Annotated in this window: 49 protein-coding genes and 24 tRNA genes (1 of these 73 only partly in view); 31 read left to right on the top strand and 42 right to left on the bottom strand. The window is 42.5% G+C overall.

The genetic code is table 11. From position 1 onward, the window contains the following. The 7 genes in view from mrdA to leuS are tightly spaced (at most 56 nt apart) and all read right to left on the bottom strand, a layout consistent with a single transcriptional unit that may run on beyond the window. Positions 1–152, bottom strand: partial view of a penicillin-binding protein 2 gene (gene mrdA / locus AAEU28_RS05880; protein WP_421963314.1) — the 5' portion only. Its footprint begins 1,720 nt before the window's first position; 152 of the gene's 1,872 nt are visible here — the first part of the coding sequence; the start codon lies at positions 150–152; its stop codon lies off the left edge, out of view. A 10-nt stretch (positions 153–162) separates the two neighbouring features. After that, positions 163–633, bottom strand: coding sequence for a 23S rRNA (pseudouridine(1915)-N(3))-methyltransferase RlmH (gene rlmH / locus AAEU28_RS05875; RefSeq protein ID WP_058030827.1), 471 nt, complete (start codon positions 631–633; stop codon positions 163–165). A 2-nt stretch (positions 634–635) separates the two neighbouring features. Beyond that, positions 636–953 carry a ribosome silencing factor gene (gene rsfS, locus AAEU28_RS05870; RefSeq protein ID WP_058031648.1) on the bottom strand — a complete coding sequence of 106 codons (318 nt, stop codon included), beginning with the start codon at positions 951–953 and terminating at the stop codon, positions 636–638. Positions 954–1,009: 56 nt separating this feature from the next. Next, positions 1,010–1,639 (bottom strand): nicotinate-nucleotide adenylyltransferase, encoded by a 630-nt coding sequence (gene nadD, locus AAEU28_RS05865; RefSeq protein ID WP_421963313.1) that lies wholly within the window; start codon positions 1,637–1,639, stop codon positions 1,010–1,012. Between the two features lie 5 nt (positions 1,640–1,644). Continuing rightward, entirely contained in the window at positions 1,645–2,682 is a 1,038-nt protein-coding gene (gene holA, locus AAEU28_RS05860; protein ID WP_421963312.1) for a DNA polymerase III subunit delta, read from the bottom strand. Continuing rightward, positions 2,682–3,176, bottom strand: a complete 495-nt coding sequence (gene lptE, locus AAEU28_RS05855) for an LPS assembly lipoprotein LptE (RefSeq protein WP_421963485.1) — start codon at positions 3,174–3,176, stop codon at positions 2,682–2,684. The genes holA and lptE overlap by 1 nt, the downstream gene beginning before the upstream one ends. Before the next feature lies 1 nt (position 3,177). Beyond that, positions 3,178–5,766 (bottom strand): leucine--tRNA ligase, encoded by a 2,589-nt coding sequence (gene leuS / locus AAEU28_RS05850; protein ID WP_421963311.1) that lies wholly within the window; start codon positions 5,764–5,766, stop codon positions 3,178–3,180. Between the two features lie 269 nt (positions 5,767–6,035). On the opposite strand from leuS, the gene AAEU28_RS05845 reads away from it, so the two are divergent. The 6 genes from AAEU28_RS05845 (at position 6,036) to AAEU28_RS05820 (ending at position 13,657) form a co-directional block, all read left to right on the top strand. Further along, positions 6,036–8,171, top strand: a complete 2,136-nt coding sequence (locus tag AAEU28_RS05845; protein ID WP_421963310.1) for a TonB-dependent receptor — start codon at positions 6,036–6,038, stop codon at positions 8,169–8,171. Positions 8,172–8,370: 199 nt separating this feature from the next. After that, the gene (locus AAEU28_RS05840; protein ID WP_421963309.1) at positions 8,371–8,829 is read left to right on the top strand and encodes a zinc ribbon-containing protein; all 459 of its coding nucleotides are present in this window, start codon (positions 8,371–8,373) and stop codon (positions 8,827–8,829) included. A 38-nt stretch (positions 8,830–8,867) separates the two neighbouring features. Continuing rightward, on the top strand, positions 8,868–11,279 hold the full coding sequence (locus tag AAEU28_RS05835; protein ID WP_421963308.1) for a Lon protease family protein: 2,412 nt from the start codon (positions 8,868–8,870) through the stop codon (positions 11,277–11,279). Positions 11,280–11,284: 5 nt separating this feature from the next. Beyond that, positions 11,285–11,767: an FKBP-type peptidyl-prolyl cis-trans isomerase gene (locus AAEU28_RS05830; RefSeq protein WP_421963307.1), complete on the top strand. Its 483-nt coding sequence runs from the start codon at positions 11,285–11,287 to the stop codon at positions 11,765–11,767. 70 nt (positions 11,768–11,837) lie between these two features. Then, positions 11,838–12,149, top strand: a complete 312-nt coding sequence (locus AAEU28_RS05825) for a hypothetical protein (RefSeq protein WP_421963306.1) — start codon at positions 11,838–11,840, stop codon at positions 12,147–12,149. A gap of 326 nt (positions 12,150–12,475) precedes the next feature. After that, positions 12,476–13,657: a heparan-alpha-glucosaminide N-acetyltransferase domain-containing protein gene (locus AAEU28_RS05820; protein ID WP_421963305.1), complete on the top strand. Its 1,182-nt coding sequence runs from the start codon at positions 12,476–12,478 to the stop codon at positions 13,655–13,657. 107 nt (positions 13,658–13,764) lie between these two features. On the opposite strand, the gene lnt is transcribed toward AAEU28_RS05820, so the two are convergent. The 5 genes from lnt to miaB are packed head-to-tail and all read right to left on the bottom strand — an operon-like array spanning position 13,765 to position 19,241. After that, positions 13,765–15,261, bottom strand: coding sequence for an apolipoprotein N-acyltransferase (gene lnt, locus AAEU28_RS05815; RefSeq protein ID WP_421963304.1), 1,497 nt, complete (start codon positions 15,259–15,261; stop codon positions 13,765–13,767). 58 nt (positions 15,262–15,319) lie between these two features. Then, positions 15,320–16,198 carry a CNNM family magnesium/cobalt transport protein CorC gene (gene corC / locus AAEU28_RS05810; RefSeq protein ID WP_390441926.1) on the bottom strand — a complete coding sequence of 293 codons (879 nt, stop codon included), beginning with the start codon at positions 16,196–16,198 and terminating at the stop codon, positions 15,320–15,322. Between the two features lie 43 nt (positions 16,199–16,241). Then, complete coding sequence (gene ybeY / locus AAEU28_RS05805; RefSeq protein ID WP_138480338.1) at positions 16,242–16,703, bottom strand: rRNA maturation RNase YbeY; 462 nt, start codon at positions 16,701–16,703, stop codon at positions 16,242–16,244. A gap of 5 nt (positions 16,704–16,708) precedes the next feature. Then, complete coding sequence (locus AAEU28_RS05800) at positions 16,709–17,752, bottom strand: PhoH family protein (RefSeq protein ID WP_421963303.1); 1,044 nt, start codon at positions 17,750–17,752, stop codon at positions 16,709–16,711. A gap of 55 nt (positions 17,753–17,807) precedes the next feature. Continuing rightward, positions 17,808–19,241, bottom strand: a complete 1,434-nt coding sequence (miaB, locus tag AAEU28_RS05795) for a tRNA (N6-isopentenyl adenosine(37)-C2)-methylthiotransferase MiaB (RefSeq protein ID WP_138480342.1) — start codon at positions 19,239–19,241, stop codon at positions 17,808–17,810. Between the two features lie 234 nt (positions 19,242–19,475). Here miaB and AAEU28_RS05790 point away from each other — a divergent pair, with 234 nt between their 5' ends. Continuing rightward, the gene (locus AAEU28_RS05790) at positions 19,476–20,639 is read left to right on the top strand and encodes an FAD-dependent oxidoreductase (RefSeq protein ID WP_421963302.1); all 1,164 of its coding nucleotides are present in this window, start codon (positions 19,476–19,478) and stop codon (positions 20,637–20,639) included. Positions 20,640–20,788: 149 nt separating this feature from the next. On the opposite strand, the gene AAEU28_RS05785 is transcribed toward AAEU28_RS05790, so the two are convergent. The 17 genes from AAEU28_RS05785 to lolB form a co-directional block, all read right to left on the bottom strand. After that, positions 20,789–20,873: transfer RNA gene (locus AAEU28_RS05785), tRNA-Leu, on the bottom strand. A gap of 23 nt (positions 20,874–20,896) precedes the next feature. Further along, positions 20,897–20,971 (bottom strand) — tRNA-Gln (locus tag AAEU28_RS05780). A gap of 149 nt (positions 20,972–21,120) precedes the next feature. After that, positions 21,121–21,205, bottom strand: a tRNA-Leu gene (locus tag AAEU28_RS05775). 19 nt (positions 21,206–21,224) lie between these two features. Further along, positions 21,225–21,299, bottom strand: a tRNA-Gln gene (locus tag AAEU28_RS05770). Between the two features lie 164 nt (positions 21,300–21,463). Further along, positions 21,464–21,548 (bottom strand) — tRNA-Leu (locus AAEU28_RS05765). Positions 21,549–21,567: 19 nt separating this feature from the next. Then, positions 21,568–21,642 (bottom strand) — tRNA-Gln (locus AAEU28_RS05760). Positions 21,643–21,680: 38 nt separating this feature from the next. Beyond that, positions 21,681–21,765 (bottom strand) — tRNA-Leu (locus tag AAEU28_RS05755). Between the two features lie 20 nt (positions 21,766–21,785). Next, positions 21,786–21,862, bottom strand: a tRNA-Met gene (locus AAEU28_RS05750). Positions 21,863–21,865: 3 nt separating this feature from the next. Beyond that, positions 21,866–21,940 (bottom strand) — tRNA-Gln (locus tag AAEU28_RS05745). Positions 21,941–22,097: 157 nt separating this feature from the next. Beyond that, positions 22,098–22,182: transfer RNA gene (locus tag AAEU28_RS05740), tRNA-Leu, on the bottom strand. 47 nt (positions 22,183–22,229) lie between these two features. Next, positions 22,230–22,306, bottom strand: a tRNA-Met gene (locus AAEU28_RS05735). A gap of 224 nt (positions 22,307–22,530) precedes the next feature. Further along, positions 22,531–23,622 (bottom strand): redox-regulated ATPase YchF, encoded by a 1,092-nt coding sequence (gene ychF, locus AAEU28_RS05730; protein ID WP_421963301.1) that lies wholly within the window; start codon positions 23,620–23,622, stop codon positions 22,531–22,533. Positions 23,623–23,665: 43 nt separating this feature from the next. After that, a complete protein-coding gene (pth, locus tag AAEU28_RS05725; protein WP_058030810.1) occupies positions 23,666–24,250 on the bottom strand; it encodes an aminoacyl-tRNA hydrolase in 585 nt (194 codons plus the stop codon). A gap of 19 nt (positions 24,251–24,269) precedes the next feature. Continuing rightward, on the bottom strand, positions 24,270–24,881 hold the full coding sequence (locus AAEU28_RS05720) for a 50S ribosomal protein L25/general stress protein Ctc (protein WP_058030809.1): 612 nt from the start codon (positions 24,879–24,881) through the stop codon (positions 24,270–24,272). 149 nt (positions 24,882–25,030) lie between these two features. Then, a complete protein-coding gene (locus AAEU28_RS05715) occupies positions 25,031–25,978 on the bottom strand; it encodes a ribose-phosphate pyrophosphokinase (protein ID WP_058030808.1) in 948 nt (315 codons plus the stop codon). Between the two features lie 83 nt (positions 25,979–26,061). Then, on the bottom strand, positions 26,062–26,910 hold the full coding sequence (gene ispE, locus AAEU28_RS05710) for a 4-(cytidine 5'-diphospho)-2-C-methyl-D-erythritol kinase (protein WP_421963300.1): 849 nt from the start codon (positions 26,908–26,910) through the stop codon (positions 26,062–26,064). Continuing rightward, entirely contained in the window at positions 26,903–27,496 is a 594-nt protein-coding gene (lolB, locus tag AAEU28_RS05705) for a lipoprotein insertase outer membrane protein LolB (RefSeq protein ID WP_421963299.1), read from the bottom strand. Before lolB ends, ispE begins: the two co-directional genes overlap by 8 nt. Before the next feature lie 85 nt (positions 27,497–27,581). Between lolB and hemA the strand changes: the two genes are divergently transcribed. The 11 genes from hemA to rlmM all read left to right on the top strand — a co-directional run bounded on the left by hemA (position 27,582) and on the right by rlmM (position 37,735). Further along, entirely contained in the window at positions 27,582–28,841 is a 1,260-nt protein-coding gene (gene hemA / locus AAEU28_RS05700) for a glutamyl-tRNA reductase (protein WP_058030805.1), read from the top strand. Positions 28,842–28,845: 4 nt separating this feature from the next. Next, complete coding sequence (prfA, locus tag AAEU28_RS05695) at positions 28,846–29,931, top strand: peptide chain release factor 1 (protein ID WP_058030804.1); 1,086 nt, start codon at positions 28,846–28,848, stop codon at positions 29,929–29,931. Between the two features lie 2 nt (positions 29,932–29,933). Next, entirely contained in the window at positions 29,934–30,785 is an 852-nt protein-coding gene (gene prmC, locus AAEU28_RS05690; protein ID WP_421963298.1) for a peptide chain release factor N(5)-glutamine methyltransferase, read from the top strand. A gap of 31 nt (positions 30,786–30,816) precedes the next feature. Further along, positions 30,817–32,370, top strand: coding sequence for a DUF3369 domain-containing protein (locus AAEU28_RS05685; RefSeq protein ID WP_421963297.1), 1,554 nt, complete (start codon positions 30,817–30,819; stop codon positions 32,368–32,370). Between the two features lie 4 nt (positions 32,371–32,374). After that, positions 32,375–32,749, top strand: coding sequence for a SirB2 family protein (locus tag AAEU28_RS05680; protein ID WP_421963296.1), 375 nt, complete (start codon positions 32,375–32,377; stop codon positions 32,747–32,749). A 171-nt stretch (positions 32,750–32,920) separates the two neighbouring features. Further along, a complete protein-coding gene (locus tag AAEU28_RS05675; RefSeq protein WP_421963295.1) occupies positions 32,921–33,721 on the top strand; it encodes a tetratricopeptide repeat protein in 801 nt (266 codons plus the stop codon). 119 nt (positions 33,722–33,840) lie between these two features. Next, complete coding sequence (kdsA, locus tag AAEU28_RS05670) at positions 33,841–34,695, top strand: 3-deoxy-8-phosphooctulonate synthase (protein ID WP_390441897.1); 855 nt, start codon at positions 33,841–33,843, stop codon at positions 34,693–34,695. A 51-nt stretch (positions 34,696–34,746) separates the two neighbouring features. After that, complete coding sequence (locus tag AAEU28_RS05665) at positions 34,747–35,643, top strand: transcriptional regulator GcvA (RefSeq protein ID WP_138480362.1); 897 nt, start codon at positions 34,747–34,749, stop codon at positions 35,641–35,643. Then, entirely contained in the window at positions 35,640–36,266 is a 627-nt protein-coding gene (locus AAEU28_RS05660; RefSeq protein WP_421963294.1) for an alpha/beta fold hydrolase, read from the top strand. Before AAEU28_RS05665 ends, AAEU28_RS05660 begins: the two co-directional genes overlap by 4 nt. Continuing rightward, entirely contained in the window at positions 36,259–36,627 is a 369-nt protein-coding gene (locus tag AAEU28_RS05655; protein ID WP_421963293.1) for a DUF423 domain-containing protein, read from the top strand. The genes AAEU28_RS05660 and AAEU28_RS05655 overlap by 8 nt, the downstream gene beginning before the upstream one ends. Positions 36,628–36,649: 22 nt before the next feature. Continuing rightward, complete coding sequence (gene rlmM / locus AAEU28_RS05650) at positions 36,650–37,735, top strand: 23S rRNA (cytidine(2498)-2'-O)-methyltransferase RlmM (RefSeq protein WP_421963292.1); 1,086 nt, start codon at positions 36,650–36,652, stop codon at positions 37,733–37,735. Positions 37,736–37,828: 93 nt separating this feature from the next. Here the strand turns inward: rlmM and AAEU28_RS05645 are convergent, their stop codons facing one another. Together AAEU28_RS05645 and AAEU28_RS05640 are read right to left on the bottom strand one after the other, a co-directional pair. Then, entirely contained in the window at positions 37,829–38,554 is a 726-nt protein-coding gene (locus AAEU28_RS05645) for an SIR2 family NAD-dependent protein deacylase (protein WP_421963291.1), read from the bottom strand. An 11-nt stretch (positions 38,555–38,565) separates the two neighbouring features. Next, positions 38,566–40,569: a spermidine synthase gene (locus AAEU28_RS05640; RefSeq protein ID WP_421963290.1), complete on the bottom strand. Its 2,004-nt coding sequence runs from the start codon at positions 40,567–40,569 to the stop codon at positions 38,566–38,568. 210 nt (positions 40,570–40,779) lie between these two features. Between AAEU28_RS05640 and AAEU28_RS05635 the strand changes: the two genes are divergently transcribed. Then, on the top strand, positions 40,780–42,102 hold the full coding sequence (locus AAEU28_RS05635) for a hypothetical protein (RefSeq protein WP_421963289.1): 1,323 nt from the start codon (positions 40,780–40,782) through the stop codon (positions 42,100–42,102). Positions 42,103–42,187: 85 nt separating this feature from the next. Here AAEU28_RS05635 and cysZ read toward each other — a convergent pair whose 3' ends face one another. From cysZ to AAEU28_RS05620, 3 genes are all read right to left on the bottom strand, one after another. Further along, positions 42,188–42,919 carry a sulfate transporter CysZ gene (cysZ, locus tag AAEU28_RS05630; protein WP_404393695.1) on the bottom strand — a complete coding sequence of 244 codons (732 nt, stop codon included), beginning with the start codon at positions 42,917–42,919 and terminating at the stop codon, positions 42,188–42,190. A gap of 115 nt (positions 42,920–43,034) precedes the next feature. Then, a complete protein-coding gene (locus AAEU28_RS05625) occupies positions 43,035–43,331 on the bottom strand; it encodes a hypothetical protein (RefSeq protein ID WP_421963288.1) in 297 nt (98 codons plus the stop codon). A 127-nt stretch (positions 43,332–43,458) separates the two neighbouring features. Continuing rightward, entirely contained in the window at positions 43,459–45,531 is a 2,073-nt protein-coding gene (locus AAEU28_RS05620) for a TonB-dependent receptor (protein WP_421963287.1), read from the bottom strand. A gap of 277 nt (positions 45,532–45,808) precedes the next feature. On the opposite strand from AAEU28_RS05620, the gene AAEU28_RS05615 reads away from it, so the two are divergent. The 6 genes from AAEU28_RS05615 (at position 45,809) to msrB (ending at position 53,799) form a co-directional block, all read left to right on the top strand. Continuing rightward, on the top strand, positions 45,809–46,540 hold the full coding sequence (locus tag AAEU28_RS05615; RefSeq protein WP_421963286.1) for an RNA methyltransferase: 732 nt from the start codon (positions 45,809–45,811) through the stop codon (positions 46,538–46,540). A 56-nt stretch (positions 46,541–46,596) separates the two neighbouring features. Then, positions 46,597–49,989, top strand: coding sequence for a chromosome segregation SMC family protein (locus AAEU28_RS05610; protein WP_421963285.1), 3,393 nt, complete (start codon positions 46,597–46,599; stop codon positions 49,987–49,989). A 17-nt stretch (positions 49,990–50,006) separates the two neighbouring features. Then, a complete protein-coding gene (gene zipA / locus AAEU28_RS05605; protein ID WP_421963284.1) occupies positions 50,007–50,693 on the top strand; it encodes a cell division protein ZipA in 687 nt (228 codons plus the stop codon). A gap of 70 nt (positions 50,694–50,763) precedes the next feature. Next, positions 50,764–52,782, top strand: a complete 2,019-nt coding sequence (gene ligA, locus AAEU28_RS05600) for an NAD-dependent DNA ligase LigA (protein WP_421963283.1) — start codon at positions 50,764–50,766, stop codon at positions 52,780–52,782. An 87-nt stretch (positions 52,783–52,869) separates the two neighbouring features. Next, complete coding sequence (locus tag AAEU28_RS05595; RefSeq protein ID WP_421963282.1) at positions 52,870–53,355, top strand: DUF2919 domain-containing protein; 486 nt, start codon at positions 52,870–52,872, stop codon at positions 53,353–53,355. 3 nt (positions 53,356–53,358) lie between these two features. After that, a complete protein-coding gene (msrB, locus tag AAEU28_RS05590; protein WP_058030784.1) occupies positions 53,359–53,799 on the top strand; it encodes a peptide-methionine (R)-S-oxide reductase MsrB in 441 nt (146 codons plus the stop codon). A gap of 10 nt (positions 53,800–53,809) precedes the next feature. Here the strand turns inward: msrB and AAEU28_RS05585 are convergent, their stop codons facing one another. The 8 genes from AAEU28_RS05585 to AAEU28_RS05550 all read right to left on the bottom strand — a co-directional run bounded on the left by AAEU28_RS05585 (position 53,810) and on the right by AAEU28_RS05550 (position 56,210). Beyond that, on the bottom strand, positions 53,810–55,441 hold the full coding sequence (locus AAEU28_RS05585; protein ID WP_421963281.1) for a response regulator: 1,632 nt from the start codon (positions 55,439–55,441) through the stop codon (positions 53,810–53,812). Positions 55,442–55,552: 111 nt separating this feature from the next. Further along, positions 55,553–55,628: transfer RNA gene (locus AAEU28_RS05580), tRNA-Val, on the bottom strand. Positions 55,629–55,648: 20 nt separating this feature from the next. Beyond that, positions 55,649–55,724 (bottom strand) — tRNA-Val (locus AAEU28_RS05575). Between the two features lie 29 nt (positions 55,725–55,753). Continuing rightward, positions 55,754–55,829 (bottom strand) — tRNA-Val (locus AAEU28_RS05570). Between the two features lie 16 nt (positions 55,830–55,845). Beyond that, positions 55,846–55,921: transfer RNA gene (locus AAEU28_RS05565), tRNA-Val, on the bottom strand. Positions 55,922–55,943: 22 nt separating this feature from the next. Beyond that, positions 55,944–56,019, bottom strand: a tRNA-Val gene (locus AAEU28_RS05560). 17 nt (positions 56,020–56,036) lie between these two features. Further along, positions 56,037–56,112 (bottom strand) — tRNA-Val (locus AAEU28_RS05555). A 22-nt stretch (positions 56,113–56,134) separates the two neighbouring features. Next, positions 56,135–56,210, bottom strand: a tRNA-Val gene (locus tag AAEU28_RS05550). 603 nt (positions 56,211–56,813) lie between these two features. Here AAEU28_RS05550 and AAEU28_RS05545 point away from each other — a divergent pair. From AAEU28_RS05545 to AAEU28_RS05520, 6 genes are all read left to right on the top strand, one after another. Then, positions 56,814–56,889, top strand: a tRNA-Ala gene (locus AAEU28_RS05545). Between the two features lie 39 nt (positions 56,890–56,928). Further along, positions 56,929–57,004, top strand: a tRNA-Glu gene (locus tag AAEU28_RS05540). Positions 57,005–57,104: 100 nt separating this feature from the next. After that, positions 57,105–57,180: transfer RNA gene (locus tag AAEU28_RS05535), tRNA-Glu, on the top strand. An 86-nt stretch (positions 57,181–57,266) separates the two neighbouring features. Continuing rightward, positions 57,267–57,342: transfer RNA gene (locus AAEU28_RS05530), tRNA-Glu, on the top strand. Between the two features lie 86 nt (positions 57,343–57,428). Next, positions 57,429–57,504 (top strand) — tRNA-Glu (locus AAEU28_RS05525). An 86-nt stretch (positions 57,505–57,590) separates the two neighbouring features. Continuing rightward, positions 57,591–57,666, top strand: a tRNA-Glu gene (locus tag AAEU28_RS05520). Positions 57,667–57,671: the final 5 nt, after the last annotated feature.

The raw sequence follows: 57,671 nt of genomic DNA, 5'->3' as shown, positions 1-57,671 counted from the left end.
TAGGTATCGTGCTCTGTGACTTGAAGCTTGTAGGCGTTACTGAGTAGCAAGCCTATAAGGAGAGTAACAAACACAAAACCAACAAATGCGCGACGAGCAAACAAATTTGCTTCAGCTGAATGGTCACGAATTGTTGGTCTTTTGTTTATCATCTGAGTTGTATTATTCTCTGTGGTATGGGTGGTTGTTATTTAAGCTCCACCCGCGATACAAGCTCTCAGCGACAATAATGCGCACAAGTGGATGCGGTAATGTCAGAGCCGATAGCGACCACTTTTGCTCAGAAGCGGCAATACACTCAGGCGCAAGGCCTTCAGGGCCACCAATTAATAAGCTGACATCTCGACCATCAAGTTGCCACTTTTGCATATGATTTGCCAACTGGTGTGTATCCCAAGGCTTACCTGTTACTTCTAGCGTCACAATTCGGTTGCCTTTTGGAATAGCGGCTAAGGTTTTTTCACCTTCTAACTGTAAAATACGCTTGATATCGGCATTCTTACCACGCTTTCCAGCTGGGATCTCAACAAGTTCCAACGCCATATCTTTTGGAAAACGACGCTGATACTCTTTAAAACCAGTCTCAACCCAAGCAGGCATCTTTGTGCCGACAGCAACCAATTGAATCTTCAAAATTAGCCCCAGAGTTTCTCTAAGTCATATAAGTCACGTGTTTGGTCTTGCATAACGTGAACAACCACATCGCCTAAATCAACCAGTACCCACTCACCCACATCTTGTCCTTCAATGCCTAATAAGTCTTCACCAGCATGACGCGTTTCTTTAGCAACGTGTTCAGCAATAGACTGTACGTGACGTTTTGAGTTACCTGAGCAAATGACCAAATAATCCGTTACAGAGCTCACTTCTTTTACATCTAACTTAACAATGTCACGGGCTTTCATGTCGTCAACCTTGTCTAATGCAAAGTCTAATAATTGTTCAGAATTCAAATCTTGTATCTCTATGCTCAAAAAATAAGGCGCGTATAGTAGCACAGCACATTGCTTTATTCAGCATAGAGCTGATGAGTACGAATGTAATCTATGACCGAAGACGCGAGAAATTGTTCCATAGGTTTTTGATTATTTATTAGTTTTCTTATATCGCTCGATGCTGCATCAAAACTAGGACCGGTTAAAAAATGACAATGACCTGCTTTTTTCGTGAGTAACAGCTCGTTTGTCTCAACTTTAGCTTGTTCCACGTAGTTGGCAAGCGCTGGGTTTGGTGCATAAATTTCGCCTGGGCGCTGATAAACCACGATGTGGCAAAGCTGTGTAATGGCTTGCCATTCATACCAAGACGTTAAACTATTGAAGGAATCCATACCCATCAAAAAAATGATGGGTGTATTAGGCTGCTCGTCTCGGTATTCCTGTAGCGTTAACAATGAATAAGAAGGCCCTTGTCGCTCAAGCTCTCTTTTATCAATAGTGAACGCTCTATTACCTTGAGTTACTAACCTGAGCATGTTGAGACGGTGTGTGTCAGTGATCTTAGGCTGTGCTTTGTGCACAGGCATGGCGCAGGGTAAGAATCGTAATTCAGACAACCCTAGCTCAGCAACGCATTGCTCGGCCATGTTTAAATGTCCTAAATGGACGGGATCAAAAGTACCACCAAAAAGTGCAATCATATTGTTTAATCAGTGTGGTTGATGGGCAGACCAATTGGAATGTGATAGCAAAAACTCAGTGCACAATGCAGTAAGGCTTGATAAGGCGCAGTGAGTTCTCCGCGTTTATAGCCACTGTCTATTTGAGCCAGTAGCAGACCGATTTGCTCAAGCTGATGCAGAGGCAATCTATCAAGTGCTTGCTGAGTCAAAGGCTGCTGGTTTTTCCAAATATTATGCTGTTTATAGAGCGCAGTAATATTTTGACCTTGCTGTAAGCCTTGCTTAATTGATACTAAGGTTTGCTGCTGCTTATTCAGCGCCCAAACCAGGGTATTCGGCTCAGTGTTATCTTCAGCTAACTTAACCATCACTTTAGTAATTTTTTTTGCCTGGCCGGCAAGCGTTGCATTAGTCAGGTCAAAAATATCAAATTTACTTTGATTAAGCAGACCCGCTAAGATTTGCTCATCATTGACGGTTTGCGAAGGATAAAGCAGCGCCAGTTTTTCTAGCTCTTGATTTGTTGCGAGTAAGTTGCCTTCTGTGGCCAGCAAAAGTTGCTTTTTAGCATCTTGTGTTAGAGCGACTTTTAACTGCTTAGCTTGCGAATCAAGCCAGCGCTGCAAGTGTTGGCCAGTCAATTCATAACAAGGTACGTATACGCCTTGCTTTTCTAAGCCTTTAAACCAAGCACCGCGTTGGATCTCTTGGCTGGCTTTTTGACCTTTCACAATTAACACGACATCAGGGTTCGGTTGAGCAGTTAGTTGTTTAAACGCATCGCTCCCGGCTGTACCGGGTTTTTGCTGGTTTAAGTCAAATTCAATGAGTGTGCGTGCGCTAAATAGCGACATACTATTGTATTGAGCAAGTAATTCTTGCCAATCAAAGCCTGGCAACAAACTAAATTTAATGACTTCGTCGAAGCCTTGTTGTTTTGCTGCCTGTTTTATTTGCTGCACACACTGTGCTTCTTGAAAAGGTTCTTCACCTAAAACCAAATAGAATGGAGCAAGGCCTTTTCGTAAAGTATCTGGAAGTTGGTTAGCGTAACAGCGCATTAGAGTTGTGACAGCTCTCGAACAATACGTTTACTTGCCTGTTTGCGCAGCTCGTTAAGAATAATATCTAGCTCTTTGGCTTTTGCGAGTGCGTTGTCAGGATCATCTTGATAATTGCGGTAAATCTCAAACTCTTTATCTACAGGCTCAAGACCTGGACGTGTCACTCTATATGAAACAGAATAAGCCAGTTCGTATTGCGCAACCTGACCATTTCTAAACAAGCTTAACGTTTGGCGTGTTAGAGAGTCTCGATACAGATGAAGCTCAGGTACTTGTTTGTTTCTGTTGTCACTAATGGTGACTTGAGATGTGATGAGATCTTTGCGAAGTAATGAAAACAGTTCAGACTTGCTATCATCACCCGACAGGTGAAGTGTTTGTAATTCTTTTGGTAAATATGAGGCTTGCTTTAAATGAAAGCCACAACCAGATAACAAAACACAGGCTAGCAAAAATGCTAGCCCATGCTTAATTGAACGCGATAAACGCATCTTAGTTTGCAACCACATTAAGTAGTTTACCTGGTACGTAAATCACTTTACGGATTTCTTTGCCTTCGATGAATTTAGATACATTCTCTTCTGCAAATGCCAGCGCTTCAACTTGTTCTTTCGTTGAGTCGGCAGCAACCGTTAGCTTAGCTCGCAGTTTACCGTTCACTTGTACCACGATAAGTTTTTCGTCTTCAACAAGGGCAGCTTGGTCAACCACAGGCCATGTTGCATCTAACACGTCACCTTCGTGACCTAAGTCTTGCCACAATTGATGACACATATGCGGGGCAATCGGTGCAAGCATAATTACGATTGCGTTAAGTGCTTCGTTTGCTAACGCAATATCTTGTGCATCTTTAAGCGGTGCTTTTGCAAGCTTGTTAGATAGCTCCATGATAGCAGCAATCGCAGTATTGAACGTTTGGCGACGTTCTACATCATCAGTCACTTTTGCAATGGTTTTGTGGATCTCACGACGTAGCACTTTTTGGTTGCTGTTAAGTGCCGCTAGGTCAAGCTCAGCTGTACCTGCTGCATTGACGTCTACTGCGTATTTCCAAACACGCTTAAGGAAGCGAAGTGACCCTTCAACACCCGAGTCAGACCATTCTAGCGTTTGCTCTGGTGGCGCTGTGAACATCATGAATAAACGAACTGTATCTGCGCCGTACTGCTTGATAACAGTTTGTGGATCAATACCATTGTTCTTTGATTTAGACATTTTAGACATACCAGCAGACTCTACTGGTTGACCGTCGTCTTTGTGCCACGCTTTAGTGATACGGCCTTTATCGTCAGTTTCAGTTTCAACGTCAGTTGGTGAAATCCAAACATCACCGCCTTTTTCGTCTTTACGGAAATAAGTTTCAGCTAATACCATGCCCTGACATAGTAGACGCTCGAACGGCTCATCTGAGTTCACTAAACCACAGTCACGTAAGAGTTTGTGGAAGAAACGCGAGTAAAGTAGGTGAAGGATCGCGTGCTCGATACCACCAATATATTGGTTTACCGGTAGCCAGTAATTCGCTGCACCTGGCTCTAACATGCCTTCGTCATAACGTGGACTACAGTAACGTGCGTAGTACCATGAAGATTCCATGAAAGTATCGAACGTATCTGTTTCGTGGAATGCAGGTTCTCCGTTCACTGTGGTTTTAGCCCACTCAGGATCTGCTTTAATTGGTGAAGTTACACCATTCATTACCACGTCTTCTGGTAGGCGAACTGGCAGCATATCTTCAGTCGCAGCAAGCTCAGAACCATCTTCTTTATTTAGCATTGGGATTGGTGAGCCCCAGTAACGCTGGCGGCTAACACCCCAGTCACGTAGACGGAAGTTAACTTTACGCTTACCTGCGCCAATGCCTTCTAGTTTGTCAGCAATGGCATTGAATGCTGCTTTAAACTCAAGACCGTCAAATTCGCCAGAATTAATCAGCGTGCCTTTTTCAGTAAATGCTTCTTTTGAAAGGTCAGCTACAAGTTCAGAACCTTCAGCAGGCGCAATAACTTGTTTGATCTCAAGACCGTAAGCTGTCGCAAACTCATAGTCACGTTGGTCGTGACCTGGTACTGCCATAACCGCACCTGAACCATAGTCCATCAGTACAAAGTTGGCAGCCCATACAGGTACTTCTTCACCAGTTAATGGGTGGATTGCTTTAAAGCCCGTGTCGATGCCTTTTTTGTCCATGGTTGCCATATCAGCTTCAGCAACCTTAGTGTTTTTGCATTCTTCAACAAATGCAGCAACGTCAGGGTTGTTCTTAGCAGCTTCTAACGCAATCGGGTGGCCAGCAGCAACACCAACGTAAGTCACACCCATGAAAGTGTCAGGGCGAGTAGTGTAAACGGTAAAAGTTTCACCATTATCAGCACGTTTGAAGTCAATCTCTAAACCTTCAGAGCGACCAATCCAGTTACGCTGCATGGTTTTAACTTGCTCAGGCCAATGCTCAAGCTTGTCTAAATCGTCAAGTAGCTCTTGTGCATAGTCAGTGATCTTGATGAACCATTGAGGAATTTCTTTTTGCTCTACAAGTGCGCCAGAACGCCAACCGCGACCGTCGATAACTTGTTCGTTAGCCAAAACTGTTTGGTCAACTGGATCCCAGTTTACGGTAGACATTTTCTTGTAAACTAAGCCTTTCTCGTAAAGCTTAGTGAAGAACCACTGTTCCCATTTGTAATATTCTGGGTGACATGTTGCGATTTCACGATCCCAGTCGTAACCAAAACCAAGCTGTTTTAGCTGACCACGCATGTAATCAATGTTTTCGTATGTCCACTTGGCTGGGGCTGTGTTGTTTTTGATAGCCGCATTTTCTGCAGGTAGACCGAACGCATCCCAACCCATAGGCTGCATCACGTTTTTGCCTTGTAAGCGCTGGAAACGAGATACCACATCACCAATGGTGTAGTTACGCACGTGACCCATATGCAGTCGACCACTTGGGTAAGGGAACATAGAGAGACAGTAATACTTCTCTTTGCTCTCATCTTCTACGACTTTAAACGTCTTGTTTTCTTCCCAATATTGTTGGACTTTTGACTCAATGTCTTGCGGGTTATATTGCTCTTGCATCTATGTTTCCAGACTTCTTGCAAATTAATAAAAAATTGTTCGATAGCATAACCGAATTTGCAGTCTAATCACAGCATCTAGACTGCAAATATTTGCGCTGTTTAGGCTCTTATCTACCTTAGCTTTTGCCATAAAAAGAACAGTTAGAACTTCTAATTTATATAAATGATATTTTTACTGATATTAATTATCATTTGCGTTGATCTAAGTGGGATTTGCCATTAACATGCGCAGCGAAGTTAATAATCCCAAAAATATCAAGGATATCCATGTTTAGAAGTTCGCTTTCCTTAATAGCGATGGCTGTTAGTTGCGCATCAATGGCTAACGAAGCTAATCAGTCTGAGTCGAAAATTGATGATATTGAACAGATCATCGTATCTGGAAGCCGTGTTTTTGAAAGTATTGATGAAGTACCGGCATCAATTACCGTGATCACACAAAAGCAAATTGAAGACCATCTCAAGGTAAACCCAGAGCTTCAAAGCTTACTGGCGCAAATAGTGCCAGGCTTAGCGCCTGATACAGGCAGCTCTAGTAACACAGGTCAAGGGCTTCGCGGTCGAGCGCCATTGGTTATGATTGATGGTGTGCCACAATCAACACCACTGCGTAATGGCTCGCTTGGGATCAGAACATTAGATGCAAGCGCTATTGCACGTATTGAAGTGATTAAAGGCGCAACATCTATTTACGGTAATGGTGCGTCAGGCGGGATTATTAACTACATCACAAAACAAGCTCAAGCAGATGGACAAGTAGAAGGGGAAGTGAGTCTCTCTAGTCGTTTCAGTGCGATTAAACTGGCAGAAAGTGGCGGTGCTCGTATATCTGCGGCAATTAATGGTCGTGCCGACAAATTTAGCTATCTTGCGACTGTAGGTTACGAAGAAAATGGCGTACAACGTGATGCTGAAGGCGATATCCTTGGGCTGCAATATGGTTTGTCAGATGCCGTAACAGAAAATTACTTTACTAAACTTGGCTATGATTTTGATGAAGATAAACAACTGCAGTTTAGTTATAACTATTACAGCTCACAACAAAAAACAGATCTAGGTGATGTGTTTGGTAATATCAATAGTGGCGAAAAGTCATATGCCCAACATGTTGCACCTGAGCTACAGAAAAAAGGTAAGCCTCAAGGCCCTGCGGGTAACGAAAATATCACGTTAAAATACACTGATTATGCGGTTTTTACGAACACTCAACTTACGCTCGATGCATATATGCAAGACATTGAGAATATATTCTTCTTTTCTCCAAACTTAGCAAACCCAGAGGCGGGCTTTACTGGAGGCCAATCAGTCATCGTTTCTGAGAAACAAGGTGCCCGAGCGACATTTAATACAGCTTTAGACTTTGACAATGTAGCGACAACACTTATTTACGGTATTGACGCGTTAAATGACGTGACCTCACAGCCGATGGTTGATGGCCGTATTTGGGTACCAGAAATGGATATGCAAAGCTTGGCGGGTTACCTTCAAACCAAATGGGTAATTGCTGATGACTTAGTGTTAAAAGCAGGTGTGAGACAAGAGAGTATTGATATTGAAGTCGAAGATTACACTACATTAAAGTTGTGCCGAAGTGCAGATCAATGTTCGGTACCAATGTCGGTGAAAGGCGATACCATTAATTATGATGCAGCTACTTTCAACTTCGCTATTAAATACAATGGCTACGAACAGTTTAGTCCATTTGCGAGTTACTCTCAGGGCTCTGATGTGTCTGATATTGGTAGGTTACTTCGAACAGCTACTGTAAAAGACATCGGCCTGATCCAAACTGATGCTTCTATTACTGATAATTATGAAGTCGGTTTTAACTCGCAATTAGAAAATCTGCGTTTTGAATTTGCTTTATTTAAGAGCACCTCAGAGCTTGGTACAAGCAGTGTTTTCAATGAAAAAACTGGCGTCTATGAGCCAGTTCGTGCACCACAAAGAATCTGGGGCTACGAAGCTTTAGTTGATTACAAGCTTTCTAAGACACTCGATTTAAGAGCCACGTATAGCTTTGTGGAAGGCAAAAATACCGCTAACAATACTTATTTAGGCGGAAGACAAATCGCGCCACCGAAATTTACAGCATCATTAAACTGGCAATCCAATGATGCACTTTCTATGGCGTTAAATTGGTTATATGTTGGCGATAGAAAACGCTTTGAAATGAACGATAAAGGTCAATATGTTGCCGACCAAGGACCGATTGATAGCTATAATGTGTTAAGTGCATCAGCTAGCTATCAGTTAACAGATAGTTTCAATGCGTACATGGGTATAGAAAACTTATTAAATAATGACTATTACTCAGCAAGGGCGCAGGCTTACGCTTATGGTGGCTACAATGTGAAAGGTTTAGGCCGAACTATTACGTTAGGTGTAAAATATAGCTTCTAATCCAGCTCAATATTTTTTACTGAGCGGCTATCTTTAACCGCTCAGCAACCCTTCTATATTTTGCTCGTTCATATGCGCAACTCTCCAAAAATATCCCATATCGTCTACACTTAGTAATAATCATAATTTTCAATATTGGTTGACTGTTTACAGTGTCGAGAGACGTGTTTTGATTAAATAACACGCATGAGAGGATGTTATGGCAGGTTATAAACAATGGTTAGATGATTTCTCTAACTGGCTGAAAGATATAAAAGACCATGAAGTAGAAGACTTAATAAACCAGTTTGTCGAAAAACAGCAGGCTTTAAAAACCTTCAGTGAAGAAAAGCTTAAAGCGTATAGCCATTATTTGAAGCGTGATTTAAAGCATTTAGAAGATGAATATAAAAACTCAGACGATATCGCATGGCAAGAATTAAAAGCGGGTATGTTGTTTGAATTAGCTCAGCTTGAAGATAGAACACAGTTAGAGTGGCAGGCGCTATTAAAAGATTTTGAGCATGATGGGGTTTACAAAGCGGGCGAATGGATAGCCATGGGGCAATTAGTATGTAAAAATTGTCACCATACTACAGATGTACTTTATGCCTCTGAAATTAAAGCATGTAGTCAATGTGAGCATCAAGAATTCAGCCGAAAAGCATTGTCTCCATAGTCTAGCCAATTGGGTTAGATAATAAAAAGAAGTTAGGAATGACAAATAAGATAGCACCTTTACCTATTGAGGCCTTAGCGCCAACTGTTTCTCTTGCGCATGTTGAGTCATGCATGCGCAACCCTTATCCTGAAGCGCTGACATTTATTGGTCAGCAACGCGCCCAAAGTGCTTTAGATTTCTCACTGGGTATGGACTTGCCTGGTTATAACACTTTTGTAATGGGCGAAGCGGCATTAGGCCGTTTTACCATGGTAAAAGACAAGTTAGAAGCACACAGTAAAACTAAACCAACGCCAAATGAGTGGTTGTACGTTAATAACTACGACGATCACCGTAAACCTATTGCGCTATTTATGCAGCCAGGTCAAAGCAAAGAGCTTACTGATGACATGGATGAGTTTTTAGATGAAGTCGCTGATACTTTTCCTGCAGCGTTTGATAACCCGGGTTATCAACGCAAAAAGAAGTCCATTGATAAAGAGTTCGATAACAAATATGACGCTGCCATTACCGCAGTGGCAGAGCTTGCCGCTAAAAAAAGTGTGGCACTGATAGAAGAAAGTAATCAGGTCGCCTTTGCACCAGTGATCGATGGCAAGCAATTAGATGATGCGGAATTTGCTGCACTCGATGAGAAAGTACAAGAACATTTTTTTGATGCCATTGATAAGCTAGAAGATGATCTGATAGAAGCCTTAATTGAGCTACCACGTTGGAAACGTGAGTCATCTGAAAAACTGAGAAACTTAAAGAAGCAAACGGTTGAAACTGCCACTAAGCCTTTACTTAAGAAGCTAGAGCTCAAGTATGCCAGCCACATTGGTGTCATTCGTTATCTGAAAGATATCCGCATTGAAATTGTTGATGCGGTGCTAGAGTGGCTTGATGACAGCGGCAGCGAAGAAAATAAAGACGAGTTTGATCACCGCGGCATGCTGAATGATTTCTTTGCTCCTAATATTCTGGTTGAATATAAAGATGGTGAGCCTGCACCTGTGGTGTACGAGCCAAACCCAACTTTTGGCAATATTTTTGGCAAGGTTGAATACGCTACTTCACAAGGCAACTTAATCACGAGTTATCGCTCAATCCAACCTGGGGCGCTACATAAGGCCAACGGTGGTTATCTGATCATGGATGCCGACAAAGTCTTGGCTAATTCGCAAGTGTGGGATGGTCTTAAGTTGTCGCTTAAAACCCACCAAATAAAGAATGATTTGCCATATCAAGATAGCTCAGTAGGCAGCAGCTTCACGCTTCGCCCTCAGTTAATCCCACTTGATGTGAAGATCATCTTGTTGGGCTCTCGTGATTTATATTACGCCATCAGTGATTACGACGAAGAGTTTGCTGAGCTATTTAGAGTATTGGCTGATTTTGATTACTACTTGCCAAGTAGCGATAAACTTCAATATCAGTTCATTACTAAAGTACTTGAATACTGCGATAAAACTTTAAACTGTGGTATTTCTGCGTGTGGCCTTGCGCGTTTGCTCAAGTTTAGCTATCGCCAAGCAGAGCACCATACCAAGCTGTCAGCACGATTTGCAGATGTACTCGAGTTAGTTGCAGAAGCAAGCTTTTATGCAAAACAAGACAATGTGACAGAGGTTACCGCAGAGCACATCGATGAAGCCATTGCCGGTAAGCAGTATCGCACCGGTCAACTTAGCGAAAATATGCTGAGTGATATCAAAGAAGGCCACACACTGATAGAAACTGACGGTGAAGCGATTGCTAAAATCAATGGTCTGACAGTATTACATATTGGTGATACGGCATTTGGTACGCCAGCGCGTATTACGGCTACGGTATATGCAGGTTCAGATGGCGTCATTGATGTCGAGCGCGAAGCAGACTTAGGCAAGTCTATTCACTCTAAAGGTGTGATGTTATTAACGGGTTATCTAGGTAACAAGTATGCACAAAACTTTAGCTTAACACTTAGCGCCAATATTGCGATTGAACAAAGTTATGGCTATATCGACGGTGATAGTGCTTCGCTTGCTGAATTATGTGGTTTAATCTCAGCTATCACTCAACTACCTATTAACCAGTCGTTAGCGTTGACTGGCTCCATTAACCAGCATGGTGAAGTGCAGGCGATTGGTGGCGTGAACGAAAAAATAGAAGGCTTCTTTAAGCTTTGTAAAATGCGTGGGTTAACTGGTCAGCAAGGTGTGATCATTCCGCAGTCTAACCGCGTTAACTTAGTCTTAGATGACGAAGTGTTACAAGAAGTAGAGCGTGGTCGCTTCCATATTTATGCAGTTTCAAACGTGGATGAAGCATTGAGCTTATTGATGAATCGTGATGCCGGAGAGCTAGTTGAGGGTGAATACCCTGAGGGCTCTATTAATGCGCTAACACTGGCTCGATTACAACAAATTGCGGATGTGGTCAGTGGCGATAATGAAAAAGAAGAAACAGAACAAGATAAGGAGTAAGTAGCGTGTCTACAACCAATGTAATTTTAGTGATTGTCATCGTGATTTTGGTGGCACTATTTTCTCGTGCGTCGCAAAAGAACAAAGCGGCTGCAGGAGAGAACCGCATTAAAGCGGCTGAGTTTTTGGCAGAAAATGCAAAGAAAGACACTGTGGTAACAACTGATTCTGGCTTACAGTACGAAGTGCTTACGCAGGGTGAGGGTGATGCAAAACCTTCTGCCACCAGTAAAGTAAAAGTACATTACCATGGCACACTTGCTGATGGCACCGTGTTTGATAGCTCAGTAGAGCGAAATAGCCCGATCAGCTTTGGTTTAAACCAGGTTATTCCAGGTTGGACTGAAGGTGTACAACTAATGACTGAAGGCAGTAAGTTCAAGTTTTATATCAGTCCTGATTTAGGTTATGGGGACCGTGCAGCCGGAAAGATACCAGCAGGCTCATTGTTGATTTTTGAAGTTGAGCTTTTAAAAATAGAGTCATAACGTTAGTATAAGTTTAGAAACATGAAAGGAGGCTATGCCTCCTTTTTTATACATAATATAAGGAGAGAATATGTATATGGGTCTTGTTATCACTGCATTAATGGTACTTTTTGTTTATTTCAGAGCTAAGCATGTCAATGAAATAAAAGCATATGTTGGCGAAACCTACCCTGACATCTTGGCCAGATTATCAAAAGACAAAATGAAAATAGGAGTCAATAACTTGTTTGTGATTGCCCTTGAAGAGTCCTTGAAATTTGGAGAGTTAAGCAAAGCTCAGGACAAGCGCTTGCAGTTATTAACTAAAAGAATGCGTGATTTTGATACGCGTTTTATGGCGGTCTCAGTTATCGTCATGATCAGTTATATTTTTCTGGCTTAACTCAAATATAACTGAATGAAAATCTATCATGTATACTCACAGCGTAGTGACTGAATTAAAAGATAAATCTCATTTTTCGTCACAATAAAATGAGATTTATCTGTATTCATTGAGCCTTATTCTATCTTAGTACTCTACTCAAGAACTTATTGATTAAGTTTTCCGTCAGTATGTCATTTACTCTCCATAGGTACTTGAAAAGCCTTCAACTAATTTATCAAACAATTCATCATTTTCGGCTTATTTTATTTGCGATTTGTAGTGTTTAATTGCAGCTTTGTTTTGCTTTAGGTAGCTTTGAGCGGCTATTGATAAGAGAGAAATAAATGACCGAGCACAGCTTACCTAACCGTCGCATTCTGGCTATTGATGTTTTCCGTGGTTTGACGATCCTTACCATGGTATTTGTGAACGAACTTGCCGCAATTAAAAATATTCCTTCTTGGATGACGCATATGCCTGCCGATGCGAACGCCATGACTTTTGTAGACCTAGTATTCCCAGCTTTTTTATTTATTGTGGGTATGTCTATTCCATTTTCAACACAAGCAAAAGCTGCAAAAGGGGCGAGCTCAAAACGTTTATTGATTGATGCAGCCTTCAGAGCGCTTGGATTAATTGTAATCGGCTTGTTTATGGTGAACACCATATATGGTTATGACGAAAGCAAAATGCTGATATCTATGCCGCTTTGGACTTTGTTGATGTATGCCAGTGTACTACTCATATGGAGTCACTATCCAAAGCACCTTTCAAGTGTATTAGTCAAAGGCTGTAAATATTTAGGCATACTTGGCCTTATTGTGCTGGCGTATATTTATGAAGGCCCTTACGGTGGTATGACACCTCAGTGGTGGGGGATCCTAGGTTTAATCGGCTGGGCGTTTATTTTTAGTGTGGCAGTTTATTTATTTACTAAACAAGATGTCATTAAATTAATTGCAGCCAGTCTTGCATTTGTCGCGTTATATTTTGTTATAGAACACTTAAGCGGTATTAACGGTGTTCTTGACCGACTTGTCGAAGATAACCGAAACCATACCCATGCGACGATAGTGTTAGCAGGTGTGGTGATGAGCTTAATTTTTTATCACGCTAAATTAACTGACAAAAAGTGGTTCAACTATTTTGCTTTTGTCTTTGTAAGTGGCGCACTTACCTTGTTGAGCTGGTGGCATTGGCCGGTCTCTAAGATATGGGCAACGCCAAGTTGGGCATTCATGAGTATCTTCTTCTGTGCACTGATCTTTGGTGCTATTTATTATATCGTTGAGTTAAAGGCACAGACTGATTGGTGCAAGGTATTTGAACCAGCGGCAAATAACCCATTATTAATTTATATCTTGCCCTATATTTTAATTGCAGCCTTACAGCTACTATCAATTCCAGCAAGACCTGAGTTTATGAGTAGTGGCGTAATGGGGATTGTATGGAGTCTAGGGTTTGCAGTAATGATGATGTTTGCTGTGACTGGCTTAAACAAGCTTGGTGTGAGATTAAAGCTTTAAAGCTCTTGCAAAGCCCTAACTCAAAGGCGGCTTATTAGCCGCCTTTATTATGTGGTACTAACCCTCTTAATTAAGCGGATCTATTTTGAGGAATTATATGATGTACTTTAGAAAAAATTCCTTTCAAGTTTGTTTGCTATGCTTGTTTTCAAACGTGGTAAAAAGACACAAATAGATAAAAGTCCGATCAAAACCCAGATAGGCAAATGACCATATTTACTAAAAGGACTCAATCCTTTAATTAGCTTTAAGTCAGTTTTGAGAACTGCCGCTTCAAATTGCGGTATTGTTTGCTCAGTTTGAGAGATGGGGTCATAGACGCCCGTAATACCGTTATTGGTCACGCGAACAAGTGGTCTTTGCAGTTCTAGGGCGCGCATTCTAGCAATTTGCATATGCTGATGAGGGCCGTGAGAGTCGCCAAACCAAGCGTCATTACTGACAGTAAAGAGAATATCAGATTGCTCTGTGAAGTTATCTCTAACCAAATTGCTAAATACGATTTCGTAGCAAATAGCAGGCAGAATATGTAAGCCATTAGCAATGAGGTTGTTTTGCACGCGCTCACCTCGAGAAAAAGAAGACATGGCAAGGTTAAACAAAGGGGCTAACGGTCTGAGAATATCTTCAAATGGCACAAATTCACCAATAGGCAGAAGTTGATGTTTTTGGTACCTATTTGAATGTAAGTAGTTGTAGTGGCCTTCACTCGAGTCTGGGTATTTCTTACCTAAAACAATAAGCGTGTTGTAGACCGCTTTGGTATCAAACTGGTAATCAGGGATCCCCGTGATGACTGCGGTATTGTTAAAAGCGGCAGCTTTATCTAGCCCTTCTAAAAATGGTGCTGCCATATCTTCTATTTCCGGAATAGCTGCTTCAGGCCAGACGACTAGGTCTGTCTCACTCCATTCAATCCGAGTCATATCACGGTATTTTGACATGGTTGGCCAAAACTGTTCGGGTTCCCAGCGCAAACTCTGTTGGATGTTGCCTTGTACAAGCAAAGTTGAAATTCGCTTATCAGAGTGCGAAGTAGAAACAGTAAAGCTACTAATAAGATATAAACAGATCAGAGTAACAATTGCTGAAAGCGAAAAAGAGACCTGTTTTGCTTTAATGCTGTAATAAATGCTACTAGCAAGAAACACAGCCAATAAAGTTAAGCCAAACTCGCCAATTAACGGCGCAAAGATATTAAGGGGGGAATCAGTAAACGCATAACCAAAACTGAGCCATGGAAAGCCAGTTAATAACTTGCCACGTAGAAACTCTGCAATGGCAAAGCCGACTATTAACAATGCGATCCTTTGCCACGCGTTTTGGCTGAATCGTGCTGCAAATGCAAAGGCCAGCGTAGGGTAAATTGCTAAATAGGCACAGAGTAAACCCATCAGTAACAAAGAAACTGGTAAAGGTAATCCACCGAACTGAGCTATAGAGACATGCACCCAGCTTATGCCGAGTGCGAACCAGCCAAAACCAAAAGCAAAGCCATATTTAGCTGCGCTTCGGGCAGACTGTTTATCTGTTACATAACAAGCGGCAACGAGTGCAAAAATAGCAATGGGCCATAGGCTAAATGGCGCATAGCTAAAAGTCATGGCAAGGCCAGCAAAAAATGCAAGCCAAGCATGTTTGTTAGAAAAGAGGGAAAAAAGCTTACTCAACGTGATCTTCGGTAGTTTCAGTCTTTGGTACTGTTACTTGAAGTTGAATAATACGACGATTATCAGAGTTTGTTACTTTAAACTGTAGCGGTTCGATGTCGATTGTTTCACCACGACTCGGCATGTGACCAAAGGCATGAAGAATAATACCACCAATGGTATCGGCTTCTTGTGTATCGTAATCAGTATTAAAAAACGAATTAAATTCATCAAGAGGCGTTAACGCTTGCACGGTAAAGACATGCTTTGACAACTGACGAATATCGTCATGATCTTCATCGTCATCATGCTCGTCTTCGATTTCGCCAACGATGGTTTCTAAAATGTCTTCGATTGTTACCAAACCTGATACGCCGCCATACTCATCGATAACAATCGCCATATGGTAACGCTTTTGGCGGAATTCATTTAGCAAGGTGTCAACACGCTTACTTTCTGGTACCACAATAGCAGGACGAAGATATTCTCTTAATGCCGGTAGGGCATCAGATTTATCTAAAATCAGCGGCAGTAAGTCTTTAGCCAGTAAAATACCTTCAACATGGTCTTTGTCTTCACAGATCACTGGAAAGCGAGAGTGTGATGATTCAACCATAATCGGTAGTTGATGCTCTAGAGACTCATCTACATCTAAAGTAATCATTTGAGAGCGAGGGATCATGATATCGCGAACTTTAAGTTCAGAGACGCTTAGTACGCCTTCCATCATGTCTTTGGTCTCAGGGTCGATGAGTGCACGCTCTTGCGCATCAGCGATGACTTCAACCAGCTCTTCTTTATTTTGGGGTTCTCCTTGCAGCATCTGGGTAATGCGTCCTAGCCAGCTTTTGCCAGCAGAACCCTGACTACTTTGCGAGTTATCGTCGCTCATTTCTTTTTATATCTCCAATTAAATAAAATTCTGTTAGTCGAACTTAGTAAGCATCATCACGATATGGATCGTCTATGCCCAATTCGGCTAATAATGTTTTTTCGATGCCTTCCATCTCAATGGCGTCTTGTTCATTTATATGGTCAAATCCAAGTAAATGCAAGCAGCCATGAATTGTCATATGAGCAAAGTGCTCATGAAAGCTTTTTTCTTGCTCTATAGACTCTGCTTTCACAACTTGTGGGCAAATAATTAAGTCGCCAACAAGAGGGAGTTCGATGCCTGGTGGCGCATCAAATGGAAAAGATAGCACGTTAGTCGGCTTGTCTTTGCCACGATACTGACTATTAAGCTCTTGGCTTTCAGCTTCATCAGCAATACGTATCGTTAACTCTGCATGTTCACGATACGCAGATAGTGCTTTGTCAGCCCATAATTCAAACTGTTCATGTGAAGGTAAATCTTCAAATTCACAGGCAATTTGTAAATCTAATTCAACGCTCATGTCTGTTACTCAGCTTGGTTCGCTTTCGCTTCTTTGCGAAGGCGTTCTTTTTCGGCCTTTTCTTTTCGCTCAGATTCTTCTTTCTTCTCGTATGCTTCAACAATACGTGCCACAACCGGGTGACGAACAACATCATGTGACTTGAAGAAATTAAATGAAATCTCATCGACATCACTCAGTACTTCAATGGCATGACGAAGACCAGAGCGCGCACCACGAGGTAAATCAACTTGCGTAATGTCACCGGTGATCACCGCTTTTGAATTAAAGCCGATACGCGTTAAGAACATTTTCATTTGTTCTGTGGTGGTATTTTGGCTCTCATCCAGAATGATAAAGGCATCATTAAGCGTTCGACCACGCATATAGGCAAGCGGCGCAACTTCTATGACATTTTTTTCAATTAAGCGTTCAACTTTTTCAAAGCCAAGCATTTCAAATAATGCGTCATAGAGTGGACGCAGGTATGGGTCGATTTTCTGTGTTAAATCGCCTGGTAAGAAACCAAGTTTTTCACCTGCTTCAACCGCAGGGCGAGTTAATAAGATGCGGCGAATTTCTTGGCGTTCTAGTGCATCAACAGCAGCGGCAACTGCAAGGTAGGTTTTACCAGTACCTGCAGGACCAATACCAAAACTGATATCATGACGAAGAATATTAGCCACATACTGACTCTGATTCGGATTGCGAGGCTTAATCACACCACGACGGGTTTTAATATAAACTTCTTCATTCCATACACTCGGTGCATCTTGCTCAAGACAATTTGCTTCAGTGATCGCTAAGTGTACGTTATCAGGTTCAATTTCATTTACTTCGCCACGAACAGGCTGAGTATCAATGTATAAACCTTTTAAGATATCGGTAGCGGCTTTAGCTTGAACAGGTTGTCCAGTCACTTTAAACCAGTTGTCTCTGTGTGTGATTTCGACCCCAAGGCGACGTTCTATTTGTTTTAAATTCTCGTCAAAAGGGCCGCAAAGTGATGAAAGGCGAACGTTGTCGGCGGGCTCTAAATAAAACTCAATATTCTTTAGTTGACTGCTCAAAATTGCTTCCTGTAACAACCGCGCCAGCAAAAGTGCTGGCGCAATCTGTATTTAACTAAGGTGTAAAGGTTGCAACACCTAACTCATCGGCTTCGGGTTCCGACGGCGCACGATTTAAAATATCGGCAGGTGCAACATCTTTCCTTAAATTCATTTCTGATTCTGTACGAATTAGCTCACCACGTAAAGAGTTAGGTAAAGCTTCGGTAATACGTACATCAACGAACTGACCGATCACTGAATGAGGACCTTCAAAGTTCACAACACGGTTGTTTTCGGTACGACCGCGCAGTTCCATTGGGTTTTTCTTCGATGGACCTTCAACCAAAATACGTTGCTCAGTATCAAACATCTTACGACTGATGTCTTGAGACATCTGGTTGATACGGTTTTGAAGAATGTATAGACGCTCTTTCTTCTCTTGTTCAGAAACATCATCAGGCAAATCTGCCGCAGGCGTGCCTGGGCGCGCTGAATAGATAAAGCTGAAGCTCATATCAAAACCAATGTCATTGATCAGATTCATTGTTGCTTCAAAGTCAGCGTTTGTTTCACCCGGGAAACCAATGATGAAGTCAGAAGACATTGACAGGTTAGGGCGGATCTTACGTAGCTTACGAATGGTTGACTTGTACTCTAACGCTGTATGGCCACGTTTCATAAGGTTTAGAACTCGGTCAGAGCCACTTTGTACCGGTAAGTGTAAGTGATCTACCAGCTCAGGCACATCAGCATAAGCTTCAATGATGTCAGGCGTGAATTCAACTGGGTGAGACGTTGTGTATCGAATACGGTCAATACCATCAATGGCAGCAACGTAACGTAGTAGATCTGAGAAGTAGCAGATTTCACCATCGTGCATTTCACCGCGGAATGCATTTACGTTTTGGCCAAGTAGGTTAACTTCACGTACACCTTGCTCAGCAAGTTGTGCAACTTCTAGTAATACGTCATCTAACGGACGGCTTACTTCTTCACCACGCGTGTAAGGTACAACACAGAAAGTACAGTATTTAGAACAGCCTTCCATAATAGAAACGAATGCCGTAGGGCCTTCTGCTTTAGGCTCAGGAAGACGGTCAAACTTTTCAATTTCAGGGAATGAAATATCAACAACTGCACCTTGCTTACTTTGTACTTGCTTGATCATCTCAGGTAAACGGTGCAATGTTTGCGGGCCGAATACGATATCAACAAACGGTGCGCGTTGACGAATAGTGTCGCCCTCTTGTGAAGCTACACAACCACCCACACCAATAACTAGATCTGGGTTGTCATCTTTTAATAACTTCCAGCGACCCAGTTGATGGAACACTTTTTCTTGTGCTTTTTCACGAATTGAACAGGTGTTGAGTAAGATAACATCGGCTTGTTCAGCTTCTTCGGTTACTTCATAACCATTGGTTGCATCTAACAGGTCAGCCATCTTCTGCGAGTCGTACTCGTTCATCTGACAACCCCAGGTTTTAATATGCAATTTTTTACTCATTGAAATATTGCCTCGTTTTCAATTCGGACTCTGATTTAGGCCACTTGCTTAGACCTAAAAAGTATACGCACAACTTAAAGGACGCGTATTTTATATGACCAAGCACATCTAGCCAAGTATAGTTTTTAACTTTGCAAAGCGTGATCAAATTGAAACGTATTTTGCGCATTACAGTCAGACAAATTAGCGTGGCTTGCGGTACAATGTCGACATTGTTTTTAAGAGGCAAAATAGATGAAAAACAAGGTGGTTATAGTCGGTGGCGGCATGGTCGGTGCGGCTACAGCAATTAAGCTAGCAAAACAGGGCGCATCGGTAACAGTTTTAGAGCAACAGTGTATCGACCCTCATGCTGTGCTTGCGAGTGAAAAAATTGATATTCGAATCTCAGCCATCAACCGCTTTTCAGAAGCTTTACTTGATGACTTAGGCGCTATGTCTTTACTCAGAGAAGCTAGAATTGCCCCTTATACCCAACTAGAAGCCTATGAGTCAGCACAAAACTCATTGTTATTTGATAGTGAAGAAGTTGGCACGAGTCACCTTGGCCATCTTATCGAAAACAGCTTAACGCAAGCCAGTTTATGGGCGCAATTTGAGCAATGGCAAATACAAGTTGAGCAAGTTGATGGTTTACCAGTGAGCATAGAGCAAGCTGATGATACCGTTACACTGCACTACAAAAACAAAAGTTATACCGCCGATTTACTTGTTGCCGCTGATGGTGGTCGCTCACAGGTAAGACATTTAGTTGGAATAGGTGTTACAGGCTGGCAATATCAACAAAGTTGTATGGGTGTACTAATCAAAATTGATGCTCCGCAGCAAACAAAAACATGGCAGCAATTTAAACAAACAGGCCCAATTGCGTTTCTGCCTATGCAAGCACCTTACGCGAACCTAATTTGGTATCACGATAGCGCAGAGCTTACTCGATTGAAGCAACTATCAAATGAACAATTAAAAGCTGAAATTCAGTCAAACTTCTTTGCATTGCCAGGCGATTTTACTGTTGAAGAAAAAGCGGTGTTTCCGCTTGCTAGGCAACATGCCAATACTTATTCACAAGGTAGAGTTGTACTTGTGGGAGATGCAGCTCATACGATCAACCCATTGGCAGGACAGGGAGTTAACCTAGGCTTTAAAGACGTCGCTGCGCTAGCCGAAGCATTAGAATCGACAGACGATTTCGGCTGCCCTTTAGCTTTGCATAAATATGAGAAAAAACGTCGTTTAGATAACTTGGCAATGATGAGTATGATGGATGCATGCTATTTTGGTTTCTCGAATGATATTAAAGCATTAAAGCATCTGCGCAATTTAGCACTTAAAGTTGCTGACAATGCGGGTTTGCTGAAGAAGCAAGTGTTAAAGCATGCGATGGGTGGTGACTTTTAAAGAAGAGAAAATATTTAGCTTAAAGCGGACTTAGGTTCGCTTTTTTTATGCGAGAAAAAGTATGCAAGAAAAAAGGATATAAAACTTAGATTTGTAAATTATTAATGATTTATTTATAGGGTAGGGATAATTAGATGATTTTGAAAACATGGTGCGGAAGGAGAGACTTGAACTCTCACATCCGAAGATACTGGAACCTAAATCCAGCGCGTCTACCAATTCCGCCACTTCCGCAATGTTTTTATCTCGTAAGAGATTGGCTGGAGTACCAGGATTTGAACCTGGGAATGGCGGGATCAAAACCCGCTGCCTTACCGCTTGGCGATACTCCAACAAAATTTTAACTTTCTGCTGGTCTCAGGACTTAAATCTGGGGATGAATGAGTGAGGGATCAAAACCTCTCTCTTCTGTCCTTACCGCTTGGCGATACTCCAACATCAAGGATAAGATAAGTTATTTTCGTTCTAACTTACAAGAACATGGTGCGGAAGGAGAGACTTGAACTCTCACATCCGAAGATACTGGAACCTAAATCCAGCGCGTCTACCAATTCCGCCACTTCCGCATTTCTATCTCAAAAGAGATGGCTGGAGTACCAGGATTTGAACCTGGGAATGGCGGGATCAAAACCCGCTGCCTTACCGCTTGGCGATACTCCAACAGAAATAAATCTCAAATCTTTGCTGAACCAGGATTTGAATCTGGGGATGAATGAGTGAGGGATCAAAACCTCTCTCTTCTGTCCTTACCGCTTCCACTTCGTGGCGAGGCGATACTCCAACTAAAGGTAGTAAAAGCTTTTTCAGTTCAAACTTTAAGAACATGGTGCGGAAGGAGAGACTTGAACTCTCACATCCGAAGATACTGGAACCTAAATCCAGCGCGTCTACCAATTCCGCCACTTCCGCATTTTTATCTCAAAAGAGATGGCTGGAGTACCAGGATTTGAACCTGGGAATGGCGGGATCAAAACCCGCTGCCTTACCGCTTGGCGATACTCCAACTGAGGTAGTTGATTGTTTTAGTTCCAATCGAGAACATGGTGCGGAAGGAGAGACTTGAACTCTCACATCCGAAGATACTGGAACCTAAATCCAGCGCGTCTACCAATTCCGCCACTTCCGCATATTTTCTTTAAAAGAAAATGGTGGCTATGCCCTGATTTGAACAGGGGACCCCATCATTATGAGTGATGTGCTCTAACCAGCTGAGCTACATAGCCATTTGGCTGGAGTACCAGGATTTGAACCTGGGAATGGCGGGATCAAAACCCGCTGCCTTACCGCTTGGCGATACTCCAACGAAAACCTCAAATCTTTGTTGAACCAGGATTTGAATCTGGGGGAATAAATGAGTGAGGGATCAAAACCTCTCTCTTCTGCCCTTACCGCTTCCACTTCGTGGCGAGGCGATACTCCAACTAAGGTAGTTGATTATTTTAGTTCTAATCGAGAACATGGTGCGGAAGGAGAGACTTGAACTCTCACATCCGAAGATACTGGAACCTAAATCCAGCGCGTCTACCAATTCCGCCACTTCCGCACTACAAGGTAGTTAGTTTTATAGTTGCTAATCAACTCTAAAAAGCATGGTGGCTATGCCCTGATTTGAACAGGGGACCCCATCATTATGAGTGATGTGCTCTAACCAGCTGAGCTACATAGCCATCTCTTTTTAGTGTGTCACCATCGCTGGTGCGGGGCGTATTATGCTGATATGCTCCAAACTCGTCAACACCTTTTTTGCAAAAAAGTTGTCATTAAAGTTCTTTTGCAGATTAATTGCGCGAAATGGCTGAATATGAACCATAAAAAGATAAAAAGTGAGCTGTTTTTAGAAAATAAAAAAGGAGACATCAAGTCTCCTTTTCAAAACACTCAGTTAAAGCGATTAAACGTTGAACAGGAAGTTCATCACGTCGCCATCTTTAACGATGTATTCTTTACCTTCTTGACGCATTTTACCTGCGTCTTTCGCACCACTTTCGCCTTTGTATTCGATGTAATCATCAAAACCAATTGTTTGCGCACGAATAAAGCCACGTTCGAAGTCTGTGTGGATCTTACCAGCAGCTTGTGGCGCTGTTGCACCCACAGGGATAGTCCATGCACGTACTTCTTTTACACCAGCAGTGAAGTAAGTTTGTAATTTAAGTAGCTCGTAACCACCACGGATAACAAGGTTAAGACCTGGTTCTTCAAGACCAAGATCAGCCATAAACTCTAACTTATCTTCTTCTTCTAGCTCTGAAAGTTCAGATTCAATTGCAGCACATACAGGGATCACAACCGCATCTTCGTTTGCAGCTATCTCACGAACTTGCTCTAAGAATGGGTTATTTTCAAAACCATCTTCAGTAACATTCGCAATATACATGGTTGGCTTAATTGTTAAGAAGTTAAGTGGCTTAATAGCAGCGAGTTCTTCTTTACTAAGCTCTAAAGAACGCAGTGTTAAGCCTTCATCTAAATGCGCTTTCACTTTTTCTAGTACTTCGTTCTGGAATTTAGCTTCTTTATCGCCGCCTTTCGCTTTTTTAGCATTACGTTGAGCAGCGCGATCCGCAGCTTCCATGTCTGCTAAAACAAGTTCAGTGTTGATAACATCAATATCATCAGCCGGATTTACTTTGCCAGATACGTGAACAATGTTTTCATCTTCGAAACAACGAACAACATGACCAATGGCATCCGTTTCACGAATATTGGCAAGGAATTGGTTACCTAAACCTTCACCTTTTGACGCGCCTTTTACAAGACCCGCAATATCAACGAACTCCATGGTTGTTGCGATTGTTTTTTGTGGATTAACAATCTCAGCCAGTTGGTCTAAACGCGGATCTGGCACGGCAACAACGCCTGTGTTTGGTTCGATTGTACAAAACGGAAAGTTTGCGGCTTCAATTCCCGCTTTAGTTAATGCATTAAATAGGGTTGATTTACCAACGTTAGGTAAACCTACAATGCCACATTTAAAACCCATAATTTTGAACCTTCAGTTAATCAAATTGTTGCCGTAAGCGATTTTACGGCTTAAATGAATGTAGTCTGTTTTGTGCTTTTAACACACCGTCTTTTGCTAAAATTTCCATACAGCGAACAGCTTCATCAACCACAGCGTCGATTTTTTCTTGGTCGGCTTGAGGTGCTTTACCTAAAACCCAGCCTGTTACTTTATCTCTGTGACCAGGGTGACCAATACCAACACGTAAACGCATAAATTCTTTGTTATTGCCCATTTTAGCGATAATGTCTTTCAAGCCATTGTGACCACCGTGACCACCGCCTTTTTTGATTTTGGCGATCCCCGGTTCCATGTCCATTTCGTCATGGGCAACTAAAATATTTTCAGCTGGGATTTTATAAAAATTAGCAAGGCTTGATACCGCTTTACCACTTAAGTTCATATAAGTTGTAGGAATAAGCAGTTTGAATTCTTGGTTGTTGATTATCACTTTGCCAGTAAGGCCGTGATGTTTTGAATCAGGTTTGAGGATGCAATTGTAGCGTTTTGCCAGTTCTTCGATGAACCACGCACCGGCATTATGACGGGTTTGAGCATATTCGGGGCCTGGATTAGCCAGGCCCACAAGCATTTGAATAGTATTCAAGGTGCTAACACCTTAGAAATTATTCTGCAGCTTCTTCAGCTTCTTCAGAAGCAGCGCCTTTAGGAGCGTTTACAGTAACAACTGCTTGGTCGTGGTCTGCACCTTTAGCTAGTTCTACTGAAACAACACCTGCTGGAAGAGCTACGTCAGAAAGGTGAACAGTTGCACCAACTTCGATTGCAGCTACGTCTACTTCTACGAACTCAGGAAGTTGAGCTGGTAAACAAGTGATTTCGATTTCAGTTACGTGGTGAGCGATAGTGTTACCACCTTTCGCAGCAGCTTCTTCGTTGATGAAGTGTACAGGAACCTTAGTGTGGATCTTGTGAGCAGCGTCAACACGTTGGAAGTCTAAGTGAGTTACTTTAGGCTTGAACGGGTGACGTTGGATGTCTTTAAGGATCGCTTCAACAGACTCACCACCGATGTTTAGTGTAAGGATGTGAGTGTAGAAACCTTCATCTTCTTGCGCTTTGATTACTTTGTTGTGGTCAAGCGTTAAAGCAACTGCATCTTTACCAGCACCGTAAAGGATCGCTGGTACTTTATCAGCGTGACGTAGGCGGCGGCTCGCACCAGTACCTAAAACTTCACGTACTTCTGCTTCTAAAGTGTATAATTCGTTAGACATGGATGTCTCCAAAATAAAAGTTAAATTAATGATTAGAGGACTCGCGACCAAATCCTCTACCTTAAAAAGGCGCGCTACTATACCACCGCTGGATGGTAAATTAAACAAAAAAAGCACCCGAAGGTGCTTTTTGTTAAAGTAGGCGTCGTTTAGTGTGTAAACATTGCCGAGATTGACTCTTCGTTGCTGATGCGGCGAATTGTTTCAGCCAGCATGTCTGCAAGGGTCAATACTTTAATTTTATCGATTGAACGAAGCTCATCACTTAACGTGATTGAGTCAGTTACGATAACTTCATCAATAACAGAGTTGCGCAGGTTTTCTGCCGCAGCACCAGAAAGTACAGGGTGCGTTGCATAAGCAAATACGCGTTTAGCGCCATGCTCTTTAAGTGCTTCTGCTGCTTTACATAATGTACCACCTGTGTCGATCATGTCGTCAACGATGATACAGTCACGGCCTTCTACATCACCAATGATGTGCATAACTTGAGATACGTTTGCTTTCGGACGACGTTTGTCGATGATAGCAAGGTCAGTATCGTTCAGTAGTTTTGCAATTGCACGAGCACGTACAACACCACCAATGTCTGGAGATACAACTACAACATCATCAAATTCACGAGACTTCATGTCGTCAAGTAGTACAGGGCTACCAAACACGTTGTCTACAGGCACATCGAAGAAACCTTGAATTTGTTCTGCGTGCAGGTCTACAGTCAATACGCGGTCAACACCAACGCTTGAAAGGAAGTCTGCTACTACTTTAGCTGTGATTGGTACACGAGCTGAGCGAACACGACGGTCTTGACGCGCATAACCGAAGTAAGGGATAACAGCTGTAATACGACCTGCTGATGCACGACGCAAAGCGTCAACCATCACGATTAGTTCCATTAAGTTGTCGTTTGTAGGGGCACAGGTTGATTGAATAATGAAAACATCCGATCCACGTACATTCTCATTGATTTGAACACTGATCTCGCCGTCACTAAAACGACCAACAACAGCATCACCTAACTCGATGAATAAACGTTTCGCAATTTTTTGAGCTAACTCAGGCGTTGCGTTACCAGCGAAGAGCTTCATGTCAGGCACGGTAGGGTTCCTCAGGCACTGAAATTTTTTGGACTAACATGCAATGACGTTGTCAAAACAGGCTAACTTAAACAATTTTACTTCTACTCTTTAAGCCATGACGCTAACTGGCGATGGGCCAGTGATACAGCATGGCTTGGGGCGATAAACCCTTGCCAAGCATTGGGTAATTCAGAGAGTACACGCCGTGCGTTTTGTTCAGAGTCTAGCTCGACAAAACAACACGCTCCCGTCCCAGTCATTCTTGACGGGCCGTATTTTAGCAACCACTGCAGGGTCTTTTCAACCTCGGGGTAGAGCTTTTTAACCAGAGCTTCACAATCGTTGCTGGTATTTTCCATAAACCACTGACTGGTTAGTTTAGGGGTATTTCTAGGTAAATCAGGATGAGTGAAGACTTTTGCCGTACTAATATGAACGTTGGGGAACACCACACAATACCATTTATGTTCAATCTCAACTGCATTGAGTTTTTCGCCAACGCCTTGTGCAATGGCGGTTTTACCATTGATGAAGACAGGTACATCCGCACCAAGTGTTAAGCCTATTTCTGCCAAGGTGTTTAGGTCTAAGTGACATTGCCACAATGAATTTAGCGCTAATAAAGTCGTTGCTGCATCGGATGAGCCACCACCAACACCACCGCCCATGGGCAAACATTTTTTTAAGCCAATCGATACGCCTTGCTCTGTTTGCTTGTATGGCAACAAGGCTTGAGCCGCTTTAAAGATTAGGTTGTCTTCGGTTTTGATATTATTGGTATCACCAATAATACTAATTTGGTTGTCATTCGTTAAGTTGAACTCTAATTCGTCACCAAAATCTAAAAAGGTAAACAAGCTCTCTAATTCATGATAGCCGTCTTCCCGTTGATTATTGATATGTAGAAACAGATTAAGTTTAGCTGGTGCTGTTAGAGTCAAGTTATTCATTATTAAACTGCCATGAATTGAGTTGAATTTTTATTCTTAATTTATCTTGGGTAAGCGAAATTCGTTTTGGTACCCAAAAGCCATCAACCATTTGATAGCTTTGATAGTCGATAAGCCATGTTTTACCTTGTTCATCTGTCCACTTTGCAGACTTAAGGCGTGATTGCGGATCATATTGATTATTGTCACTACGGATGGCACCGGTTAACCAAAGTGGTGCTTTTTCAAAAGGTAATTGAAAGCCACTCAAGCGGGCAATCAATTCACTGCTACTTTGATCAATGTATTGCTCATCCTGATAGGCCATTTCACTGTGATTTTCATGCTCGACTAATTCGAGTAATTGTGTGCCAATAAAGCTAGATAAAATTAGATGTTGGCGACTTTCTTTCAGTTGCCAATTAAAGTTAACGGATTGTCGATCATTGGGCGCAATAAAGGCGACTTTACCACTGGCTTTCCAGTTTTTTTGTGCCTCTAATTGCGACCGCCAATCTGTCTGTGGCGCATCTTGCTCTGTTATTCGTTGGGCACAGCCACTGATAAATAAAAAAAACATGAGCAAAATCAAATGAATTTGTTTCAAATGTTGTTCCTTCCTTTCCATATTCGCAGGATGTTTGATAAAATTCTCGGCTTTCTAGCAGGGCTCGAGCAATTTATTGGTAGCTATGACCATTATCGCACTTGGTATTAATCACAAAACAGCATCAGTTGAATTACGCGAAAAAGTGGCGTTTTCACCTGAGCAATTATCAAACGCATTGTCGCAATTGGCGAGCTCTGAGCAGTTTAAAGAGACCGTGATTGTCTCGACCTGTAACCGAACTGAGCTGTATTGTAGCCTTGAGCATAGCAATTCCCAAGCGCTTCTCAAATGGTTAGCTGATTTTCACTGTATAGACACTGAACAGCTTGAAGATAATGTCTACATTCATCAAAACCAAGACGCCATTAATCATTTAATGCGCGTAGCTTGTGGCTTAGATTCTTTAGTACTGGGCGAGCCGCAGATCCTTGGTCAAATCAAACAGTCTTACAATAGTGCAAAGCAGCACGACTGTGTGTTACCCACTTTTGAACGTTTATTTCAAAAAACTTTTTCAGTCGCCAAGCAAGTAAGAACCGAAACTGATATTGGTGCCAGTGCTGTATCTGTTGCCTATGCGGCAGTTAATCTGGCTAAGCACATTTACGGTCAACTAGATAAAACCAAAGTGCTGCTCATTGGTGCAGGTGAGACCATTGAATTAGTAGCCAGACACTTATATCAACAGCACCCAAAAGCCATCACAGTTGCGAATAGAACAATTGAGCGCGCTAAAAACTTAGCTGAAGAAGTTGAAGCCGATGTGATTTCATTGGCGCAATTGCCAGAAAAACTGCATGACGCTGATATTGTCATCAGTTCAACGGCTAGTACATTACCTATTATTGGTAAAGGTATGGTTGAGCAAGCACTCAAACAACGCCGTTATAAGCCGATGTTGTTCGTTGATATTGCGGTACCGCGAGATATTGAAAGCCAGGTAGGCGAGTTAGATGCGGCTTACCTTTACTCAGTTGATGACTTACAAGCTATCGTCAACGAAAACATGGCAAGCCGTGAGCAGGCGGCAGAGCAAGCGCAAGAGATCATACTGCAAAAAACCCATGAATTTGCAAAGTGGCAACGTTCACAAGGGTCGATTGATGTTATTCGACAGTATCGAGACTCGGCGCAAGAAGTAAAAACAGAATTAGTAGAAAAGGCTGTAAATCAGCTACAATCAGGCAAATCAGCCGAAAAAGTGTTGCTTGAATTGGCTAACAAGCTCACAAATCGTTTAACTCACGCACCAACACGGGCAATACAGGCCGCGGCGCAAGAGGGTGATATCGATAAATTGGCCGTGCTTAAACAAACATTAGGAATCGAGCAGGAAAAGTAAATTAATGAAAGAGTCTGTATATCGTAAATTAGAGACCTTAGCCGAGCGCTATGAAGAAGTGCAAGCGATGCTAAGTGATCCAGAAGTTATTGGCGATCAAAATCGTTTCCGTGCCTTATCAAAAGAATACTCAGAACTTGAAGACGTAGTTAAAGCGTTTGCTTCTTACCAGCAAGCCCAAGACGATGTGGCGACAGCTGAAGAAATGCTGAAGGACTCAGATCCTGATATGCGTGAGATGGCGCAAGAAGAATATAAAGAAGCAAAAGCAGCCATTGTAGCCCTTGAAGATGAACTACAAATCTTGATGCTGCCAAAAGATCCGAAAGATAACAACAATGTTTATCTTGAAGTGCGTGCAGGTACAGGTGGTGACGAAGCAGCAATTTTCGCTGGTGATTTATTCCGTATGTACAGCCGTTATGCTGAAACTCAAAAGTGGAAAGTTGAAGTAGTTAGCACCAACGAAGGTGAGCATGGTGGTTATAAAGAAGTGATCGCGCACATCAGTGGTGAAGGTGTTTACGGTAAATTGAAGTTTGAATCGGGTGCGCACCGTGTTCAACGTGTGCCTGAAACTGAATCTCAAGGTCGTGTTCACACGTCTGCATGTACGGTTGCAGTAATGGCTGAAATTCCTGAAGCTGAAGCGATTCAAATTAACCCAGCAGATTTAAAAGTTGATACCTTCCGTGCATCGGGTGCCGGTGGTCAGCACGTTAACAAAACAGACTCTGCAATTCGTATCACGCATATTCCGACAGGCGTGGTTGTTGAATGTCAGGATGAGCGTTCTCAGCACAAAAACCGTGCTAAAGCACTTTCTGTACTAGGTGCACGTTTACAACAAGCTGAAGACGAGAAGCGTCAAGCTGCTGAGGCATCTGAACGTCGTAACCTAGTAGGTAGTGGTGACCGTTCAGAGCGTATTCGTACTTACAACTACCCGCAAGGTCGTATTACCGATCACCGCATTAACCTAACACTTTACCGTCTGAATGAGATTGTAGCCGGTGAATTAGGTGCCGTGATTGACCCATTATTACTTGAACACCAAGCTGACTTATTAGCAGCAATGGGTGACGAGTAATCGTGGCAAACCTAACTGTCGCCCAAGCAATCGCTTGGGCAACCCAAACTCTTCGAAATACCTCTGAATCACCTAAACTAGACGCTGAAGTTTTATTGCTTCATGTGCTTGATAAACCCAAAAGCTATCTATTCACTTGGCCTGAAGCCGAACTTACTGATGTGCAATTGAGTACATTTGATAAGCTGATCGCAGAACGAGAAATAGGCCACCCCGTCGCTCATTTAATCGGTGTGCGCGAGTTTTGGAGTTTAGAACTTGAAGTGAATAACTCGACGTTAATTCCAAGACCTGATACCGAGACCCTAGTAGAAAAAGCGCTTAGTTTAGATTTGCCTACCAATGCAAAAATGCTTGATTTGGGGACTGGCACCGGCGCCATTGCGCTATCGCTGGCATCTGAGCAGCCTAATTGGCAGGTCACTGCGGTCGATTACTCTGAGCAAGCCGTTGCGCTTGCTAAGCGAAATCAACAAAAACTCGCCTTGAATAATGTCACTATTATGCAAAGCGATTGGTTTAGTGCAGTACCAAATCAACAATTTGATCTTATTGTCAGTAATCCGCCGTATATTGATGAACTTGATGAGCATTTAAGCCAAGGCGATGTGCGTTTTGAACCAAAAAGTGCATTAGTTGCACCAGATAATGGTATGGCTGATATTAAACTAATCATTGAGCAAGCGCGGCAATATCTGGCACCGAACGGATATTTGCTTATTGAGCATGGTTATCAACAAGCGCTGTTATTACAAGAGTTTTTTGCACAAATGGCGTATAGCAATATACTTACTATAAAAGATATGGCAGGCTGTGATCGAGTAACCATGGCCCAGTGGCAAGGCAAGCGATAAGAACGCCCTGTGTATTAATAGGACCCCGCGTATGGATGATTTTTTGTTTTCAGATGAGCCGAACGATGTTGTTGAGCCCGATAGCAATGGCGTTTGGAAAGTAATTGTTGTCGATGATGAGCCTGAAGTTCACGCGGTAACTAAGCTTGCTTTAAGTGACTTCGAGTTTCAAAAGAAACGATTAGAGTTTATTAGTGCATACTCAGGTGAGGAAGCGCGTAAGGTGATCCAAGCACATCCAGACGCAGCCATTGTATTACTTGATGTGGTGATGGAAACCGACGATGCGGGGTTACAAGTTGCTAAGTTCATTCGAGAAACCGCTAAAAACAATCATATTCGTATCATTTTAAGAACGGGTCAACCAGGCCAAGCGCCAGAAAGACAAGTCATCGTTAACTATGATATTAACGACTATAAATCAAAAACAGAATTGACAGCACAAAAGCTTTTTACAGTTGTGATGTCGAGTCTGCGTTCTTATCGCGACATTTTAGCTATTGAGCAATCACGTCAAGGTTTAGAAAAGATTATTTGCGCTTCAAGAGACATCTTTTCATCACATTCCTTAGAGCACTTTATTAAGGGGGTTGTACAGCAGCTAACCTCTTTGTTGGGTACTGTCGATGAAGCGATTTATGCGACGTCTTTGGTTGCAAGTAACGACGCGAATCATAATGCTGAACAGCTGGTTGTTTTCACAGGCCGCGGTGAGTTTGAATCTTGTGAAGGTAAACCAATTTCTGAAGTGTTAACCCAGGACCAGCTCCAAGCTTGCTCTACTGCTTTGCAAGAAAAAAGCATAGTTTATAAAGATAATTATTTGTTCGCCTACTGCACCAGTGAGTTTAATCATAGCTCTATGCTATTTGTGTCTGGTATTCCAGATTTTCTAACGGATACACAAAAGCATTTAATTGAAATCTTTTCACAAAATGTGCAACTAGCTTATGAGAATGTGCAACTGCAGGCTGAAGTTGAAGATACCCAACAAGAGCTAGTTTACAGGTTGAGTGAAGCGCTAGAACAACGCTCTACCGAAACAGGCAATCATGTAAAACGCGTTGCGCATATTTGTTATGCGCTCGCTGAAGGGTATGGTTTACCAAGACGTGATGCAGAGTTAGTACGTATGGCCTCGCCGCTTCATGATGTAGGCAAAGTGGGTATTCCTGATGCGATTTTAAATAAGCCAGATAAGCTTGAAGAGCAAGAATGGCAAGTGATGCAGACCCATGCTGAAAAAGGTTATGAGATCTTAAAAGACTCTCGCCGTGAAATTGTCAATGCAGGGGCGATTATTGCTAAAGATCACCATGAAAAGTGGGATGGTTCAGGTTATCCTGCCGGTAAACAAGGTGAGAGTATTCATATTTATGGTCGAATTGTTGCCCTAGCCGATGTCTATGACGCACTTCGTCATAGACGTTGTTACAAGCCTGCTTGGGAGTTAGAGCAAGTTGTGGCCGAAATTAATAGTCAGAAAGGCAAGCATTTTGATCCTAAGCTTGTGGATGTGTTTAATAGCATTATTGACGACTTAGAGGCGATTTTAGTGAAGTATCCAGATAAGCAGAGTAGTTAATTAAATGGAATATATTGCAATCAAACATACTCATGTGATGTTCGCACTGTTGAGTATTATTTTGTTCTACACGAGAACAGTATCTCGTTTTATGTCGGGGAAACTCGCCAGTAATAAAATCGTTTTTATTGGCAGCCACATTATAGACACTTTATTATTGGTTTCAGCTGTCGCGCTGTTAGTTGTTGCGAGTATGAATCCATTACAACAACCATGGCTGACTGAAAAAATTGTTTTAGTGGTTGCTTATATTGGTTTGGGTTTTGTCGTTGCTAAATCGACACAGTTTAAAACGCAGGTTATCGCACTGACAGCAGCTACTATCTCGCTACTCCTCATTGGTTATTTAGCGGGTAGTAAAGCGTCATTTTTACTTTAAGTTTCTTTGAGTAGGCTTTGCCTACTCAACCTCTTCTCATTTTTACCCCATATAACTCCTTCTAAATCAATTAACAAAAACTACTTCTATAAGGCGCTACATTAATTCCTATAAAAAATGTTAGACTAGCCGATTAATAAGTAAGAGTAATAGTTAAGGTCGTTGGTATTTATGACTGATATCTGGTTCGATGAACAAGACAGTAGTGCAGACTACATACCACAGCATACATTATTTAGATGCATCGACGCTGAGCGTCAGTGGGATGCGCAGATAAATCTAGAAGAGAGTTACTGCCAGCTTGCAGAACTTGAATTAGCTGTTGATCAATTATGTCGCGAACATACCGAAACACATACATTGATCGATGCGCTTTTAGATGCGTTTTATACCCGTTGGTTATTCAGTGGCAGCAATCAAAACGAAGTTGAGTACAAGTTAAATAGTGTCAATTATGTATTGAAAATGCGCACTGGCAATGCCACTTCTCTTGCTTTGATTTTGACGCATTTACTGCAACGTGCACAGCTTGATGTGAACATGGCATTTCACCAAGGCGATATCATGGTTCATATCGCTTTAAGTGCTGAAGAAGGGTATATCGTAGAGCCTTGCGGCGGCAACCAAACTTGGTATATCAATCCTGAAAATGACAGTAAAGACGAAGAGCCTTACGAGTTATTGTTAGGTGATGAAGCATTTAAGCTATATCTCGCTCAGCAGAAATGGGCGTTTATCACAGCAGATAAGTTTGGTCATGCTTTAAGTTGCGTTGAACAGTTGATGGATTTACTCGGTGATGACCCGTATGAACGTCGTGATAGAGGGTATCTGCTCAATCAGATAAATTGCCCTAAATTAGCTAAAGCTGATTTACAGTTTTTCGTCGATGAATGTCCTGATGATCCAACGATTGAGATTATTCAGCATCAAATAGAAGAGTTACAAGACTACAATCATGTAGTCCACTAATAAGAATAATTAGCGAGCTTTAATATTTATGCCAAGTTTAGTGTGGCGTTAAAGCATGCTTTACAAACTCCCGAGTAGACATCTATTAGATTTCTATTACTAAAAGAATTAGGAAAGTTATGAACACGCAAATCGTAAAAGTTGCAGATATTGAAGTGGCAAACGACAAACCGTTTGTATTATTTGGTGGTATGAATGTGTTGGAATCGCGTGATCTTGCAATGCAAATTGCTGAGCACTATGTTGAAGTAACCAGCAAGCTAAACATTCCTTACGTATTTAAAGCATCTTTTGATAAAGCAAACCGCTCTTCAATCAACTCTTACCGTGGTCCAGGCATGGAAGAAGGTCTGAAGATTTTCGAAGAGATTAAAAAGACCTTCAATGTTCCTGTGATCACCGATGTGCACGAACCATTTCAAGCAGCCCCGGTTGCTGAAGTAGCTGATATCATCCAGCTTCCAGCGTTTTTAGCACGTCAAACAGATTTAGTGGTGGCGATGGCAAAAACTGGCGCTGTGATTAATGTGAAAAAACCACAATTTTTAGCGCCGCATGAAATGCGTCATATTATCAAGAAGCTGAATGATGCAGGTAACGACCAAGTTATTTTATGTGAGCGTGGAAGTAGCTTTGGTTACAACAACCTAGTGGTTGACATGCTGGGCATGGATGACATGAAGCACATGGCACCTGTGATGTTCGATGCAACTCACGCGCTACAACGCCCAGGTGGTCGTTCCGATTCTGCTGATGGCCGTCGTGCTCAGGCAACTGAACTTGCACGTAGTGGCATGGCGTTGGGCCTAGCAGGTTTATTTATTGAAGCACATCCAAATCCAAACGAAGCAAAGTGTGATGGCCCTTGTGCATTACCACTGGCTAAGTTAGAAGGCTACTTAAAGCAAATGAAAGCGGTTGACGATTTAGTGAAAAGCTTCGAACCACTAGATACAAGCGCAGCCGACTTATAATAATTATAAAGAGCAGCAAATTTGCTGCTCTTTAGTTTGGTTTAAAGAATTATGTCTAGAAGACTCCCGCCATTAAACGCCCTAAAAGCTTTTGAAGCTGCGGCACGTAATTTGAGCTTTACCAAAGCTGCAGAAGAATTGTATGTCACACAAGCTGCTGTCAGTCATCAGATTAAAACCCTTGAAGAGCACCTTGGGTTAAAACTCTTCTTGCGTAAAAACCGCTCCTTACTTCTGACCGAAGAAGGGCAGGGTTATTACTTAGACATAAAAGAAATTTTTAATCAGTTGGTTGATGCCACCGATAGGTTATTAGCGCGTGGCGCAAAAGGGTCATTAACGGTATGTTTAACACCAAGCTTTGCTATTCAATGGTTGGTACCGCGGCTAAGTAAGTTCCATGAGCTTCACCCTGAAATTGATGTGCGAATAAAAGCCCAAGACGATGAAGAAAACTCGTTAACGGATGATGTAGATGTGGCTATTTACTATGGCCGTGGTAACTGGAACGGGGTAGAGGCCTACCAGCTTCACAAAGAATATTTGGTGCCTTTATGTAGTCCGTTTCTACTAACCGGCCCCAAGCCGCTTCATGCACCATCAGATTTAAGCCAGCACACTTTACTGCATGATACCTCTCGTAGACCTTGGAAAGCGTGGATGAAAACCGCTGGGGTACGTGATGTACCGGTAAACCAAGGACCTATCTTTAGCCACTCATCCATGGTGTTACAGGCTGCGATCCATGGTCAAGGCGTTGCGCTGGGTAACAGTGTATTAGCAAAACCTGATTTAGATGCGGGCCGTTTAGTCATTCCTTTCAGTCACAGTTTAGAAAGTAAAAACGCGTTTTATCTAGTGGTTAGAGAGGCGCAAGCTGAACTGGGTAAAATCGTTTCGTTTAAAGAGTGGATGCTCAGTATGGTTGAACAAGAGGAACAAGAATGATCCAATGGATTAAAGCAGATAACCCTAAAGCACAATTTATTTTTGCCCACGGGGCAGGGGCTGGTAGTGACTCTGAGTTTATGCAAGATATGGCTAATAAGCTGGCTGAGCATGGCGTACAAGTTGGCTTATTCGATTTTGAATATATGCAAGTTGCCAAACAAACCGGTAAGCGCCGTCCACCGGATAGAGCCCCTAAATTACTCGCCTATTTTGAGAAAGTATTAGCATCAGTCGATGCTGATTTACCTCTATTTATCGGTGGCAAATCAATGGGCGGCAGAATGGCCTCATTGTTAGTGACAGATCACTCTTTACCTGTAAAAGGCGTGATTGCTATGGGTTATCCGTTCCACCCACCAGGTAAACCAGAAAAACTGAGAACGGAGCATTTTGCTGATATTCCTTGCCCATTTTTAGTATTACAAGGTGAGCGAGATACCTTTGGTACACAAGCTGAACTAGCCCAAATGTCATTTGCTAAAGCGCCAATGTTTCAATTTTTTGCCGATGGCGATCATTCACTAAAACCACGAAAGAAAAGTGGTTTTAGTGAAGAAGCACATCGTCTGGACGCTGCAAAAGCCACCTCAGAATTTATAGAGCAACACCTGAATGACTAAACTATTTTTATTGATAGGCAGTGCATATTGCATGTTATCGGTGGTGCTAGGCGCCTTTGCCGCTCATGGTTTGAAAAAACATGCCTCTGAGTATGCGGTCGATATTTTCAAAACCGCTGCCGAATACCAAATGTTTCATGGTTTGGCCTTGATATTAGTGGCGATGCTGATTAAACAAGGTTTAAAACTGAATGCGTCAGGCTGGTTATTTACCTTTGGCACCATTTTATTCAGTGGCAGCTTATACTTGCTGGCGCTGACCGAATGGCGCTTTTTAGGCCCGATCACGCCAATTGGCGGCGTGTGCTTCATTTTAGGTTGGTTGCTTTTAATGGTCAAATCAGCCAAACATAAATTTTAATTAAAGAGATTTGAGAACACCTATGTCGAGTGTTGTGATTTATTGTCGTAGTGGCTTTGAAAGTGATGCCGCAGCTGAAATTAACCATCATGCAGCCTTACAAGGCGTTGCAGGCTATGTAAAAGCCAAGCCAAATACGGGTTATGTGAGTTTTGAAACCTATGCAGCAAGCGATGCAGAATTGCTCATTAAGAAAATCGACTTTCAAAGCTTGGTATTCGCAAGACAGTGGTTTGCAGGTGTCTTTGTCAGCAAGATGTCGATAGAAGATCGTGTCAGCGAAGTAAAAGCCGTGGTGGCTGACTTCCCATTATGTGGTGAGTTGCGTGTAGAAACTCCAGATACCAATGAAGGCAAAGAGCTTTCAAAATTCTGTAAGAAGTTTTCAACGCCGCTTGCGAAAAGTCTAGAAAAGCAAAACAAGCTGACTCGTGCAGTGAAGAAGAACCGCCCAGTATTACATGTGATGTTTTTAGCAAACGATACGGCATTTGTGGGTTATTCTTTCCCGAGCAATAACTCGCCTTTCTTTATGGGTATTCCGCGTCTGCGTATGCCAAGTGATGCGCCAAGCCGCTCGACATTAAAACTAGACGAAGCCTTTCACGTTTTTGTGCCGCCAGAAGAAATAGAGCAGCGCGTTCAGCCAGGCATGCGTGCCGTAGATTTAGGGGCGTGCCCAGGTGGTTGGACCTACCAACTTGTTCGTCGAGGCATGTTTGTCGCTGCCATAGATAACGGGCCGATGAATCAGAATTTAATGGATTCAGGTCAGGTCAAACACTTCAGAGAAGATGGCTTTAAGTACTTACCAGAAAAGCGCAATAACACTTGGTTAGTATGCGATATGGTAGAAAAGCCGAAGAAAGTGACAAACCTAATGTTAGATTGGATGGTGAATGGCTTTGCTAGCGAGTTAATCTTTAACTTAAAGCTACCCATGAAGAAACGCTTTGAAGAGGTGTATCAGTGCCTAGAGTTAATTCGTGAAGAGTTACCTAAGTACGAGATTGAATATACTTTGCAAGCTAAACATTTATACCATGACCGTGAAGAGATCACAGTACAAGTGCAAATACACAAGATCCCACAAAAACTATTCAGTTAACGTTTAAAGCTAAAAATAATAAAGCCCTGACTTATTCAAGTTCAGGGCTTTTTTTGTATTTAATGTAATAGTTTAATTTGAGGTCAGGTTATTTTAGCGCGAGATATACTCTTGCGCTGTCATAGCAAAGTACTCAACCTGAGAATGTAAAATATGAGTGGGATTCGGGTCGACCACTTCAACTGGAATATTGTTGTGGCGGGCAATCTCTAATGCCATATTGGTGATATTGACGCTAAACGAGGTCCCCATGAATACCATTTTATCTGCGTCTAGCATCTGTTGTTGCGCTCGGCTGATTTCGTATAACTCAGTGTAGTATTCATCAAACAGCAGCACATAAGGCTTTAATGATTCATTCAAAATAGGCCCATGTTTACCTATTTTAAATAACTCAAGTAGCGAGCTTTCTAAGTTTTCTTCATCCACCTTATCCCAAGGTGCTTTAATACGCTCAACATCATCGCCTTGGCGATGAAATAAAGTGACTTCATCCAATCGACCGTGAATTGAAATGTAATCAGGATTACCCGCTTTACCGTCTAAGCCATCGATGTTTTGTGTGATCAGAGTTTTGTCAGCAAGCCAATGATGCACCTTATTGGGTCCGTGATGGCGGTAAGTGGCAAAACGGTTGTAATACCATTTTAAAAACTCACCAGGGTTGTGCATATACATATCACGCGTCGCCATTTGCTGTGGTGTATAGTTGCGACTACCAATCGTCCAAAAGCCATCTTCCCCACGAAAGGTAGGAATACCACTTTCAGCACTGACGCCTGCGCCCGTGATATATAAAGTTTTGTCAGTCTTCGTCATGTGGTTTGCTCCTAAAGTGCTGACATTAAGTTACTGTAATCATCGCGCCAAATAAATGTTGGCTTTTGATTTGGCCAAGGGCTCTGAAGGTGCTTAAAGCTTGCAATTGCCTGCTCATCAAAGGTTAAAGTGACCCAGTGCGTGTTGTGCTCATGCGCTTGCTTGGCTTTTGTTTCAAAGAAGTGCACTTTAAGTTTAAGCTCGTCAGCAAGGCCGCGCATGAGGGGCGTGAGATCTAAATGACTATTAGAGATATGTATTGCTAAAACGCCATGCGCTTTAAGTTGTGATAAATATAGTTGCATGGCTTCAAGCGTTAACAAGTGCATAGGAATGGCATCGCCACTGAATGCATCTAAGATAAGGGCATCAAATCGGTTTACTTGGCCTTGCTCTTTTTGTTTTTGAAGTTGCACGCGACCATCTCCAACCACATATTCAATCTGTGCTTTACTGTTATTTAAGTAGCTAAAGTGACTTTGCGCAGTTGCCACAACATTAGGGTTTAGCTCGTAAAACGTATAGTTATCACGATGCTTACCGTAAGCTGCTAGAGTACCCGCACCTAAGCCGATAAAGCCCACTTGCGCACCGTTGGCTTGACTATTAAGTAGTTGAGCCACTGCCGTTTCAAAGCGGTAGTAACTTTGTGGTTGACCTTGTAAGTAAGTGGGTTCAATGATCTCAGTACCATGAGAAGTGGTGCCATCTATTAGGCGGCGCTCCATTTGTCCATTGATAGAGACTTCTTTGACCGACAATAAGCCATAAAAGTTACGTAACCTCAATGTGTCATGGTTGGTAAATTGACTGTTTAGCCAGATAAAAGTCGGGGCAAGTAGTACCAGCACGCCGCCTGCCACAAGCACCATATTCCGGCTTTTTGCAAACTGCTCGGTACTTATTAAAGAATAAATGAAAAGCGCCAATACAAGGCCTAAAGCCAGAGGGTACTCATAAAACAAAGTAAATATCTCAGGCGCGATAAAAGTAATTGCTGCAGTGCCTAAAGCCCCACCTAAAGATATCATTAAATAAAACTGCGTCAGTTTAGACTGATGTGGTTTGGTCTTCTCAAGCTCACCATGGCAGATCATACAGGCACTGAATAACACGGTTGAATAGAGCACAATTTGACTGAGTAAATCGAGTTGGCTGCCAATAAAGAACAGCATCAAGCCAATAAAACTACTGAATGCGAACACTGCCAGCCAAAACCAGCGTTGGTAAACCTTTGCCGAGTGGAAGCATAAAATAAACGTCAGTAAATAGAGCGATAAAGGCAGCAGCCATAAAAAAGGAATAGGCGATACATTCTGTGTCATCGCACTGGTGGTTGCCGTTAACATGATCACACCACAGGCACTGAGCAATAGCCATAAAGGCAGACGCTTATCCAGTGTCGAAGTACCTTCATTTGATTGCGCTGTCTGAGTGTAATTGTTTTGCTTAAGTGCTAAGCCAATGAAACCTGCAAATAATAAGACAAACACACCATAAACAAGGCTCCAAGCCCAAGATTGTGCAGACAGAGTTAACCAAGGTTCAAATATAAACGGGTAACTGAGTAGCGCCAAAAAAGAGCCAATGTTTGAGTAACTATAGAGTTTGTAAACTTTGCTGTTGAGCGATTGAGATTGCCAACTTTGTAATAGCGGCGAAGTTGCAGCAAGCACAAAATAAGGTAGACCTACGCTCAGTGCAAGTTTAAGAAGCAATGCGAGCTCTGGAGAAGCTTGTTCCTTAATATCACTATCAGATAGACCTAAAGGTAAAGCGAGTAAGCTAACGAGTAAGAGACTCAAGTGCACAATTTGCTGTTTTTTTATATCAAGAAATTTAACCAGCAGGTGTGCATAGCAATAGCCAGCGAGTAAAAAGGTTTGAAAAAACAGTAAGCAGGTTGTCCAAACTTGTGCGCCACCACCAAACACGGGCAGCAAAGATTTAGCTAACAAGGGCTGAACTTGAAACAACAAAAACGCACTTATAAAGATCACGACAGTGGCGAGCATGCAGAGCCTTTTCTCTTTGGAAAATTAATTATTGCGCACTTTAGAGTGTTAACCATATAGATGCAAATTCACGGCTTGTTTAATCACAGTTATTAAATTAATCAACGGTAGATATTGTTATTTTATCTCATTTTCTTAAACAGGGACTTTAATGTGGATATGATATAAGATAACATTTTGTGTTGTTATATTATCTCTCTGGTGTTTTAGATGAAATTAAAATTATTAAGCAGTGCAATTTTATTAGCCATGCTAAGTGGCTGTGGTAATAGTAGTAAAGTTGAAGAAATCACGCCGACTGAACAAGTAGAACAAGACTCAAGCTCGGGTACAGACACTAATACCGATTCTGACCATGCTCACAAAATTGAATATCCGCTAGGTCGACTTGCGGTTTCATTTGCTGATGAAAGTAATGTTTCAGTTTATGATCTTACAAAAAATGAACTATTAGAAACAGTTACTTTAACTAATCCAGTTTCGGCCCTTTATGCGAGCCCAGAAGGTCGCTATGTGGTAGCTATTCAGCGTGAGCATAACCATGTTGAGTTTATTGATGGCGGTATTTTCTTAGAAGCTCATGGTGATCACTTTCATCTAGAACAAGAAGATGTTCAGGCGGTGAGCTTTGAATTAGCAGAAACAAAACCAACACATTATGTACCAGGTGGTGAGCATGCATTGGTATTCTTTGACGGTGATAAAGATACTCAAGCAGATGCAGGGTTTGCTTTAATTTCAGATGAAGGCATTGCTGAAGCAAAAACCGATGCTCATCATGAATTTAATACTTTCATGCATGGTACAGGTGAAATTCGCGGTGAGTATGTGATTTCTACACTGCGTGATACAGAGGTTGAAAACTCATTACCTAACCGAATCGCTTTATTTGAACAGCATGGCGACCACTTCCATCAAGAGCAAGAGTTCGAACATAAGTGCCCAGGGCTTCATGGTAGCGTGCAAACAGAAGAGTTTGTTGCTTTCGGTTGTACTGATGGCATCGTTGCAATTGAAGAAGAATCAGAAGTATTTACCTCTAAGCACATTGCTTATCCTGAAGGTTTTCCTGAAGGCAATCGCATAGGTAAATTTATCGGCCACCCTGAGAACCACACTGTCATTGGTTTATCTCGTTTAGGTCCTTATTCAGTAAACTTAGAGACAGGTGAAATCAAAGCTTTTGCATGGCAACCAGAAGGTGTTGAAAAGTATCTTGCATACGCAGGTAATGCAAAGACAGGCAACGCATTAGTGCTAGATGATCAAGGTTACTTAAATATTTTCCATGGCGAACACGACTGGGAAAATGAAGCGCGTATTCAAGTTTTAGAAGAAATTGAAGAAGGTGCTACTGCTAAGATCATTGCAAACATGGCGCACCACATTGTGTACGTCGCTTATGGTGAGCACCTATACGCAGTAGACACTGAAGCAAAAACAAGCACTGAAATTCAGCACTTTGATAAGCCAATCGCAAACCTTACTTGGGTAGGTGCGTTTGAAGCTGAAGAGCATGATCACGAGCACTAATTAAACTTTTTTGTTTAACAGACTCCCACTAAAAATGGCGACCAGTAGGTCGCCATTTTTTTTCGGAAATTTAAATTACATAGAGTTAAACTTCACGATAGTTTTTACGGTAGTTTTCAACCCATAGCTTGGTTGCGCCACATACCGCAACAGGCATTACGATTAAGTTTACGAAAGGAATCGAGGTTAAAACAAATACTGCAAAACCAAACCCGTACGATAATCCTTGCTCGCTTTTTAGGTCGTCTTTCATTTGCTTGAAATGAATTTTGTGATTATCAAACGGATAGTCGTTGTACTGAACGTTGTACATCCAACAGGTAAATAGCACCCACATGATTTGCCCGAATACAGGGAGTATCCAAAGTAAAATAAAGAAACCGATTGCCCTAGGAAGATAGTAACAAAGCTTAGTCCACTCTCGTCCAAGCATACGCGGTACGTCTTTCAAGGTGTCTGACAGCTTATCGTCATTGATAGGTTGGCCTGTTAAATAGAGCTCCACTTTTTCACTAAGCAAGCCATTAAAAGGCGCGGCGATGAAATTGGTTATCACAGTGAAAACCATGGAGTAGGAGAATAAGATCACCAAGATAGCAATCGGCCACATCAGCCATTCAAGCCAACTTAACCAAGATGGCAGCAAGTTGTTGATGTATTCAAAGCCTTGAACTAGCCAATCATATAAAAAGAATAAAGAACTGCCGAATAGCAAAACGTTAATAAACAATGGAATAAATACAAAGCGCTTTAGTCCTTTTTGGGTTATTAACGAAAACCCTGCAATGAAATACTCAATACCTTTGCCTAACTGCACAACTAGCCTCAACAATTATATGTACACGTTTTTAGTATAAAGTGTTCCAGAGACAGCGACTAGCGCTTATGGTAACAAACTATGTCAAAGAGGAAGCTTGCGTTCAGCAATAAGGTTATTTAGGCAATTCAACGTTGTAACGTTTCGCGTACCATAAAAAGAAAGGTAACTCGATGACAGAGAAGCTGACAAGTGTAAACCACACCCAATTAACTTCAGTGAAAACTAAAGTGAAAGTTTGAGGTGAGCCCATATATACAGAGCCGACGACAAACAAAGAAATCACCGATGCAATTAAATCTTGTAGAGAGATCTTCTTAAAGTCATTGCCCGCATATTTTGGGTTTGCATAAAAGTAGGCAACAAACAGCACAATAAAATTAACCGCGATAATTGCAAATTCAGGAGTCATAATCGATAAACTGTTTAATAAAAACGCGAATAGTGTAGCGTTATGCGGATCTACTGTCCAAATAAAAGAAAGGAAAAAGGCGAGTAAAGTAACCCGCCTTTGTGTTAGCTCAAGCTTTTAATAGCGATTAGAAAGTATAAGTCGCTGAAATACCGAAAGTACGCGGGTCAATAATACCAGCGTTGCCATAAGGGTCACGGGCATTTGCAGGTGAACGATGAGTTACTGCTTGTCTATCTAACGCATTATTCACGAACACATTGAATAGCCAGTTCTCCAATTCATAGTTGGCATGCACTCGAACCAGAGAGTAGTTACCCGCTTTCTTTTCTGGTTCATTCGTAAACGTCCCAAAAAACTCATCAACATAATTACCAGAAAGGCCTACATTGAAAGCATCATTGATCCAATACTTAACACCAGCATTGGCGGTGATTTTGGGTGCTGAGTTGAGCTCTTTACCATCTAAGTCTTTGAAGGTTTCAGTGCCATCTTTCATTTCAGTCTCAAGAAGACCTAGGCCACCGGTCACTTGTACACTGTCTGAGAGCATGGCCGACACTTCTAGTTCAAGGCCGTATGTATCAACGCGGGCGAGGTTATCAATGTTCCTATTCGGACCAACAGCTTGATAACCTTGGTAGGCATTGAAGAATACATTGGCACTGAAGTTAACATTGCCATCATTCAATGAGCTTCTTAGACCAGCTTCGTAGGTGTTCACATATTCAGCATCGTAATAATAGTACTGCTGCGTCATCCAGTTAAAAGCACCGCCGGCAGAGTTATAGCCTCGGCGTGCACTGATGTTTGCGGTATGTTGTTCATTTATTTTATATTGCAGAACCACTTTAGGTAAGCGAATGGTATTTTCTTGATCAAGTATAGAACGTGAGCGATGAACCAGTTGTTCACCCTCCATCGTATTTTCTATGTAATCACGGAACTGTGATTCTTTTTCTACACGTAGGCCTGAGATCACACTGAATTGTTCACTGATGCTGTAGCTGACTTCACCGTAGACTGCGCGTGAGTCACTACTGTCGTTACCTTGATATAAGAAGCCTGTATGGCTTTGGTAATCTTGCTCTCGTTCAAAATAAGCCAGACCAATAAAGCCCTTAAGCGCTGCATCATCTAAACCAAAGTTATACTTACCATCAAAAGTCACGTTCTTTTCATTCATAATGAGTAGCTGATTTCTCGCTTCAACTAATTCGTATGAATTAAAGCCCCACCTGTGATCCATATATGCCCACAACACATCGACGCTGCTATCCTTATCAATTGTGTAGTCGACATTTAATTTTGTTGTGCGTGTATCTGTGTCCATATTTCTTTCGAAATTCGGTACGAAGGCCCAAGGATCGTCATTTCTAAAATAGCGACGGCCTGAGTTACCTTCTTCACTGTTGCTGTCAAAACTTAACATAGTAGAAAACCCTTCAAGGGCTTTTGGCTTCCACAATAGCTTAGTGCCATAACGCGTGGTTTTGAGTTTGTCTAAATCAAATTCAGGGTCGTGGGTTGGGTGAATGATGCTGTTATCATAATCATTGCCTTGAAGACCTTGCGCTGTGAATCTAAATGCTAATTCATCTTCAATAATAGGGCCTGATGCCATCACAGAAGTATCAATATAATCACTTTGATTACGGTATCCAAGCCTACCTGCGGCTTCCCAATCAAAACTTGGATCTTTGGTTTTAATGAAAATCATGCCACCAATGCTGTTTCGGCCATTAGTCGTTGATTGAGGGCCGCGAAATACTTCGATTTGTTCTACATCCCAGATACCTGAGTCACCGGTTAAGTCAGCCATATAAGGTTGATAAATGCCATCAACCAAAATTGAAACACGGCCCTTAGCACCGCCTGTTACACCATTAAAGCCTGCGGCAGCACCATTACCGGATACACCGCGAATGTCAGGTAAAGCGCCAGGTTTAACAACCACATTGGCAATTTCAGAGACTGCTGAAGTAACGCTTAAATGAGTCAATGTTTTAAGCAATTCTTCATTGATTACTGACACAGAAGAAGCGGTATCTTTTAACGTTCTATCGGCTTTTTCACCCATGATAACAATGGTTTCCATTGATTCATGAGTTGTGTTGTCATCTTCAGCGAAAGCAGTTGTATTTAAAAACGCACAAGATAGTGAAGCTGCAATTAAGTGCTTGGTAAACATCTTAGACATTATGAGATCCTCTCAATAATTTTTGGATATAGGTCGGCTTTCCTACCGATACTTGGTATGGATGCGCATGCCGAGCTCGTCGAGTTGACTGTTGAATATATAAGTGCAGAGAATTCAACGGCGGGGATTATAGGTACAAGGTTGTCAAATGTAAATGCAAATAATTATCAGTAATGGTGATTTAAATCAAAATAAGCAGTTCTGGTGCTGAACGGTCGCAATCTGTTTGTGTTTATAAATATCAGGTATAATCGCCAAGGTCTTTTGTGGGGTAACTATGATTTCTAAAAACCAACTAAAATTATTGCGTGCATTGGCGCAGAAAAAATATCGCAAACAACATAATTGTTATTTAGTGCAAGGAGAAAAAAATATCCTTGAGTTGTTTGCTGCCAATATGCCAGTAAAACAGTTATTTGCCTCACCTGCATTTATTACTGCCCATAACGATAAAATTCTTGCCGATGACATTGTTGAAGCCGATGAAGAGAGTTTAAGTAAAGCGAGCACGTTAGTAAGTAACAATGCAGCCATTGCCATTGTCACTATGCCAGAGCCAAGCAGCATAGACACATCAGGCCTCGTGTTAGCGCTAGATGGGGTATCAGATCCTGGAAACCTAGGCACCATTATTCGCGTGGCTGACTGGTATGGTTTGAAGCAAATCGTGGTGAGCCTAGATTGTGCTGACCATTTTAATCCTAAAGTGATCAGCGCGACCATGGGCTCGTTTGTTCGTGTTAATGTGATCCGCACTGACTTGTCGGCATTTTTAGTGGACTATGACGGCGATGTTTATGGCGCATACCTTGGTGGTCAAAGTGTCCATAAAACGCAGTTTGCTGCAAAAGGGGTGTTGGTGATGGGAAGCGAATCTCATGGTATTCGAGAGCAAGTTGCACCTTTCATTAACCAAAAGATCACCATACCTGCTTTTGGTGGGGCAGAGTCGCTGAATGTGGCTATGGCGACTGGGATCATCCTAGATAACATAAAACGCCAAGCTTAATCTTTGAAGATTATTTTGTTATTGTTTTCAATTAACTAAAGTAACCCTAGCAAATCATGCGGCTGACCCATATTAAGCTTGCTGGCTTTAAATCATTTGTAGAGCCCAGCAAGATCCCATTTCCAGATCAGATGACCTGTGTGGTCGGCCCCAATGGCTGTGGTAAGTCTAATGTGATTGACGCAGTACGTTGGGTGCTGGGTGAAAGCTCAGCAAAAAACCTGCGTGGCGATGCTATGACAGATGTTATTTTTAATGGCTCAACACACCGTAAACCTGTCTCTCAAGCTTCAGTAGAACTTTTCTTTGATAATACTTCTGGTGTGTTACAAGGCAGTCTCGCCAATCGAAATCAAATCGCGATTAAGCGTTTAGTAACCCGAGACGGCCAGTCATTGTATTTTCTCAATGGCAGCAAATGTCGTAAACGCGATATCACTGATATTTTCTTAGGCACAGGCCTTGGGCCGCGTAGTTATGCGATAATTGAACAGGGGATGATCTCTCGCTTAATTGAAAGCCGCCCACAAGAGCTGAGAGTATTTTTAGAAGAAGCAGCCGGTGTTTCTAAATACAAAGAGCGACGCCGCGAAACGCAAACCCGTATTCAAAGTACCCGTGATAACTTAGAGCGCTTGTTAGATATGCGCCAAGAGCTGAAAAATCAGCTTGATAAACTCTCGGTACAAGCAGAGCAAGCCAAACAATATCGTGAGCTTAAGCGTGATGAGCGTTTGCTCAAAGGCCAAGTTGCAGTCATTAAATGGCAAAAGCTAAATGCACAACAACAGCAAAAAGCCGCTGAAATCGCTGAACTTGAAAAACAAATCCGCTTTTTTAGTGACGCCCATCAAGGTCATGCTGATGTGCTTTCAGCACTAGAAGCAAAACTTGAACAAGACACCCATAAACTAGAAGACACACAACAGCAAAAGCATCGTATTCATACCGAGATAATTCGCTTTGAACAGCAAAAACTCAGTGCACAGCAACAAAAGACGCAACTACAAGCTGACATAGATAAACAAAAACATGCATTTAAAGAAGCACAAGATGCACTGCAAACTCTGCAACATGCGCAAACTGAGTTTACTGAGCAACAGCAAGTGGCAGAGCAAGGGCTTGAACAAGCGAAAGACGCGTTATTCAAAGCACAAAGTACCTTTGAATCGTCACAAGCAGAACATAAAGCTCAACAAGCGAAGTTAAATGCAGGGCAGCATGAACTATCTGAGCAGCGCCAAGCACTTCAGCAAGCAGAACAAAACCTTAAGCAAGCAGAGTTATCGCTGACTCACTTGCAGGCAAATATTGCAGATGTGGCAAAGCAAATTGAACAGCAGCAAAGCCAATCAGTCACAAAAGAGCTCGATGCAGCAAAAGCCGAATTTAATCAGCTTGCGAAACAAATGGCAGGGCTACAATCGCAGGCCAAGCAACTGGCTGTTGCTTTAGATGATGCACAGACTAGTTATTCAAAGGCCGAGCTTGAAGAGCGCGAGCGCGTGCAAAAGGTCAGTAGCTGCAAAGCAAATATCAGTGCGTTAGAGAATGTGCTTAGCTCACTGACCGAGGACGTACAGCAGACGCTACTGCAAACCTTATCCGTCAATGCGAGTGATGCAGCGATTGTTGAAAGTGCGCTGCTTGGCATGACGTTATTACCTGTAAGCGAAAGCATCACTGAGCATGGTGTCTGGAATAACACCCAAGCGCTTCGCGAGGGCTCAGTTGCAAGTTTACTGCAGGGGCAGGTTTACCCTGAATTTTTAAACCAGATCCAATTACTTGAACAAGGTCAGCGATTTACTCCTGAGCAAGGCTGGTGGATGGCCGTTGATGGCGAAGGTAACTTGTATGGTGAGAACTTTAGAGTTAGTAAGTCTAAACAAACCTCAGTGGGCTTATTAACACAGCAAACGCAATTAAATGAACTTAACGACGAATTACCAAAACTAATCGCAGACGTTGAGCAAGCAAAAGCGCAAAAAGAAGCCTTACAAACGCGTTTAAAAGCAGCGCAACAAGATGTTGAGAGTAACAGTGCCAATATTCACCAAATCGCACAGGGTATGGCGAAGGCACAAACTCACTCCGAGCTATTAGAAAAACAACATGCCAATTGGCAGCAAACACTCGAACAATATCAACAAAAGCAAGGCTCGCTTCAAGCACAATTAACTGAGCAAGCAGCACCTATTGCCAAGCAAAAACAACAGATTGCGGACATGGTAGCTGCCCTTGAGTTACTTCAAGCGCAGCAAATTGAGTTACAAACTCAGGCTGATGAACAAGAGCAGGCCTATATTCAGGCTGCAAGTCACTCGCAAACGGCTCAGCAAGCATTGCATCAGGCTGAGCTTGAGTTGCAAAAAGTACAAAATACGTGGCAACTTGAGCAAACAAAACAGCAACACAGCCAAAGCGTGTTAAATAGCGCCTTAGAGCGACTCGAAACCTTACAGCAGCAATTAGAAGACCAACAACTGCCACTGCTCGAGTGTGAAGAGCAGTTGATGATTTTAGTCGAGCAGCATCAAGAAATTGAAATTCAGCTAGAGCAGTATCAAGCGCAAAAAGCGCAAGCCCAAAAAGCACTGCAAGATAAACAAGCGAGTTTGCAAGACGCACAATCAGGCGTAACAAAAAAACAAAATCAGCTTCAGCAGCTTAAATTAGCAGAGCAAGAGCTAATGATTAAAGCGCAGTTGATGCTAGAACCCCTTGAAGAGTTACAGCAAACACTCAAAGATATTTTGGCAAGCTTGCCAGAAAATCCTAAGCTGGTGAGCTTTCAGTCAAAGTTACAAAACACTACTGCGCAGTTGTTGGAGTTAGGTGCGGTAAACCTCGCTGCGATTGAAGAATATGACCAAGCCCTAGAGCGCAAAACGTATTTAGACGAGCAGCTTGATGATTTAACTGCCGCACTCGAAACCCTTGAAGGCGCTATTCGTAAAATAGACCGAGAAACCAAGCAGCGCTTTAAGCAAACCTTTGATCAAGTAAACAAAGACTTTGCTGGGTTGTTCCCGAAAGTGTTTGGGGGGGGTCAAGCTTATCTAGAGTTGACCTCAGATGACCTGTTAGAAACCGGTGTTGCGATTATGGCAAGGCCACCGGGCAAGAAAAACTCAACAATTCACCTTTTAAGTGGTGGAGAAAAAGCGCTGACCGCATTATCATTAGTGTTTTCAATATTTAGGCTAAATCCAGCGCCATTTTGTATGCTGGATGAAGTTGATGCACCGCTTGATGACGCCAACGTCGTGCGTTTTTGCCGTTTGGTCGAAGAAATGTCACAATCGGTGCAATTTATATATATTAGTCACAATAAAATCGCCATGGAAATGGCGGGTAGACTGACGGGGGTAACCATGGCAGAACCGGGTGTTTCGCGTATGGTTGCCGTAGACATAGAACAAGCAGTGCAAATGGCACAAACGTAGCAAGATAAAGGTGAGTAATGGCCGAAGAATTAAGATGGGCATTAATCGTGATCAGTGCGCTAGTTATTGGCGGTTTATTGATCCACGGCTTATGGTCAGTAAGAAAAAAAGAAACACCAGAACAAACTGATAATACTCCGAAACCACAGCCTAAAGTTGAGCCTGCGGCCCCAGCGACAGACAATGAACCTGAACTGGGTGATATGAATTTTTCAGCGGTAGATGAAGAGCCAACTGCTGAACCTGTTGCTGAAGAGCAACAAAAAGACGCTGCGCCGGCAGCAGCCCCTGAGCCACAAGACTTTATTATCTTGCACATTGAAATGCCAGAAGGCCTTTCTATGGCGGGCTCTAAGCTATTACCTTGTGTTTTGAGCTTAGGTTTTAAATATTCTGATGAAGGCTTCTTTAACCGTCATGTTGAGCCTTCAGGTAATGGCCCTGTATTGTTCCGCTTAGTGAATATGTTCAACCCAGGTACGTTCGATATTGATAACATGGAGCAGTTTAGCACTGCGGGCGTTAGTTTATTTATGACGCTACCATGTGAGGGCGATAGCCTAGCAGCCTTTAATATGCTGCACAGTGCTGCTAAGAAACTGTCTGACGAGTTTGGTGCTACGGTGCTTGATCACCAACGTCAGCCTTTAAGTGTTGAAACGGTTCGCAGCTATGTTGAAAAGGTTCGCGAATTCGCCGCTTAATGATTAGCGCGTTATGATTTTTTAGGCCACCGAGCTCACGCTTGGTGGCTTTTTGTTTTTAGAGGTCGAGATGTCAGAGTCAGTTGTTAAGCAAATTGATGCATTAAAACAGCAATTAGAAGAATATAACTACCAGTATTACGTATTAGATAATCCAAGTGTGCCAGACGCAGAATACGATAGGGTTATGCGTGAGTTAATGGCGCTAGAGCAAGCAAACCCTGAATTACTCACACCTGACTCTCCATCGCAAAAAGTCGGTGGGGAAGCACTGAGTAAGTTCTCTCAAGTGACTCATAAAGTGCCTATGTTGTCTCTTGATAATGCTTTTGATGAAGCTGAATTCTCCGCATTTAATCGCCGTATTCAAGAGCGCTTATTGGTGAGCGAGCCTCTGGATTTTTGTTGCGAGCCAAAACTCGATGGCCTAGCGGTATCTATCTTATATAAAGATGGCGTATTAGTGCAGGCGGCAACACGCGGTGATGGTCAAGTTGGTGAAAACATCACTGAGAACGTTAAAACCATTCGTAACGTGCCGCTGCGTTTACGTGGTGATGATATTCCGGCAGAGCTTGAAGTGCGCGGTGAAGTATTTATGGATACGGCGGGTTTCGAAAAATTAAATGAAACAGCATTTGCTAAAGGTGAAAAAACTTTTGCGAACCCGCGTAATGCGGCTGCCGGTAGTTTACGTCAGCTTGACTCTAAAATTACCGCCAAGCGCCCACTGATGTTCTACGCCTACTCAACCGGTGTTGTTGAAGGGGTAGAGTTGCCAGATGCACATTTTGAGCAACTCAGTAAGCTCAAAGATTGGGGCTTCCCAATGTGTCCTGAAACGCGTCTAGTGACAGGCACCACAGAAGTAATGGCGTATTACCAAGATATTCTAGAGCGCAGAGCTAGCCTTGCCTATGAAATTGATGGCGTGGTGATCAAAGTAAACCGTAAAGATTACCAACAACAGCTTGGTTTTGTAGCCCGAGCGCCGCGATGGGCCATTGCCTTTAAGTTTCCTGCACAAGAAGAAATCACTCAATTACTGGATGTTGAATTCCAAGTAGGGCGTACCGGTGCAATTACACCGGTAGCTCGTTTAGAGCCAGTTTTCGTCGGTGGCGTAACCGTGTCAAACGCAACGCTTCATAACCGTGACGAAATAGAGCGCCTTGGCGTAAAAGTCGGTGATACCGTCATTATACGCCGCGCAGGTGACGTAATACCTCAAGTAACACAAGTGGTGCTTGAGCGTCGCCCTGATGATGCCAAAGACATCGTATTCCCTGAAACATGCCCAGTATGTGACTCACACGTTGAGCGCATTGAAGGCGAAGCCGTGGCTCGTTGTACCGGTGGGTTAGTGTGCCAAGCACAGCGCAAGCAAGCGATTAAACACTTTGCATCACGTAAAGCATTCGATATTGATGGTCTAGGCGATAAAATTGTTGATCAGCTTGTTGATAGAGAATTGATTGAGACACCTGCGGATTTATTTACCTTAAAGCAAGGCCATTTTGAGTCACTTGAACGTATGGGACCAAAGTCGGCGTTAAACCTAGTTAACGCCTTAGAAGCAGCAAAGCAAACGACTCTAGCAAAGTTCTTATATGCTTTGGGTATTCGTGAGGTGGGTGAAGCGACCGCGCAGAATCTGGCAAACCACTATTTAACGCTAGAAAAGGTAATGGCAGCTAACACGGATGACTTACAAACGGTTAGTGATGTGGGCGTTGTGGTTGCCAAACACATTCATGCTTTCTTTAACGAGCCACATAACCAAGCTGTTGTGAATGCGCTACTTGAAATTGGCATCAATTGGCCGCAAATAGAACAGAAGTCTGCGGATGCACAGCCGCTTGCTGGGTTAACGTATGTTTTAACTGGTACATTGAGCCAGTTAAATCGTAACGACGCGAAAGCGAGATTACAGGCACTCGGCGCAAAAGTGGCTGGCAGTGTCTCGAAAAACACCCATGCCCTTGTTGCAGGCGAAAAAGCGGGCTCTAAGCTAACTAAAGCGCAAGAGTTAGGTATTGAGATCCTTGATGAAGATGCCTTAATTGCTTTGTTCGCTGAACACGAGTAACTCCAAGCAGCAATTATAGAAATACACTACGCGGTCAATATGGCCGCGTTTTTGTAGTAGTTCCTCAGCATAGAGGGTAGGACATTTATGAAACATTATGGCCCAGAATATTGGGATAAATATGGCGTGTATCGTACACCACTGGCTTTTAACTTGACGCTGGTGGTGTTGCTGCGTGCTTATTTTTTATGGACATTCTCTGCATTGGCAAGACGTCCAGATATCGATTTTATGTCGCTATTTTTTGTTTCTAAATTCCATTTCTTTACAGCGTTAGGAATAGGTGCCATTGCCATTGTACCGACAGTGATTTATTCACTACGCCGACCTACCAGCTCTCAGAAGTTAGCCAAAATTTGGCGACACATGCGCTGGCCGTTATTACTTTGTGCATGCTTAGACTTAATCTGGTTGATCTATCAGGCGTCACAAGCGTATTACCAATTTTCGATGTTTTTAGCAGTGCAAATGGTGCTCTTGTTGTGGGTGATATTGTATTTGCTGAAAAGTCGTTATTTAAGCTACTTTTTTAATGATTGGCCTGAGCCTGAAAAACAAGATAACAAGGGATAAATTATGCTGACCTGGCAAGATGTTTTAAAGTACGCGAACGCTGGTAATCCAGAGCCGAAGAATCGGGTTGAAAAAACTGCTGAGCAGTGGCAGCAAGAGCTAGACCCAGAAGTCTTCTATATTACCCGTAACAAAGGCACCGAAAGGCCGTTCAGCAGTGGTAGCTGCACGGTATTTGAAGCGGGTGACTATCACTGCGCTTGTTGTAATAACTTACTGTTTTCAGGGGACGAAAAGTTTAACAGTGGTACAGGTTGGCCATCATTTACAAAACCAGCTTATTTAGAGTCGATAGCATATATTGGCGATAACAGCCATGGTATGCAGCGAGTCGAGATTGTTTGTAATGTGTGTGATGCGCATCTAGGGCATGTATTTCCTGATGGCCCACCACCAACGGGCTTACGCTATTGCGTGAATGCGTTATCAATGACAAAAGCTTAGCCTTAAACAATCACTCTACTGAAAGTCCCAGCTCATCGCAGGTGACTTTCAGCTTACCAAAACGCTCTTTCTGATCGGCATCTAACTCCACATTGTTTAAAAGCGCAAAGCACTTCTTGAGCAATGGGGTGTTGATGGTGTTTTCTTTTTGGTGGTTTTTATCTAATAAACATTGCGCCAAATTAAGAGCAATACTGGCATTTTTTGGCATGACTCTAAACGCTTGCGTAAATGCTTCAAGCGCGACATCAATTCGACCTCTATTAAACTGAGTCACAGCATGGTTGTTAAGCTCTTTCGGGCCCATTGTAATGTCTTGCTTCTCTGTTTTTTGCTGATGAATGTAGTGCAGGGTAGTGGGGTCGCTAATGTCTTTATGACGCTCGCAGTGTTTTATGATCTGTGTGAATAAGTCTTGAGCTTTATGCTGCATGCCTAATTCATGGCAAGCTTTAGCTTTATCAAGGGCGGCATCAATTGAACGTATTGTCGGCTCATCTTCAAGTTGGTTAATAAGTTGAATGGCTTTTTGATGCTCATCTTTTAAATAATGAATACGTGCGTTTAATACGTCTAACTGAGTTTGATTATTGGCATTAGGGAATTGCTTTTTTAAATCCCCCAAGTATTTTTGAGTTTGTCGTGTGATACGGTTAACTTGCTCGGTTTGATCTGTGGCAAGGGCAAAGTCGATACCAGCTCTAGCCGCATTAAGGTAGATCTCAGGACTATCATGGATTGAGTTTTTTGCGTACTGAGCTATGTCTTTATGGGCGTTGTAGCTAGATTCGTAATCGTGATTAATTGACGCAACACGACCCAAACTTTTTTGCCTTTCGATATTCCGCGGTGCCATATTAGACGCTTGCTGAAGAAATGTTTGTGCGTTTTCAAATTGATTCAATTGCATTTCAAGGCGACCAAGTAAGTCGAGCGCAACCAATCGAGTTTCTGAACGTTCTAACATCGTCTTTAGCATACGTTGAGCCAGTACATGTTCTTTGTTTGCAATTAAAGCTTCTACCAGGCCTATTTTGGCCCAAGCGAATTTTTGTAAAGACAGTGCCGATTTATAGAATGTTTTAGCCTCATCAACACGCTTTAGTCTAAGTAACGCCTCACCTTTGAGCTTAAGCATAATAGGGCTGTAGGTGTTGTCATTATTATCGAGTTCTTTGTCGATAAATTTAACTGCTTTTGAATCATTGCCATCATCAATTAAAGTAAAAATTTGTTTGAGCGCAAATTTACGCTTTAACACGCGGGTAAGTCTGGTTTTTAATTCTTTAATTGAAAATGGTTTAACTAAGAAGTCATCAGGTTGAAGCTCAAGTACGCTATGAACTAACTCCCCGCTGGTCTCTGCAGAGACAAAAATAAAAGCGGTGGTGTTCTTGATAAGGTTTTTGCTTTTTAACTCTTCGTAGAGCTGATAGCCGTTTTGTCGCTTAGTTAAATCGAATGAGCAAATAATTAAATCAAACTTTTCACTGGCACAAAGCTCAATTGCTGCAACGGCATGCTCGGCAATATAGATATGCTTAAACTGTAGCTGCTCTAAAGAGCGCCTGAGATGGCTCAGCGCGAGCGGCTGTTCTTCGACGATTAACAGCTTGATATTGCTAAAGTTGTTTAAGCTCATTGAATAAATTAGTAACGATAAGGGCTTATGACAGTCTAGACCTTTAATGGGCTTTTTTAAATAGTTTGGAGATAAAACAGAGTAAGATTAAGAATTTAAGATTGGATTATGTGGTGGGTCGTACTGGACTTGAACCAGTGACCCTCGCCTTGTAAGGGCGATGCTCTCCCAACTGAGCTAACGACCCACATAATAAATGACTTGATATGGTGGGTCGTACTGGACTTGAACCAGTGACCCTCGCCTTGTAAGGGCGATGCTCTCCCAACTGAGCTAACGACCCATATCAATGTACTTTGCGAACCAGTAAAGTGGTGGGTTGTACTGGACTTGAACCAGTGACCCTCGCCTTGTAAGGGCGATGCTCTCCCAACTGAGCTAACAACCCGCAAAGTTTTTCTAAATGGTGGGTCGTACTGGACTTGAACCAGTGACCCTCGCCTTGTAAGGGCGATGCTCTCCCAACTGAGCTAACGACCCATTTAGAAATTGGTGTGTAATATGGTGGGTCGTACTGGACTTGAACCAGTGACCCTCGCCTTGTAAGGGCGATGCTCTCCCAACTGAGCTAACGACCCATATTACAGCTCTATAATGGTGGGTCGTACTGGACTTGAACCAGTGACCCTCGCCTTGTAAGGGCGATGCTCTCCCAACTGAGCTAACGACCCATTATAGATAAATTTAGATATGTGGTGGGTCGTACTGGACTTGAACCAGTGACCCTCGCCTTGTAAGGGCGATGCTCTCCCAACTGAGCTAACGACCCATATCTAAAAACAACACGTTGCCGTGTCGTTGTGGAGCGGTATTATAGGGAGACTTGCAACAGAGTCAATAGCTGAATTTACAATTTTGGTCTGTCTGCGGGTTTTATCATCAAATTGCAATTATTCTTCATTATATAGCAAGTGCGTTTTCAAACTAAAAAAATCTTAAAAAGCCAAGAAAATTGTCCCATAGAAAAATAAATCAAAGTCAAAGCCCCAATATTTTGAATTCAATACTGGGCTGTAATTAGTAGTTAAAATTAAAGGTTATGGCTTTTAAGCTTTTTTCAAAACTATTTATAGATGCCCTTTATGTAGGTCGGAATATAAAGCTAAAATAGCAAACATCATAACGCTAGCTAATATCTAAGTGCGGCAGGGAATAAAACAGAGCAATTTGAGGGTTAGGGTGATGATATAGTGAGGGTTTAGTTGCCTCAAAACGGTTGTTGTGGTTATATATGCGCCTGTTTGCTGTTTTTTAAAGCGAACAGTAAAAAGTTAAAGAAAAATTGTTGACTTTAATTTTGCGGGTGCATAGAATGCGCCCCGCACTCAGCGATACAGGTGACTAACTGAAAGGTTAGATAAGCCCAAGGTAAGGGGCTATAGCTCAGCTGGGAGAGCGCCTCGCTGGCAGCGAGGAGGTCTGCGGTTCGATCCCGCATAGCTCCACCAATCTTCTAAGTGCAATTGTCCTAGAGAACACAGTTTTGTGTCCCCTTCGTCTAGAGGCCTAGGACACCGCCCTTTCACGGCGGTAACAGGGGTTCGAATCCCCTAGGGGACGCCAATTTCGCTACTTCTTCGAATGGAGTAGGGAAGTTAAATATGCTCGTATGGTAAGAGTTTAAATAACCAGTCCTAGTGACACATTATCTACATGATATTGCGTCCCCTTCGTCTAGAGGCCTAGGACACCGCCCTTTCACGGCGGTAACAGGGGTTCGAATCCCCTAGGGGACGCCACTTTACTAAAAGTGTTCAAGATAAACGCTCGTATGGTAAGAGTCTAAATAACCAGTCCTAGTGACACATTATCTACATGATACTGCGTCCCCTTCGTCTAGAGGCCTAGGACACCGCCCTTTCACGGCGGTAACAGGGGTTCGAATCCCCTAGGGGACGCCACTTTATTTAAAGTGCTCAAGATAAACGCTCGTATGGTAAGAGCTTAAATAACCAGTCCTAGTGACACATTATCTACATGATACTGCGTCCCCTTCGTCTAGAGGCCTAGGACACCGCCCTTTCACGGCGGTAACAGGGGTTCGAATCCCCTAGGGGACGCCACTTTATTTAAAGTGCTCAAGATAAACGCTCGTATGGTAAGAGCTTAAATAACCAGTCCTAGTGACACATTATCTACATGATACTGCGTCCCCTTCGTCTAGAGGCCTAGGACACCGCCCTTTCACGGCGGTAACAGGGGTTCGAATCCCCTAGGGGACGCCACTTTA

The sequence above is a fragment of the Pseudoalteromonas sp. SS15 genome, from assembly GCF_049257195.1.
Classification (GTDB): domain Bacteria; phylum Pseudomonadota; class Gammaproteobacteria; order Enterobacterales; family Alteromonadaceae; genus Pseudoalteromonas.
Note: the sequence above shows the minus strand (reverse complement) of the source record. Positions and strands in the feature narration are given on the sequence as shown.

Bases quoted from the DNA above. Each gene is read 5' to 3' on its own strand.
- nadD (WP_421963313.1), bottom strand. From the start codon at position 1,639: ATGATTGCACTTTTTGGTGGTACTTTTGATCCCGTCCATTTAGGACAT.
- holA (WP_421963312.1), bottom strand. From the start codon at position 2,682: ATGCGCTGTTACGCTAACCAACTTCCAGATACTTTACGAAAAGGCCTT.
- lptE (WP_421963485.1), bottom strand. From the start codon at position 3,176: ATGCGTTTATCGCGTTCAATTAAGCATGGGCTAGCATTTTTGCTAGCC.
- leuS (WP_421963311.1), bottom strand. From the start codon at position 5,766: ATGCAAGAGCAATATAACCCGCAAGACATTGAGTCAAAAGTCCAACAA.
- AAEU28_RS05845 (WP_421963310.1), top strand. From the start codon at position 6,036: ATGTTTAGAAGTTCGCTTTCCTTAATAGCGATGGCTGTTAGTTGCGCA.
- AAEU28_RS05840 (WP_421963309.1), top strand. From the start codon at position 8,371: ATGGCAGGTTATAAACAATGGTTAGATGATTTCTCTAACTGGCTGAAA.
- AAEU28_RS05835 (WP_421963308.1), top strand. From the start codon at position 8,868: ATGACAAATAAGATAGCACCTTTACCTATTGAGGCCTTAGCGCCAACT.
- AAEU28_RS05825 (WP_421963306.1), top strand. From the start codon at position 11,838: ATGTATATGGGTCTTGTTATCACTGCATTAATGGTACTTTTTGTTTAT.
- AAEU28_RS05820 (WP_421963305.1), top strand. From the start codon at position 12,476: ATGACCGAGCACAGCTTACCTAACCGTCGCATTCTGGCTATTGATGTT.
- lnt (WP_421963304.1), bottom strand. From the start codon at position 15,261: ATGACTTTTAGCTATGCGCCATTTAGCCTATGGCCCATTGCTATTTTT.
- corC (WP_390441926.1), bottom strand. From the start codon at position 16,198: ATGAGCGACGATAACTCGCAAAGTAGTCAGGGTTCTGCTGGCAAAAGC.
- ybeY (WP_138480338.1), bottom strand. From the start codon at position 16,703: ATGAGCGTTGAATTAGATTTACAAATTGCCTGTGAATTTGAAGATTTA.
- miaB (WP_138480342.1), bottom strand. From the start codon at position 19,241: ATGAGTAAAAAATTGCATATTAAAACCTGGGGTTGTCAGATGAACGAG.
- AAEU28_RS05790 (WP_421963302.1), top strand. From the start codon at position 19,476: ATGAAAAACAAGGTGGTTATAGTCGGTGGCGGCATGGTCGGTGCGGCT.
- ychF (WP_421963301.1), bottom strand. From the start codon at position 23,622: ATGGGTTTTAAATGTGGCATTGTAGGTTTACCTAACGTTGGTAAATCA.
- AAEU28_RS05720 (WP_058030809.1), bottom strand. From the start codon at position 24,881: ATGTCTAACGAATTATACACTTTAGAAGCAGAAGTACGTGAAGTTTTA.
- ispE (WP_421963300.1), bottom strand. From the start codon at position 26,910: ATGAATAACTTGACTCTAACAGCACCAGCTAAACTTAATCTGTTTCTA.
- hemA (WP_058030805.1), top strand. From the start codon at position 27,582: ATGACCATTATCGCACTTGGTATTAATCACAAAACAGCATCAGTTGAA.
- prfA (WP_058030804.1), top strand. From the start codon at position 28,846: ATGAAAGAGTCTGTATATCGTAAATTAGAGACCTTAGCCGAGCGCTAT.
- AAEU28_RS05685 (WP_421963297.1), top strand. From the start codon at position 30,817: ATGGATGATTTTTTGTTTTCAGATGAGCCGAACGATGTTGTTGAGCCC.
- AAEU28_RS05680 (WP_421963296.1), top strand. From the start codon at position 32,375: ATGGAATATATTGCAATCAAACATACTCATGTGATGTTCGCACTGTTG.
- AAEU28_RS05675 (WP_421963295.1), top strand. From the start codon at position 32,921: ATGACTGATATCTGGTTCGATGAACAAGACAGTAGTGCAGACTACATA.
- kdsA (WP_390441897.1), top strand. From the start codon at position 33,841: ATGAACACGCAAATCGTAAAAGTTGCAGATATTGAAGTGGCAAACGAC.
- AAEU28_RS05665 (WP_138480362.1), top strand. From the start codon at position 34,747: ATGTCTAGAAGACTCCCGCCATTAAACGCCCTAAAAGCTTTTGAAGCT.
- AAEU28_RS05660 (WP_421963294.1), top strand. From the start codon at position 35,640: ATGATCCAATGGATTAAAGCAGATAACCCTAAAGCACAATTTATTTTT.
- AAEU28_RS05655 (WP_421963293.1), top strand. From the start codon at position 36,259: ATGACTAAACTATTTTTATTGATAGGCAGTGCATATTGCATGTTATCG.
- rlmM (WP_421963292.1), top strand. From the start codon at position 36,650: ATGTCGAGTGTTGTGATTTATTGTCGTAGTGGCTTTGAAAGTGATGCC.
- AAEU28_RS05645 (WP_421963291.1), bottom strand. From the start codon at position 38,554: ATGACGAAGACTGACAAAACTTTATATATCACGGGCGCAGGCGTCAGT.
- AAEU28_RS05640 (WP_421963290.1), bottom strand. From the start codon at position 40,569: ATGCTCGCCACTGTCGTGATCTTTATAAGTGCGTTTTTGTTGTTTCAA.
- AAEU28_RS05635 (WP_421963289.1), top strand. From the start codon at position 40,780: ATGAAATTAAAATTATTAAGCAGTGCAATTTTATTAGCCATGCTAAGT.
- AAEU28_RS05625 (WP_421963288.1), bottom strand. From the start codon at position 43,331: ATGACTCCTGAATTTGCAATTATCGCGGTTAATTTTATTGTGCTGTTT.
- AAEU28_RS05620 (WP_421963287.1), bottom strand. From the start codon at position 45,531: ATGTCTAAGATGTTTACCAAGCACTTAATTGCAGCTTCACTATCTTGT.
- AAEU28_RS05615 (WP_421963286.1), top strand. From the start codon at position 45,809: ATGATTTCTAAAAACCAACTAAAATTATTGCGTGCATTGGCGCAGAAA.
- AAEU28_RS05610 (WP_421963285.1), top strand. From the start codon at position 46,597: ATGCGGCTGACCCATATTAAGCTTGCTGGCTTTAAATCATTTGTAGAG.
- zipA (WP_421963284.1), top strand. From the start codon at position 50,007: ATGGCCGAAGAATTAAGATGGGCATTAATCGTGATCAGTGCGCTAGTT.
- ligA (WP_421963283.1), top strand. From the start codon at position 50,764: ATGTCAGAGTCAGTTGTTAAGCAAATTGATGCATTAAAACAGCAATTA.
- AAEU28_RS05595 (WP_421963282.1), top strand. From the start codon at position 52,870: ATGAAACATTATGGCCCAGAATATTGGGATAAATATGGCGTGTATCGT.
- msrB (WP_058030784.1), top strand. From the start codon at position 53,359: ATGCTGACCTGGCAAGATGTTTTAAAGTACGCGAACGCTGGTAATCCA.
- AAEU28_RS05585 (WP_421963281.1), bottom strand. From the start codon at position 55,441: ATGAGCTTAAACAACTTTAGCAATATCAAGCTGTTAATCGTCGAAGAA.